Here is a 55,438-nt window from a genome sequence, read left to right as displayed (position 1 = left end):
GCTACCCGTTCGGCTGCTGTCGCTGAACATGAACCGCACCCCCGACCTCGACGGGGACCGATTCATCGTCACCGACTTCGAAGGGCTCGACTCCGCGACCGTGGACTACAGCGCCACGGACAACTACGGCGACGGCGAACTGCTCAGCCGCCTACGCCTCGGACCCCGAGAGATGAATATCAAGGGCGTGGCGTGGTCGCCACGAAACGAGGATCACGGCATCTGGCGAGTCCGGCAGAAGCTGTCAGCCGTCTTCGCATCGTTGGTCAGAAAACCGGCATGGGTCTACATCGACACTCACGCGCCAGGCGTACCGGTTCAGCTCCAGGTGCGCGTCGGCGGTGAGCTCCACCTGCCCACGCCCAAAGCTCACAACGTCCAAGAGTTCGAGTTCCCCATCCGCGCAGCCGATCCGCGTAAGTACGGCCAGCTCGAGCGGAACCAAACCATCGGCGGAACCGCGACGGTCACGAACTTCGGCGATTACCCCACCTACGTCAAAGCTGTTCTCCAGCAGACCGCCAATCTCCCGTTCCTCACGAACAACAGCGACGGCGGCAAGCGCATGCTCTACTCCTTCCATGGCGTCCCGGCTGGTGCTTACTTCGACTTCGCGAAGAAGGAGACAGGCGACTCCACCGGCCCGAGGGAATTGGGCAAGCGATCACATCAATGGTGGGAGCTGTTGCCTGGTCCGAACAACATCACCACCCAAGGCATCTGGCGACTCACCTGGCGGGACGCCTACGCATGACCAGTCCCCACTTCGAGATTCAGTCGTGCGACCGCTTTGGCGGCAACGTCTACTCCCACCCACAAGCCAAGGGCATGGACCCGGCCAGTGACGTGCTCAGTGCCCCTGGCAGCTTTCGGTTCTCCGTGCCGGTCAGCGACCCCCAGGCAAGGCGGCTCCGCCCCGGCGCACGTGAGGTGCTGGTGTGGATGGGCGAGAAAACGGTTTGGGAAGGCCGAGTGGTCTTCCGTCGCCTCTCGGATGACCTGACACGCTACGAGATCGACTGCGAAGGCCTCCTCAGCTACTTCGAACATCGCGTCTTCGGTAAGGCTGGCCGGACGAACCTTCTGGTGAACGGCAGCTTTGACACCGGCAATCTGCAAGGGTGGCAGGCCGAGGGCGTGACGGCGAATGTCGTTACCGAGTGGGGCGCCAAGCCTGGGCAGAAGTACCAGGCCAACCTCTGGCAAGCCGTCCCCGGAGTGGACACCTTCCTCCGCCAGACAATCACGGTCAGTGGTGGGCACCTTCTCACTCTCTCCGCGTGGTTCCACCTTCGTGGAGACGCCGAATGGGCTGGGCCTGCCCTTGATGGGCGCGGTCTATACGTTGAGCGGCGCACCCCTGACGGCAGCACTGTGGAAGACAGTCAGTATTTCGCCATCACCGACGAGACCCGCCGCGGTGTGTTCGAGCGAGCCACGCTGACGATCGACACACCACCAGGGCGCAACTCGATCCTTGACGTTCGCCTGTATGCCCCGGCCTTCGTAAATCCGAACCCCACTCCCCCGCGACCTCCGGGCGGGATCATCTGGGATCAGGTGTCAGTGACCGCCATGGAGTCGTCCTCGTGGTCGCATGCCGACATGGCCACGATCATCAACGGCATCGTGGCCCATGCCCAAGACCCCGCCTACGGCAAGTCCAACCTCAACATCACCCCCAACGCCGCACCAACAGGCGTCTACCTCGACCGTGCGTATCAGCACGCGGAGCACGACGAGATTCTCGATGCCCTGACGGAGTTCCCGGACGCCGGCCTCTGCGACATTCAGGTCCGCAGCACGAACCATGGCGCAAGTCGCTTCCTCGACATCCACTACCCCAAGCGCGGCGTCGACCGCACGGCCACCTACACCTTCGAACTCGACGCTGAAGGCGGCATTAGAAAGCTGGTCAGCCTTGAAGAAGACGGCACCAAGATCAAGAACGCCATCATCATGCAGGGCGAAGGCTCCGGACCCGAGCGCGACGAAGCCAGCGCTGTCGACACATCGAAGACTGACGGAATCGTTTACGAAGCAGTCGAGCAGTCAGACGTAGGCGCCAATCACGACCTGCTCCCCAGCCTCGCAGCAGAAGCCGTAGCGCGAAACCTCAAGGCTCCGCTCGTGCCCCAGGTTGCTCTTGATCTCAGCTGGGCCGGCAAGCTCAACGTAGGCGATTGGGTGTCGGTATACCTGGACATCAACGGCATCAACGACGACGCGGGTTCTGATTCCTCCAACATCTACGTGAAGTGCCGCATCGTGGAGCTGGCCTATGACGTCGAGAACGACCTACTTCTCGTGACCTTCAACGACTCATGACCGACCGCCACCACCTTCCACGCGACCTCAGCCGACGCCTTACCCGCATCGAGAAAAAGGTCGACGGCAGGGATAGATCCGGCGTGGTGTCGGGTATCCAGATCCTCCCCAACGGCATGCCGTACTTCCCTCGAGGCTTCGAACTCGGCGGCGGCGGCATGGTCCGCGTCATGGAGCCACCGAACGTGCCGGGGCCATCGGGCCTGGAACTGTCGTGGGGCTCCAACTTCGACACGATCTATCTCGATGCCAGTTGGCAATCGCCATCGGGCTACGGCTCCGATCAAATCGGCTCGATCATCGTCGAATGGGTAAAGGTCGGCGAGGCCACCCCCTCGCAGACAACAGTCGATCGTGTGCTCGATCAGGTCCGAGTCCAACCGCTGGAGCCCAACACCACCTATCGCGTCTCGGTTTTCGCGCAAACAACGAACGGCCGCACGTCCTTGCCTGCGACGGGCACGATCATGACCGGCGCAGACACGACGGCACCAGGGCCAGTGACCTTCCCCGCCAACGCAGTCAGCTCGGCGGTGCAGGCGCTGACCATCAAGTGGAACGCCAACCCCGAACGGGACGTGATCAACGGCGCTGGCCAGTACCGAGTCCGCGTCTCTACCAACTCGAACCTCTCCAGCCCCGTCCAAGACGTCAAGGTCGGGGCGCCGCATGGCTACATTGGGGGCCTGGCCGCAGGCGTGGATTACCACGTCGGCGTCTCAGCCATCGACTCTTCCGGTAACGAGGGCATCATCGGCCGGCCCAGTGGTGGACCGTGGCGAACAGGTCAGCTCGTGGACGCCGACATCGCCCTGGCCCTCGGCGGCGGGAACATCGTCAAGGACTCCGGCTTTGAGTCGGGCGTGCTCGGAGACATCTGGCCCACATCAATGGGCGTCATCGCTCCCACGGGCGGGCGGGGGCTATTCGGCCAGAAAGCCCTCTGGTTCAGCGGAACAGGTGACGCGGCTGCGATCCAGGATCTCGTACTGACACCTGGGAAATGGACGCTTAGCACTTGGGCGAAGGCGTCCGGTGTAGCTCGTCCCGCAGGTTCCAATGCGGCAGGCGTAGTCATCTCCACCACCACGGTGAGCGGGACTGTCGTTCATGGTGAAGCATTTGTCTTCGGCCGCGGCACCTTCGATTGGCAACGTGGATCCATAACAGTCACAGTCACTGGCGGCAACGCCGTCGTCCGCCTACGGCTGTCCAGAGGACACTTTGGAATCGCCACAGGCAACGCCTGGTTCGATGACGTACAAGCCGAGGCCGGGTCCCTTACTGCCTACGCACCCCGCGCTGACGAGCTCCTGCCGGGATCGGTCACATCCACGACGATCGCAGACGACGCGATCACCACTCCGAAGCTCGCGGCGCTGAGCATCACGGCAGGCAAGATCGCGGCCAACGCCATCGGAACAGATCAGCTAGCCGCTCGGTCAATCACCTCAGGCAAGATCGCTACCGACACCATCACGGCCAACGAGCTGGCCGCTAACTCCGTCACCGCAACGCAGCTGGCAGCAAGCTCGGTCACGGCCAACGCCATTGCCGCGAACTCGATCACCACGACCAAGTTGGCAGCCAACACCATCACTGCCGACAAGCTGGCCGTGAACATGGCCCTTACGGTCGGCAAGGTCATCCAGTCAGCGAACTACGTTGCCGGCGCTACGGGTTGGCGCATTGGCGGCGACGGGAACGCCGAATTCTCCAACATCATCATCCGAGGATCTACCTGGGCGGGCGGCTCCATCAACATCGCCAACCGCCTTGTGGCGTCAGCAGGAGACCCCAGCGTCCACCTTTCGGCCAACGTCGAAATGGGCGGCGGCTACTCGGGGACGCTCTACTCGGGGGATCTCAACTGGGGCTTCCAGGTTGGCAACAACAACGTGGGCGGGTACTGGTCACACGTTCGCGCGCACCTGACCGGCGGCAACTACGTCGGCTTCTACGACACGAACCGCAACCAACCCTGCTTCTATCTCGACGCCAAACTCGATGCAATTCACGCGGGTCCGTACGGGGCACTCATTGCCGAGAAGAGGAACCAGTCTGGAGGCTTCGACCAGGTTGGGCTCATCATCCGCAACGGTGGTGTGCTCCCCAACTCTGACGGCTCCCAGGCCGGTCTCTCCTTCCAGGTCGGCGAGTTCGGTGTGGCCACCACTCTGAAAGTTGTAGGTCCGGCTGGCGATGCGGTCGAGGTCCGCAATGCGAACGACACCGCGTTCTCGCCTATCAAAGCAAGTGCCTTCCTCGTGAACTCAGCCCTGTCCTCCAAGAAGGACGTGCGCGATCTCGACGACTCCGCTCTCCAAAGCGTGTTGAGGCTGAACGCGGTGCGCTTCAAGCGACCCCCATCGTCAGTCTGCTCGTGGTGTGAAGACACCGGAAAAGTCACGATCGAAGAGACGAAATCGGCGGCACGCAAGAATGCGCCCGAACACGCGATCGGCGACGACTGCCCTGTCTGCAAGGGCAAGTCAGGCGGTCCACGCCGCACGAGGGCCGCGAGAGAATATCAAGATTCTGATTTCATTGGACTAATAGCTGGGGAAGCTGCAAGCGAAGTTCCCGAAGTGGCCTCATGGAGAGAGACAGATAAGGGAATCGAAGCAGACGCTATCGATTACTCCGCCGTTGTGGCTCTCCTGGTCAAAGCAACCCAGATAGTCGAATCGCGAGTGACCGCACTGGAGAAAAAGAAGGCCAAATGACAACCCAGAGCGAGAACCCCACTCCTGAGGAAGCACCGGCCATCACCCCTCCGGTGAACTACGGTCGCCGCCTCGCACGCCTGGAGGCGCTGTACTCCCAAGCCATGGTCGACATCGTGGCCAAGGACGCTTACCTCGAGGACTGCCGCGAGCACATCGCAACTCTTGAAGCCCAGGTGGCTGAGGTCAAGGGCAACTCCAATGGCTGACCCACTACACGGCGTAGTCCTCTCTGTGGCTCGCCGGGTGCGGTGGGTCCAAGCGATGATGTCCCTCGATCCTCGGCGCCGGGGCAGAGTGCCCTGGATCGAGGCGGGCCAACGGAGCCTAGAAAGGCAATGGGACTTCTGGAACGACCGACAACGTTGGAACGCGGCTCTCAAAAAGGCGAACGGTGATGTCGAGAAGGCCAAGAAGATCGCACCCTTCGCGCCTCTTGCCGCATGGCCAGGGACAAGCAACCACGGCAAAGTCATTAACGGCGTTCTCCAACCCTCCCGAGCGGTTGACCTCGGGTGCGATTGGCGAGACAACGCTCTACGGGCCGAATACTTCGCAAAGGCAGGACTACACACACCCGTCAAAGGTGAACCTTGGCACGCGGAAGAAAAGCCCGGAGCAGGGCAGGTGCCCTCAATGCCAAAAGACAAGATCCAAGAAGTGAAAGAGGCAGCAGAGATGTCCGGAAACCCCATGGTCGCACTCGTTGCCACGCCCACCGGCGAAGGCTATTTCATGCTCTTGCGTGACGGTGCTGTTCTCACTTTTGGAGACGCGCAGTTCTACGGCTCGGCAGGTGGCGAAGCGATTGAGAACGCACCATTCACGGACATGGCAGTTCACCCATCAGGTGAAGGGTATTGGCTTGTCGGTACCGATGGTGGGGTGTTCTCCTTCGGCGCAGTGACCTTCTTCGGTTCGATTGTCGACCTGAAACTCGCCGCCCCTATTCGTTCGATCACTTCGACGGCAACAGGCCTCGGTTATTGGCTTGGGGCTGAGGACGGCGGAGTGTTCGCATTTGGCGATGCTCAGTTCTATGGCGCCGGTGTGGAGCACACGAAGTAGTTATGCGTGTGCTGATCGTCGAAGATGCAAAAGAAGTGGCGCAACTTATCGCGCTCATTATCGCTCCTCACGTCGCCCAGGTGACGTTGCGTGTGGAGCGCTTTGACGACCTCGTTAACGAAACCGACTGGAACAACATCGACGTGATCATCTGCGACCGCCGACTAAGCCGCACCGTAGATGGGTGCGACATCTTGGCCCAAGTAGAGCAGGACCATCCAGAGGTGGGTCGCATTTTGCTCACTGCCGATACGACGGCTCCTTTTGATGAATGCCACGCCGACAAAGTGCTCTCTAAGCCAATCTCAGTGGACAGACTGACAGACGCAATAGCGCAGGTGTCCGGTGCCAGAAAGTAATCCTGAATTGATCGAGGTACGCATATCGAACCTTGAGCAAACCTTCGCCAGCAAAATCACGATGTTGGAGCAGAAGGTAGATAGTGCCACCAAAGCCACTGAACAGGGCTTCGAGTATCTAGGCAAACTTTTGGATCAGCGTTTCGCGCAGGCGGATCAAAAGGCGGAACACACATCCCGCGAAACTCGGCAATCAATCGAGTTCCTAACCGAGCAACTCAAGGCCACGATGCTGGATCAGTCCGCGACAGCCACAAAGGTCTCGTTTATCGAAACTGACGTAACTCGCCACGCCGCCAGCATCAAGTACATCCAAGAGGAGCTAGAGCACAAGGCACTGGCTAAAGATGTGGCCGACTTGGAAAAGGACGTCGATAAGCGGGCAGCGGCGAAGGAGCTTGAAGAACTCCGCGAGAACATTCAGTGGCACTACCGAGCTTTCGCAGGTGCTCTCATTGCCTCCATCGTCGGCGGCGCCATTGCCATCAGTCAGTTCGTCAACTAAGGAGATATGCCCATGCTCAAGTCAATAGCCCCATACCGGAAGGCCATCGTGGCGGCTGTAGTCGCCGGCCTCACCGCCCTCTATGCAGCCCTGCAGGATGACATGGTGACGGCAGCCGAGTGGACCTTCGTAGCCATTGCAACCCTCGGTGGCGGCGGTACTACCTACGTTGTCCCCAACACCCCAGCACCGTCCACAGCAAGGCATATCGACGACCTCTAGGCCCTGTAGTCCTGCCCTTCCGTAGTACCTGCCCTGGCGTCTCCCGCCAGGGCATTTGCTGTTCTGGGACCCTCTGGGACTCTCTGGGACCGACCGTGCCCACAGCGCCCCACAGCAGCATGCCGCAGGCATGCTGCGTCTAGTGCCTTCCTCTATCTCCCTTCCCTCATTAGTCGCTAGTGGAAGCGCTGACCTGCACTCTCCAGCAGGCTGAGATCCACGGAACTAGCATCACGGGATCTTCAGGGAAGGAGGGCCACGATGTTCACAACTCACAAAGTTTCATCCTCTGGCTCTCATGCTTTTGCGGAGTACCTGAAGGAACAGGAAGACCTCACTGCGGCTTACTACGGCGGGGAAGAGAACGCCCGCGGGATCCTCTTTGAGCGCATTCAGGGCACCGGAGCCGAGCATCTAGGTATCACAGAAGGCGTCACCCGGCAGCAGTGGCACGACCTCGCAAACGGCCGTTGGGACGGTAAGCAGCTCTGTCAGATGTCCTATCAGCCCGACTGGGAGACTGACGAGAACGGGAAGATCCTCAAGGACGCCAAGGGCAACAAGATCGCCAAGCGGGACGAGAACGGCAAGCAGATCAATCACGCCCACCGCTGGGGATTCATCGACGGCACCTTCTCAGCGCCGAAGTCCGTCATGGAATACGCGATAGCCACCACCCCTGATGCACGCGCCCAGATCATCGCTGAATGGGACGCTGCGTGCGCTGAGGGAATCAAGGCAATCGAGGAACGCGCTTATCTCGTACGTCGCACCATCAAGGGCGAGTACAACGAGAAGACGAAGCAGCAGGGTTCCAAAACCGAACGTGTGCGCGGGGCGAAGATCATCGTCATGCCCGCCACCCAGCTCGCGGCTCGCCACACCATTTCGACTTTGGAACGAGGGGCAGCCCCCGATCCCCACCTACACACTCACCACGCTATCTCCACAATGGCGTTCCTCCCTGACGACACTCACCCTGATGGAATGCGCCCGCTCACCATCGACGAAGCAAGTCTGAAGCGTTTTGCAGAGGAAGCCGATGCCGTAGTCATGGGCGACTTTGCTCGCCGCCTGGAAAGCATGGGCATCCCGATCAACTATGACTCCTTCGAGGAATCTCGACGAGGCAAAGTCTCTTGGCGGATTGCTGGAATCGACAAAGCAGCAGAGCGTTTCCACAGCTCCAACACCGCGCGCCGCGACCAGCTCGTCAAGGAGTTCGAAGCCGACTACAAGCGGCCTCCGACTCGAGCGGAACTCGACAATCTTCTGCGCGTTAGCCGCGTCAAGAAGTCAAAGAGTAAATCGGACGTAGAGGCCGACAAGCGTGGTGCTTGGGACCGCTGGAAGGCCGACCTTCGGGCGCATGGCTTCAAGGTAGAACCGCGCTGGCCTGGTAAACCCATCGAGCGAGCCAGTGAGCTAGAGCGCAAGAAGGTCCTGCACGAACGCCTCTTCGACCTGAAGCCAGTGCATGGCCCGAGCTCGGAGTTTGATTTCACCACGTCGGGCCTAAAGGGCCTGTGCCGTGACAACTCGGTGTTTACCGAAGACCAAATCATGGCCTCGATTCAACGCTGCGCCGTGGGTCTCGGCTTTACCCAGGACGAACTCAAGAGCATCGAGAAGGAAGTACGGCAGGAGATCGTTATGGTCCGCGATGCAAGCGATGTGCGGTTCCGGTACTTCACAACCAACGCCCAAGTGACCAAGGAACGTCGGCTCCTGCGGGCTATGGAATCCAAGGCCCGCCAGAGCGTTCCCGCTCCCAATTCAGCCATCCTTAACCGCATCTTCGATAGCCAGCAATTCAGCCTCGACCCCCAACAGAGGGAGGCTGTAAACGCTGCGTCTAAGTCGGCGTGGACCCACATCAGCGGCTACGCCGGTTCAGGCAAGACCGCGGCGCTCAAGACCCTGCGCGAAAGCCTTGAAGCGGGGAACCTCATCGACAACACCATCGTTGTTTCCACCGCTGCAGCTACCGCACAACGCAGTGGGGAGAAGGTAGGAGCAAGCGTTTTTGGGTCGGTGGAATCCATTGAGCGCCAGGTGAAGCAGGACAAGCTCGCCTTCACGGATCGAACTCTCGTCATCATCGACGAAGCCGCCATGATGGACACCGATCACCTCGACCGCCTCATGGTGGCTGCTAAGGGCAAGGGGCGCTTTGTCCTCGTTGGCGACGACAAGCAGCTAACCCCCATCGGCCCCGCCGGCTGGTACGAGCACAGCGTCAAGAGCTACGGCCAGACAGAGCTTCGTAAGGTGCGCCGTCAGCGTGATCCCGAAGATGTTCATACCTACAACCTCCTGCGCGTTGGGCACATCAATGAAGCTCGTGAGGCCGTTCAGCGCCTACATGACAAGGGCCGCGTTCACGTCACCGACGACGCCGGAGAACGTCAGCTCAAGGTGTTCGAGGACTACTGCCAGTTCCGTGACACCAAGATCAACCCAGAGACCGGCAAGCCCCTCACCGCCGATGACATCCGCATCATCGTGGAGACCTCCAACACCGACGTAGACACCTTCAACCGCATGGTGCAGTACGACCGCAAGCAACGTGGTGAGATCAGCCCTCACGGCGTCACGGTCAATGACGAGGAATCCGGCCGTAGCTGGAACCTTCACAAGAACGACTCGATCATGTTCCTTCGCTCCTATGCCCCGAGCGTGAAGGGCCAAGCCCCGGTCCGTAACGGCACGACAGGGCACATCCTCGACATCAACCATGAGCAAGGATTCAGCTACGTGAAGCTCGAGGACAAGCGCATCATCCGTGTACCCCTCCGTGAGCACGAGAAGAACCAGCCCTTTGGCCCGAGCTACGCGCAGTCCGCCCATAAGATTCAGGGCGCCGAATGCGAGGTCACTCAGATCCTTCCCGGCACAGACCACACCGCTACGGCGAACAGCTCCTACAGCCAGAACACTCGTGCCAAGGCTGAGAGCCACATCTACCTCGACCATGAGACCCACGGCGACAACCCCTACGAGACGGTGGCCGAATCCTGGGCACAACGGGTAGACAAGCGCATGTCCCTCACCTGGCTACGTCACGAATCCAAGGGCACCCCGGTCGAGCCTTCTGCCAAGGAACGCGAGCAGGCCGCAGAGCGCCAGAAGATCGCCCAAGACCGCAACAGGGAACTGCGAGAGCAACGCAACGAGAGCGTGCGTCACCGCGCAATGGAACAAGCACAAGACTTCTCCGAAGCAGATCTCGGTTCGCGCACAACCCTGCGCGAACGTCTACGCCTCGCCAAGTCCAAGGCCCCCGAGCCGTCCAGGTCCGTCCAGGTCCGTCCAGATACGTCCACAGAACAAGAGCAGCAACCCCTCATCCGCACAGGAGGGTCGCTGCGTGAACGACTCATTCAGCCCGATAGCCCGGAGCCGGACGTCAAGGAAACTCCGATCCTGCGCGAGAGGGGCCGTGGCCTTGAGCGTGACAACGACCAATCGATATAGGAAGGACCAAGGCGATGAACTCGCACCGCCAGGCCGTCTGGGAGCTTTACCAAGCCCGTAGCTCCGGCGACCCTGAGCACCTCGAAATGGCCGAAGGCCAAGTCGACCGAATCATCGAAGCGGGCCAGGCCCGGCAACTGTTCTCCATCGGATGCAACGCCGAGCAGTCCGATACCAAAGATCCTGTTTGGAACGACATTTATCAAGACCTCGACCGGGCAGCCCGCGTGGAAGGTATGCGCGAGCGACCTGCTGAAGAGCTGCACGACACCATCACCGACGCCAACGAGCGACTTCGTAGAGGCGGCGACCAGGCAGAGTTCAACGACGCGATCCAAGAGCGCAACGCGGCGGTCCTGGTCATGCGCGAACGTGCCGACGCCGACCGGGAGCAGTTCCTCAAGCCCCGGACGCGCGAGTACGGCGGGCTCGGGCTGTAGCCATGTTGCATCATCCGCTCGAGGAACCACAGCAACCCTTCACCGCGGACGACTTCGACGCCTGCCTAGAACGCGCTGACCGCTTCGCACATCTGCAGCGCAATGCGCGCCTCGATCTCGCCCGCACCCTCAGCCCCGACGAGCTGCGCCAGGAGATCCGCACAGCAGGCGAGATGATGCACGCCCGGATCGACGCCGGCCACTACCTGGAAGCCAAGGAGCGGCGCAACGCAGCCATTCAGGCGCTCTCCGAGTGGGAACTGCCGGTGAGAAGCAGAGAACGAGACGGAGGCATGGAGCTATGAGCAGCGAGCAGGAGCCGACCACCGAGGGCCATTACCTTCACCAGCGTCACGTCTCCCCCGGAGGCTTCGAGCTGGAAGGCGGCTCTTTCAGCAAGTACGGCACTGCCGACGATGCGCTAAAGGAACGAGCCAGGCGGTTTCGGGACAACAAGACGGAGTTCACTCGCGACGGCAACGTGCTCTCCTTCGTTGACCACGACGGCTCAGCGGTAACTTTGACCTACGGGGATTCGGACACGGAAGTGGAGCAATATCTCAGGCCCAGAGAGCGCGAGCAGGACAACGGTCTTGACCTCTAAGAATTGCCCAACAAAACAAAAGTTGGGCGGTAGCGGAATCCCCTGGTCTTACCGTCAGGGGATTCTTGCTGTCTGCATGAAGTTGCAACGCTGTAATTACATTTCTGGCTAAATGTCTGACGGTGAGCGTATTATGCGTCTCATGGAACAGGAATATGAGGCACCGCTAGACCAGACGTGGGACGTTCCTGGTCAAGATCCCGGCAATACCATCTGGATTGCGTGGAACCCTGCTCTCGGCGGTTACTACGTGCGCGTCGTGCCACCCGAAGGTGATGCGTACGACATCTTCGCCAAGTACGCCAATGACGAGGACATTCCGGAGTGGGAGCGTCCTTATGCAAAAGACGAGCCATTCACGGATGTGCCCACTCTGATACTTCGTACCCTCTCGACTATCGACTGGGACGAAGTGAGCCCTCAGCTTGTCCGTGAGCTGGAAGCAGCACCTCGCCTTGCATGGACTTCCGCCAAGCACTCGGATCGTCGCGCCGCTCAGGTTGCCGCGTACCTCGGCAGGGTGGCGTAAAGGCTAGGCTGCCCGGCCATGGAACTCACATTTGAAGACATCCTCAAAGAGCGTCACCCAGGCGTCCAAGATCTCTACCGCTTTTTCGCTTGGGACCACCTGCCCGAGCACTTGCAAAAGACGAGTCAAGTAATGCAAGCCGCCGCTGCGGACATGATCCATGACCTGCCGGACGGTCCCGAACTCACAGCAGGACTGCGCAAGCTCCTTGAGGCCAAGGACTGCTTCGTGCGCGCGGCTCTTCCAAAGGGCTAGCTAAAGCACATCTCCTCATTAGTCACTGCCGGAAGCTCTCCCATCTCTTCTTGGTCACGCTAAAAGCGTGCCGCTGACTACAGCGGTTACTGACTAGAGGAGATGGGCAACGTGGGTAAGCACGTAGCACCGAAGAAGTCCAAGCACCCGATCCTGAAGTTCGCCGCTGGAGCGGTCCTGGCCTCCATGAAGCCGCCCAAGCCCAGCAAGGCGGAGATCAGGCGCGAGAGGAGCCAGCAGAAGAACCAGCCCCCGCCGAGGTCGGGAAACAGCTTCGGCGGCAAGTACGAGCGGTGGCGCAACGAGATCAGCCCCAGGCCCGAGCCGGAACCGGGCGTCCCGCTCTACGTCCACGTTGCCCGTCATCCCAACCCGCTCGGCGTCCTGCACTATCTCAAGTGCGGCTACCCGCACTCCCAGCCCATCGGCATCGACCGCTGGGACCAGATGATCTATAGCAAGCCCGAGACCACCGTCGTGGGCATCGGTCCTGCTCGTGCGCTCGGCGGCAAGTCCGCATCCCTTTCAATGCCTGCCCTCTTTGAGCACAACGGCCCTGCGGTGGTGGTGTCGGAGCGCAGCGATGCGTTCATAGCCTCGGCAGCTATTCGGTCCATGTTCGGAGAGGTCTGCGTGCTCGACGTGGACGACCTCGACATGTTCCCCGGCGCTGAGGAGATCAGGTGGTCGTTGCTCGTCATGGCCCACATCCTGGACTTCTCCCTCATCACCTGTCGCGCCTTCGTCAAGACCTCGCTCACGGTGGCGTCTAACGAGTCTCACGCGCAGGAGATGGCGCACTTCTCCGGCCTGGCTGGGTCGATGCTTGCAGTGTTCTGCTACTGGGCGAACCTCAACGGCAAGTCATTCCGCGAGGTTCACCGCATCGTCACCATCGGCACGACAGCAGAGTTCAACCGTGTGCTCGCTGACTTGAAGAAGTTGGATGACAAGCGAGCCTTCGAGCTGCTGTTCGGCATCCTCGATCAGCCTGGTGATCGAGAGCTCGGTTCGATCAAGACCACACTGACCAACGCTCTCGGTGCCTACCAGACCGAGGCGGCGCGCAAGTCCTCTGACTCTCCCAATCTCGACGTGTTCGACTTCGTGTGGGCTGACCCGAAGAAGCCAAACCCCTGGCTCTGGCACACCACCCCCGAGCACGCTGGATTCGGAGAGGGCAAGACGCTCTACATCATCACTGGTGGCAACCCCGATGCAGCGACGATCACCGTGGCGATCATCAGCCAGATCATCAAGGCGCGTCACCAGCTCTACCGGGAGGACGAGAAGGCCGGCAACCCCAACGCCCATTCCGATGTGCTGTTTGTACTCGACGAGATGGCGAACACTCCTCTGCCGGATCTGCCCCGACTCCTGGCAATGCCGGGGCGGGGCTGCTTGTTCAACGGCCAGTTGCAGGACTTCGCGCAGCTTAAGAAATGGGGGGATGCGGGAGAGACGATGCTGACGCAGATGCAGCAGCTCATCTTGTTCCGTGGCGTGACGAGCGAGAAGTTGCAGTTCCTGGAAACCCTGTCTCCGACCGATCCGCTCGAGCGCATCACCTCACACAACCCCGGCCAGGGCACCATGCTCACGGCCAACGCATCACCCGAGCGCCTGCCTGGTCTGCCCGTTCACCGCCTCTACAGCGGCATCAACGACGACCCCACGGTGGTGACGTACTTCGGGCCTGACGGGGCTACGCCGGACTGGATTCACATCCGCCCGTACTACTCCGATCCCGTTCTCCTCTTCGCCCAGGTCGCCAGCATCGGGCAGATGGCGGCGCTGCTGGACCAAGACGACTCGCGGCGCATCCTTCCCCTGCCGAACCTCGACCACGATGGCACCGGGCGCGCGCTGCTCAAGGCAGGCGGGCCGGATCTGCTCAAGAGGTGGCGCGCTGCTGTTCAGGCGTGGCCCCCTGCCAACCCCTATGAGGCAGACGAGGCCGAGGCCATCGTTGCTCAGCCCTACGAGGACACCACCAACCCGTACGACGTTGCTGCACCGGAAGCGGAGTGAACAGCCATGAGTTTCTACCAGCCCATCAACGTCCCTCCGCAGAGCGCGCCTGGCACCATCGTCCTCCACGGCAACGGGCACTACCGCGGGGAACGTCTTGCCTCCGTGCCTCACCGCATCCTCGCCCTGGCCGTGGACCTGCTTCTCGTCTACATCGTGTGGAAGGTCTTTGACCTCATCATCCCGGAGTCCTGGCGCACCCTCGATGAGATTGCTGACTTCCTCGGGTTCTGTGTGGCTCTGGGGGTCGCTTTGGCGAACTTCGTGTGGCTGCAGTCCAAGACCGGTCAGAGCGTCGGCAAGATGCTGTTCGGCATGGTTGTGGTGCACCCCTTCGTTGATCCCCGCGACCTGGAGCGCACCTTCTACGCCTACCCGTCCATGTGGTTGATGGCAGGTCGCACGATGATCCACTACGCGGCTGACCTGTTCTTCCTTGTCGGACTGCTATTCATGGCAAAAAGCCAGCGTAGAGAATCGATCGCGGACTGGTGCTGCAATACCATTGTTTTACGGCCAGTCAACTTGGAGGCCGTCACAATCCAGCGGGGCGTCACTGGCGCTCGGGACAGGTAGGTCGAGATGACCGAGCGAGAAGCCCCCTTCGTCGGAAAGTTCGCGGCCTACGACCCAGTGGAACCGCTGTGGCCCTACGGCGCAGTTGCCTACATGTTCCCAGTGCCTGCCGAGAGAGTTTCAGACGGCAAGCCAGCGATCGGTGTTCGCAAGGTCCAGGTTATTGGTGTCCACCCGATGCCGGATGGATGGCGCATAACAGCGGGTACCGGCGACCTCGACGACGAAGTTCTCGACGTGGACGAAGATGGCGAGTCTGCCGAGTGCATTCCGTGGAACGACGACCTGGAAGCCACCTACGGTCCCAAGCCGCCGCCGGCAGTGGTACCGGTGAAGCGCAAGGGCTTCTTCGCGGAAATGTGGGCTTTGGCTACGCAGACACCACCACCGCCCGAACCTCCGAAGCCACCACCGGCACCAGCTAAGGAATCGGGCGTAGACGTTTTCAACCGTGTTATGGCTGAGAGACCGACGCGAGAGCAGGAAGAAGCCGAGGAACGGGCGCGAGAAGAGGAACAAGCCAAGCGTGATGCCGAGATATGGGGCGAGGTAGATCGTAAGGCCGAGGAGGCAGAGGCAGCAAAGTCAGGGACTGGCCATAAGTTCGCGAAAGGAGAACGCAATCTCCGCGTTATGAGAGCCATAGCGTCGGGTACTAAGTTGCCTCCTCTCGAAAAGTCCGCCCCGAAGAAGGACGAGCAGAAGGATGAGGGGACTGAGGACAATGGCTGACGACCCCAACACCAAAAAGCGCAAGCCCTTTGTTCCTCCCCCGCCTGGTCATGACGTAGTGATGACGAAAGAAGATGTTGCCAAGCTGCTCGACATCACAGTCCAGCAGGTCTACGAGCACAACAAGAACAACAAACTGATCGTTCACAAGATCGGCAGAGAGTGTCGTTACCTCTATAGCGAGGTCATGACGGCCTTTATGAATAGCGATACCCGTATCAAGGATGACGACTCACTGCATAAGAAGTACACGATTGAGGATCTGCCAAAGTGCTGGCCCCCGCCCGAGCGATATGAAGACGGCAAGCCCAAGCAGGGGAAACCACGCAAGAAGAAGCCCGAGGAAGAACCCGAGAAAGAATCCGAGGACGAGGGCGTCTAGTCAGAAAGCACAGGAGGGGCCGGTGCGACCGGCCCCTCCTGTTGTGTCCAGGGAAGGACAGAACCGTGAGTGTAACGCGCAGGGCGAATGGTCGTTGGCGCGCACAGGTCGAAACCCCAGCTGGTCAACGCAGTCGCATCTTCGACCGAAAACGAGATGCAGAGCAGTGGGAGTCAGAGCAGAAGGCAGCAGTCCGACGCGGTGATTTCGTGGACCCCGTACATGGCCGAGTGACCTTCGCGGAGTTCTACGCCGAGTGGAGCAAGCGCCAGATATGGGAGACAGGCACCGAGAGGGCCATGAGCCTTGCTGTGCGCTCTGTGCCTTTCGCAGACGCTCAGATAGCTAAGATCCGCCGCAGCCACGTCGAGCTGTGGGTCAAGCAGATGAGCGAGACCCTGGCTCCTGGCACGATCAACACGAGGTTCAACAACATCGGGACCGTGTTCCGTGGAGCTGTCCGGGATCAGATCATCGGCAGGAACCCCGCAGAAGGCGTCAAGCTGCCACGACAGCGCCGGAGGGACTCCACGCTCGTACTCCCCACCCCTGAGCAGATCAGGGCTGTTCTAGAGGCATCTAGCGATGAGTTCAAGGTCTTTGTGTCCCTCTGTGCCTTTGCCGGCCTTCGTCTCGGTGAGGCTGCAGCGGTCCAGGTGCGCGACATTGACCTCGAGGCCAAGCGCTTACACGTTGCCCGGCAAGTGCAACGAACCAACGGCTGTGGCGTCGAAATTCGGGCGCCGAAGTACGGCAGTGAGCGCACGGTGTACCTGGCGGACGGCCTGGTGACGACCCTGACCGAGCACATCCAAGATCTAAGGACCGTAGATCCTGGATCACCTGGCTGGTTGTTCTACGGACAGGGCGATGACCCGCCGCACCAGAACTCCGTCGGGTATCTCTGGCGAAGTGCAACGAAGCGGGCCGACGTCACAGGGATCAGGCTTCACGACGCGCGACACTTCTTTGCCTCAGGACTCATAGAGGCTGGAGCCGACGTGGTAACCGTGGCGCGTGCTCTCGGCCACGCCAACCCGACTACAACCCTGCGGGTCTACGCGAAGCTTTGGCCAAGTGCCGAGGACAAGACTCGTCAGGCAGCGCAAGGGCTCATGGAGCAGGTGAACGGTCCGTCACACTAAACCGTGCAGGAAACGTGCACGGTTCTCCGCATCAAGCCTCAAACCGCTGTAAACACTGGCTTTTTTGGCCTTGAACTTGAACTCTCAAACGTTGAAGCGGAACTCCACCACGTCGCCGTCGCGCATGACGTAGTCCTTGCCCTCGATCCGGACCTTGCCGGCGGCCTTGGCGTCGGCCATGGAGCCGGCGGCGTCGAGGTCCTCGAAGGAGACGATCTCGGCCTTGATGAAGCCGCGCTCGAAGTCGGTGTGGATGACGCCGGCGGCCTGCGGGGCGGTGGCGCCCACGGGGATGGTCCAGGCGCGCGACTCCTTGGGCCCGGCGGTGAGGTAGGTCTGCAGGCCGAGGGTGTGGAAGCCCGTGCGGGCGAGCTTGTCGAGACCGGCCTCGTCCTGCCCGGACATCTCCAGCATCTCCTTCGCCTCCTCCTCGTCGAGCTCCACGAGCTCGGACTCGAGCTTCGCGTCGAGGAACACGGCGTCGGCGGGCGCCACGAGCTCGCGCAGCTCCCGCTGCTTCGCCTCGTCGCCGAGCACGCCGTCGTCGGCGTTGAAGACGTAGATGAACGGCTTGGCGGTGAGCAGGCTGAGGTCGCGCAGCTGGTCGACCTCGAGCTTCTCCTTCTCAGCCGCCCCGAAGATGGTGTCCCCGCGCTCGAGAATGGTCTGCGCCTGCTGCATGGCGGCGAGCTTGGCGGGGTCGGCCTTCTTGATCTTGACCTGCTTCTCGAGGCGCGGGATCGCGTTCTCGAGGGTCTGCAGGTCGGCGAGGATCAGCTCGGTGTTGATGGTCTCCATGTCGGAGGCCGGGTTGATCTCGCCATCGACGTGGATGACGTCCGGGTCGTCGAACGCGCGGACCACCTGGGCGATCGCGTGGGCCTCGCGGATGTTGGCGAGGAACTGGTTGCCCAGGCCCTCCCCCTCGGACGCGCCCTTGACGATGCCGGCGATGTCCACGAAGGACACGGTCGCGGGCAGGATCCGGTCCGAGCCGTGGATCTCCGCGAGCCGGTCCAGCCGGGGGTCCGGCAGGTTGACCACGCCGATGTTCGGCTCGATGGTCGCGAACGGGTAGTTCGCCGCCAGGACGGTGTTGCGGGTCAGCGCGTTGAACAGGGTGGACTTGCCGACGTTGGGCAGTCCGACGATTCCGATAGTAAGAGCCACGGGAGACCATCCTACCGGCCGGGCGGACCGGCACGCCTCCCGCCGGCTCCGGGACCCGTGACCGATGTCATGGACGTGTCGTGACATCCGGTGCTTCCGGCACGGCTCGGAGTGGAGCAGAGTCGGGGCATGAGAACCGCTCCGTCCACCAGCACCGCACCGCAGACGAGCCCCGGCGGCACCTCGGCCGGCTCTCCGGCCGTCGACGTCACCGGCGTCCGGAAGGGCTTCGGACGCGGCGAGCAACGCGTCCGGGCCGTCGACGGCGTGAGCCTGCGCGTCGAGCGCGGCGAGGTGGTCGCGCTGCTCGGGCCCAACGGCGCGGGGAAGACCACCCTCCTCGACATGGTGCTGGGCTTCACCGACCCCGACGACGGCACCGTGCGCACCCTGGGCGCCGCACCGCGCGAGAGCGTGCGGGCCGGGCGGATCGGCGCGGTCCTGCAGACCGGGGGGCTGCTCGACGACCTGTCCGTGCGGGAGACGGTCGCGATGGTCGCGACGCTGCACCGCAACCCGCTCCCCGTGAACGAGGCCCTGAGGCGGGCGGGGGCCGCCGGGTTCGCGCGGCGGAAGGTCTCCAAGTGCTCGGGCGGGGAGCGGCAGCGGCTGCGCTTTGCGCTGGCCCTGCTGCCCGAGCCGGACCTGCTGGTCCTGGACGAGCCGACCGCGGGGATGGACGTCAGCGCCCGGCGGGAGTTCTGGGCCGCGATGCACGCCGAAGCGGAGCGGGGCCGGACGGTCGTGTTCGCGACCCACTACCTCGACGAGGCCGAGGAGTTCGCCGCGCGCACCGTGGTGCTCAAGGCAGGGCGCGTGGTCGCGGACGCCGCCACCGCCGAGGTCCAGGCCCTGGCCGGCCACCGGGTGGTCAGCTTCCGCTGGGACGGGCCCGAGCCCGTCGTCGTCCCGGGGGCCACTCCGCTGGAGCCCGTCGGCGGGCGCCGGCGGCTCACGGGCCCCGACACCGACGGCATCGCCCGGCACCTGCTCACGGCCACGGGCGCGAGCGAGCTCGAGATCACCCACGCCGGGCTCGAGGAGGCCTTCCTGGGCCTCACCGCCGACTGACCAGGCCCCCGAGACCCGTTCCCACCCCTGGAGGATCCGCACCATGAGCATCGCCTACGCCGCCCACGACCTGCGCCGCAACGTGCGCATGGTCGAGAACACGTTCTTCATCGTGGTTCTGCCCGCCGTGCTGTACGTGATGTTCACGGCGCTGGGGGACTTCTCCGACCTGCCGGTGGGCCACGGCAACGCCGGCGGGTACAACATGATCTCCATGGCCGTCTACGGGGCGGTCACCGCGACCACCTCGATCGCCGGCTCCGCCGCCGTGGAGCAGGCCCGCGGCTGGGGCCGGCAGATCGGGCTCACCCCGGCGCCGCGCCACGGGTACGTGCTGGCCAAGGTGGCCGTGGCCCTGGCCATGGCCGTCCTGCCCGTGCTCGTGGTCTACGCCGTGGGCGCCCTGACGGGCGCCGAGCTGGGCGGCTGGCGCTGGCCGGCCACCGCCGCGATCGTGGTGGCCGGCTCCTCGGTGTTCGCCCTCTACGGCCTGGCGGCCGGGCTGCTGTTCCGCTCCGAGTCCGCGGTGGGGGCGGCCTCCGGGATGCTCGTGGTGCTCAGCTTCTTCGGCAACCTCTTCGTCCCGCTCAGCGGTGTGATGCTCGACATCGCGCGGTTCACGCCGCTCTACGGCCTGGCCGGGCTGGCCCGGTACCCGCTCGTCGAGGGCGACGTCGTGTCGACCAGCGGACCGCCCGTGGAGTCCGACCCCCTCTGGGCGCTGCTGCTCAACACCGGGGTCTGGACGGTGGTCCTCGCGGCCGTGGTGCTGCTGGCCGTGCGCCGGACCACGGCTCGGCGATGACGCCCCGGCGAGCCCCGGCCGGGAGGGTACCGGCCGAGGACCCCTCGTGGTGGTTCGCCGCGATCTGGCTGGTCTTCCTCGTGCTGCCGGTGGGCGCGCTCGTGGACTCCGCCGCCGGGCCGCCGCAGCGGACCCTGGCCGGTGTGGCCCTGCTCGCCTTCGCCGTGGTCTACGCCCTGGCCTTCCGCAACCCCCGCCTGCTCCCCCTGCGCGCAGAGCCGGCCAACACCCTGGGCTGGTTCTGCCTGCTCACCGTGCTCATCCTGCTCACGGTGCCGGCCCTCGGGGTGTGGGCGTTCGCGATGACCCAGTACCTCTCCGCCCTCTGCGCGTTCCGACTTCCTCTGCGCCAGGCGCTCACCGCCCTGGTGGTGCTCCTGGCGGCCGTGCTCGGCCTGGTCCTGGTCGGGCTCCTCCCGCCCGGCAGCGAGTGGGTGCTGGTCATGTACGGCACGTCCACCGTGATCATCGGCGGCATGCGTCTGCTCGTGCACCGCGACGAGCAACACCTGGCGCTGACCTCGGAGCTGGCCCTCGTCCGCGAGCGGGAGGAGGTGGCGCGGGACGTCCACGACATCCTGGGACACTCCCTGACGGTCATCGCGCTCAAGACGGAGCTCGCGCAGCGGCTGCTCGACCGGGAGCCGGAGCGGGCCCGTGCCGAGCTCGACGACGTGCTGCGGCTGTCCCGCGAGTCGTTGGCCGGGGTGCGCTCCACGGTGGGCCGGCTGCGCACCCCGGACTTCGCCGAGCAGGTCGAAGCCGCGTGCACGGCCCTGGCCGCCGCCGGGATCGAGGCCGACGTGGACGGCCGTCCCGAGAGCGTGACCGGCTCCCGCCGCGGGGTGCTCGCCTGGGCGCTGCGCGAGGCGGTGACCAACGTGGTCCGGCACAGCGGCGCCACGCGCTGCACGGTGCGGTGGACGCCCTCGGGGCTGACCGTGGCGGATGACGGCGACGGCGTCCTCGCCCCGGAGGGCAACGGCCTGCGCGGTCTGCGGGAGCGGGTGGACCGGGCCGGCGGCACGGTGACCGTGCGCGGCGGAGACCGGGACGAGGGCACCGTGCTGGAGGTGCGGTTCCCGTGAGCGCGCCCATCCGGCTGCTGCTGGCCGACGACCAGCACCTCGTGCGCGGGGCCCTCGCCGCGCTGCTGGAGCTCGAGGACGACCTCGAGGTGGTCGCTCAGGTCGCCGCCGGGGACGAGGTCCTGGCCGCCGTGCGGCAGCACCGGCCCGACGTGGCCCTGCTGGACATCGAGATGCCCGGCGTGGACGGCATCGAGGCCGCGCGCCTGGTCGTGGCCGAGGACCTGGGCTGCCGCTGCCTCATCGTCACGACCTTCGGGCGCCCGGGCTACCTGCGGCGCGCGATGGAGGCCGGCGCGAGCGGGTTCGTGGTCAAGGACACCCCGGCGGCCCAGCTGGCGGAAGCCGTCCGCCGCGTGCACGCCGGGCTGCGTGCCGTGGACCCCGCCCTCGCGGAGGAGAGCCTCGTCAGCGGGGCCAGTCCCCTGAGCACCCGGGAGCGGGAGGTGCTGCGGGCCGCCGCGGACGGTGCCAGCGTCGAGCACGTCTCGGCGCTGCTCCGGCTGTCCCCGGGCACCGTGCGCAACCACCTCTCGAGCGCCATCGGCAAGACTCACACGAGCAACCGTTCGGAGGCGTGCCGGGTGGCGCGGGAGAACGGGTGGCTGTGAGCTCCGCTGCCGTGCGGTGTCCGGTCGGCGTGCCACACTGCTGGGCATGACCACCACCCTCGTCGTCGTCCTCGTCCTGCTCGCCCTGCTCGTGGGCGCCCTCCTGGGCGCCTTCGTCGCACGGGCCCGTTCCGCCCGGGACGCGCGGGCGGCCGAGGAGGAGCGGGCCGGGCTGCAGGCCGAGCTCGCCGCCGTCCAGGACCGGCTCGTGGACCTGGCCTCCGAGCGGGCGGCGGCCGTGGAGGCGCGCGCCCAGTTGGAGGACCGGCTGCGGGACGCCGACGCCCGCTCCGTGCAGGACAACAACGTCCTGCGGGCCCTGGCGCCGGTGGCCCACCAGCTCCGCTCGGTCGAGGAGCACGTGACGGCGCTCGAGCGGGACCGGGCCGAGCAGTACGGGGGCATCACCCAGGCCCTTGCCCACACCCGCGAGGTGGGCGACCACCTGCGCACCGCGACCACGTCCCTGTCCTCCGCCCTGCGCTCGGGCTCCGCACGCGGCACGTGGGGCGAGGTGCAGCTGCGCCGGGTGGTCGAGGCCGCGGGGATGACCGCGCACGTCGACTTCCGGGAGCAGGTCGCCTCCAACGGCACCACAGCGGACGGCGAGCGCAGCGCGATCCGCCCCGACATGGTCGTGCACCTCCCGGGGGGCCGCGACATCGTCCTGGACGCCAAGGCGCCCATGACCGCCTACCTGCGCGCCCAGGACGCCGAGGACGACGCCGGGCGCCGGGCGCAGCTGGCCGGTCACGCGAAGGCCGTGCGCGGGCACGTGGACGCGCTGGCCTCGAAGAAGTACTGGGAGGCGCGGGACGCCTCCCCCGAGCTGGTGCTGTGCTTCCTGCCCGCCGAGTCGGCGCTGTCCGCGGCCCTGGACGCGGACCCGACCCTGCTGGACCACGCCGCGAGCCGCAACGTGGCGCTCGTGTCGCCGGTCTCGCTGCTGGCCTCGCTCAAGGCCGTCGCCTTCACGTGGCGGCAGAACGGGCTCACAGAGAACGCCAAGGAGCTCTTCGACCTCTCCCGCCAGCTCTACGAGCGGCTGGGCACGGTCGGCAAGCACCTCGACGACATGGGACGGTCGCTGCAGAAGTCGGTCGAGACCTACAACCGGCTGACGGGGTCCGTGGAGACCCGGGTGTTCCCCACGGCCCGGCGGATCAACGACCTCGACCCCACGCTCGCGGAGGACGAACGGCTCACCACCCGTCCGCTCGTGGTGGCGCCGCGCCCGCTCACGGCTCCGGAGTTCACCGCGGCGGCACAGCCGCCGGAGGTGGTGGAGCGCCCGGGCGGCACCGGTTCGGAGGGCGGAGTGCCGGATCAGCTCGACGAGCGCGCGGCGGGCTGAGCGAGGGGGACCGCCCCCGGCTCCGCGGGCGGGCCGGGCCCGGCTCCGCGGGCGGGCCGGGCCCGGCTCCGCGGGCGGGGCGGGCCCGGCGGCTCAGCGGGCGGGCCGGGCCCCCCGGCCACCGAGCCGGTGGGAGGTGTCCCCGGCCGCGGTGAGCCGGGCGCGCAGCTCCTTGGGCAGGGAGAACAGGACGTCCTCCTCGGCGGTGACGATCTCCTCGACCTCGCCGTAGCCGTAGTCCGCGAGCAGGCGCAGCACGTCCTTCACGAGGACCTCCGGCACGGAGGCCCCGGACGTGACGCCCACGGTGGCGACGCCCTCGAACCAGGACTCGTCCACCTGGTTGGCGAAGTCCACGCGCTCGGCGCGGCGAGCGCCGTACTCGAGGGCGACCTCCTTGAGCCGCACGGAGTTCGAGGAGTTCGCCGAGCCCACGACGATCACGAGGTCCGCGTCCGGGGCGATCTTCTTGATCGCGGTCTGCCGGTTGGAGGTCGCGTAGCAGATGTCGTCGCTGGGCGGGTCCTGCAGGGAGGGGAAGCGCTCGCGCAGCTTCTGCACGGTCTCCAGGGTCTCGTCCACGCTGAGAGTGGTCTGGGACAGCCACACGACCTTGTCGGGGTCGCGGACCACGACCTGGTCGACCTCGTCGGGGCTGTTCACCACCTGGATGTGCTCGGGGGCCTCGCCGGCGGTGCCCTCGACCTCCTCGTGGCCGTCGTGGCCGATCAGCAGGATGTCGTAGTCGCTCTTCGCGAAGCGCACGGCCTCGCGGTGCACCTTGGTCACCAGCGGGCACGTGGCGTCGATGGTGTGCAGGTCCCGGGACTTCGCGGACTCCACCACGGCCGGGGAGACGCCGTGGGCGGAGAAGATCAGCAGGGACCCCTCCGGGACCTCGTCGGTCTCCTCGACGAACACGGCGCCCTGCTCCTCGAGGGTGCTCACCACGAACTTGTTGTGCACGATCTCCTTGCGCACGTACACCGGGGCGCCGTAGTGCTCGAGCGCCTTCTCCACGGCGATGACCGCGCGGTCCACGCCGGCGCAGTAGCCGCGGGGGGACGCGAGCAGGACCTTCTTCGGTCCGGCCACGGGAGCGGCGGCGGCCACGTCCTCGGGGGTGCGCCGGGAACGGGGGACGGTGGGCATGGAGAGCGCAACGGTGGTCGGCATGGCCTCCATGCTACGCGGTGGGGCGGGGCCGGCGCCGTGATCCGCCCGACACCAGGATGGCCCCGACGAGGCCCACGACTCCCGTGATCCCGGCCGCCCAGGCGGCCGTGACCATCTGCTCGCCGAGGGAGCCGGTGAGCAGCACGACGACCCGGTCGGCGGCGAGCCGGACCACCGGGTCGCCGCCGAGCATGCCGGAGGCCCGCTGCACGCCCTGCTCCACGAGCAGCCACACGACGCCCAGTCCGGCCAGCGTCCCCAGCCCCAGCACGGCGAGCACGGCGAAGCGGTGCCGGGTCACGAGCAGCGCGAGCACCGCGAGCACCGCGGCGGTCCAGGTGAGGGGGACGGCCAGGTCGGTGAGCCGGGTCCCCGCCTCGATCAGTCGCCCGGTGTTCGACCCCGGGACGGTGATCCGGCTCTCCCGCTCCGTCAGGCCGACGTCCACGCCCACGGCCCGCTGCACGGCCGCGTCGACCTCCCGGAGGACCGGGTCGATCTCCAGCACGAGGTGCTTCGGCGGCTCCTCCACCGCGCCGTCCACGGGGACGTTGGCCTCGTGGGTGCGGGTGAGCGCCTCCGTCCACGCGCGCTGGTAGGCGGGGTCGGAGGTGAGGTCCGCGGCGACGTCGGCGGCCCGGCGGACGGCGTCCTCGAGCATCCGGTCGAGGAACCCGACGCCGGTGGCCCGCTCCCCCACGATCCGGTCGGCCAGCTGCCCCACGGCGGTGCGGGCCAGCTCCTCCTGGAAGGGCCGGTCGTCGGCGAGGGTGCCGACCACCTGGGTGAAGCCGTCGCGGGAGACCAGGGTGTCCTGGGCCCAGTGCAGAGGTACGAGCAGCGCCACGAGGGACGCGGCGGCGAGGCCGAGGACGGTGCCGAGGCCGGTGCGCAGGACGGTCGTGGCGCGTCGTCGGGAGCGGTGTCCGGAGGCGGGGGGTGCTGAGGAGCTCACGGAACCACTGTACGCACGGGACGGAGCGTGCACGGCTGTCCCCGTCGGGTGGTAAGCATGAGGCATGACGTATCTGGAGCCGCAGCAGGACGCGCCGGCGGGCGGCGAGCGGGAGCTGCCGTCGCGGGCGGACCGGACCACCCCGGAGAACCCGTGGCCGCTGCGGATGCTCTCCGAGAACCTGCACGCCTACATCGCCCGCTGCGCGCCCACGTGGGTCGAGGGGCAGATCATCGAGCTCAACCGGCGCGCCCGTGTCACCTACGTGACCCTCCGGGACGTCGACGCCGAGATCTCGGTGCCGGTGACCCTCTTCGCCAACGAGACCGCCCACCTGGACCGCCCCCTGGAGAAGGGGATGCGGGTGGTCGCCCAGCTCAAGCCGGACTTCTGGGCCAAGACCGGCCGCCTGTCCATGCTGGGTCGCGGCATCCGGCCGGTGGGACTGGGGGACCTGCTGGAGCGGCTCGAGCGGTTGCGGCGGACGCTCGCCGAGGAGGGGCTCTTCGACGCCGGCCGGAAGAAGCCGCTGCCGCTGCTGCCCCGCCGGGTCGGCCTCGTCACGGGGCGCAACTCCGACGCCGAGAAGGACGTCATCCGCAACGCGTCCCTGCGCTGGCCGGCCGTGGACTTCGAGGTGCGGGAGGTCGCGGTGCAGGGCTCCGGCGCGGTGCGCGCCGTCATCCAGGCGCTGCGCGAGCTCGACGGCCTGCCCGAGGTGGACGTCATCGTGATCGCCCGCGGCGGCGGCTCGTTCGAGGACCTCCTGGCCTTCAGCGACGAGTCCCTCATCCGCGCCGTGGCGGCCGCCCGGACCCCGGTGGTCAGCGCCATCGGGCACGAGAACGACCAGCCGCTGCTCGACTGGGTGGCCGACCTGCGGGCCTCGACCCCCACGGACGCCGGCAAGCGGATCGTCCCCGACGTCGTCGAGGAGCGCGCCGGGGTGGCCCGGGCGCGCGCCGGCCTGGACCGCGCCGTCCGGGGCTTCCTGGACCGGGAGACCGCCGGTCTTGCCGCCGTGCGCTCCCGGCCCGCCCTGGCCCAGCCGGAGGACATGATGCTGCTCCGGGAGGAGGACGTGGACCGGTGGCGCACCCGGGCGCTGTCCGCCGTGGACTCCCGCACGCTGCGGGAGCTCGACGCCGTGCGCTCCCTGCGCGCCCGCGTGCGGGCGCTGTCCCCCCAGCAGACCCTGCAGCGCGGCTACTCCGTGGTCCTGGACGCCTCCGGCGCCGTGGTCACCGACGCCTCCGCCGTGCGCGCCGGGGACCTGCTGGGGGTGCGCCTGGCCGTGGGCGAGCTCGGCGTGCGCACCGAGACGGTCTCCGCCCGGCGCCCCGGCGAGCGCCCCGGCTCCCCCTGACCCTCCGCGGCACCGACGTCCCGACCGTCCCCCACCCTTCCGAACGAGAGGCGCCACCCATGGCGAGCACCGACCACCCCGCAGCACCCGACCTGTCCGACATCGCCGGCCTGGGCTACGAGCAGGCCCGCGAGGAGCTCGTCCAGGTCGTCTCCCGGCTCGAGGCCGGGGGCACGTCCCTCGAGGAGTCCCTCGCGCTCTGGGAGCGCGGCGAGGCCCTGGCCACCCGGTGCGAGCAGTGGCTCGACGGCGCCCGCGAGCGGCTCGACGCGGCCCGCACCCGGCGCGCGGACGCCGGCGGCGACAGCGACGACGAGGGTGCCGGGCGCGGCTGAGCCCTCCCGGTGCCGCGGGGTCAGAGCTCGGCGAGGCGCCGGCGCGCGTCCTCGACGTCGTAGCCGGGGTCCGGCCAGTCGAGCCGCAGGCCTGTGAGCGCGGAGATCAGCAGGTCCTGGACCACGGCCCGGGCGTACCACTTCCGGTCGGTGGGCACCACGTACCAGGGCGCGTGGTCGGCGTCGGTCGCGTCGATGGCCCGCTCGTAGGCGGCCATGTAGGTGTCCCACCGGCTGCGCGCGTCGAGGTCCGAGGGGTCGAACTTCCACTGCTTCGTCCGGTCGCCCATGCGGGCGAGCAGGTTCTGGCGCTGCTCGTCCAGGCCCAGGTGCAGGAACACCTTGACGACGACCACCCCGTCGTCGGCGAGCTCCTGCTCGAAGTGCCGGATCTCGGTGTAGCGCCGCTCGAGCTGCCGGTCGTCGAGCACGTCGTGCACCACGGGCACGAGCACGTCCTCGTAGTGGGACCGGTCGAACGCGCCGATCACCCCGGGGCGGGGCAGCTGGCGCCGCACCCGCTGGAGGAAGTGCTGGGCGGCCTCCTCCTCGGTGGGCCGGCCGAAGCCGTGGGTGTGCACGCCGTGCGGGCTGAGCCCGCCCAGGACGTGCTGGATGACGCCGCCCTTGCCGGAGGTGTCCATGCCCTGCAGCACGAGCAGCACCCGGTGCCGGGCGCCCACCGTGGCGTTGGCGTAGATCTGGCGCTGCAGCTCGGACAGCTCGGCGTCCCGGGAGACGCGCAGCGCGGTGCCGAGCTTCTTGTTCCCCGTGAACCCCGGGGTGGAGCCGGTGTCCACGGCGTCCAGGGACAGCCCCGGCCGGGCGCGCAGCAGGGGCCGCACGTCCTGCTCGAACCCGGTGCCGGGGCTCTGGTCGGCTGCGCTCATGCGGGACCTCCTGGGGGTGCGGGGCGGGCCGCGGTGCACGGCCCGCCGGTCACTGGCGGTAGTTGCCGAGGAACTCCTCGATCCGGTCCAGGGCCGTGGCGAGCATCTCCACGGAGGGCAGGGTCACGAGCCGGAAGTGGTCGGGCTCCGGCCAGTTGAACGCCCGGCCGTGGCTGACGAGGATCTTCTGCTCCTTGAGCAGGTCGAGGGCGAACTTCTCGTCGTCGACGATGTTGAACTTCTCCACGTCGAGCTTGGGGAACAGGTACAGGGCGCCGTCGGCCTGCCGGCAGGACACCCCGTCGATCTCGTTGAGCCGCCGGTGGGCGAGGTCGCGCTGGGCCTTGAGCCGCCCGCCCGGGAGGATGAGGTCGTTGATCGACTGGTAGCCGCCGAGTGCGGTCTGGATCGCGTGCTGGGCCGGCACGTTGGCGCACATCCGCATGTTGGCGAGCAGCTTGATGCCCTCGATGAAGCTCTCGGCCTTCCAGTTGGGCCCGGTGATCGCGAGCCACCCGGCGCGGTACCCGGCCACCCGGTAGGCCTTGGACAGCCCGGAGAAGGTGAGGCACAGCACGTCCTCGCCGGTGAGGGTCGCGGCGTTGATCATCTCGGCGTCGTCGTAGGTGATCTTCTCGTAGATCTCGTCCGAGAACAGGATCAGCTCGTGCTCCGCGGCGAGGTCCACGATGGACTGCAGCACCTCGCGGGAGTACACCGCGCCGGTCGGGTTGTTCGGGTTGATGATCACGATGCCCTTGGTGCTGGGGGTGATCTTCGCCGCGAGGTCCTCGAGGTCCGGGTTCCAGTCGTTGTCCTCGTCGCACCGGTAGTGCACGGGGGTGCCGCCGGACAGGGCCACGGAGGCGGTCCACAGCGGGTAGTCGGGGGACGGGATGAGGATCTCGTCGCCGGGGTTGCACAGCGCCTGCAGCGTCATGGTGATGAGCTCGGAGACGCCGTTGCCCAGGTACACGTCGTCGGTGTCGAGGTTCATGATCCCGCGCGTCTGGTAGTACTGCACCACGGCGGTGCGCGCGGAGTAGATGCCGCGGGAGTCCGAGTAGCCCTGCGCGTGGGGCAGGTTCTTGATCATGTCCACGAGGATCGCGTCGGGTGCCTCGAAGCCGAACGGCGCGGGGTTGCCGATGTTGAGCTTGAGGATCCGGTGGCCCTCCGCCTCCATGTGCTCCGCCTGCTCCAGCACGGGGCCGCGGATGTCGTAGAGGACGTTCTTGAGCTTGTCGGACTGCTTCACCACTGACATGCGGTACACCTTACCCCCGGGCCGTACGCCGTCCGGGGCACCGATCGGCGCCCCGCTCAGGTGTCGTCGCCGCCCTCGAGCCAGTACCGCGCGGCCTCCTCGGGCGTGTACGGGTCGCGGGCGGAGGTCATCCGGGTCATCAGCACCAGGTCGTCGGTGCCGATCTGCGCGGAGACCGCGTCGACGACGTCCACGGCCGCGTCCGGCAGGTCCTCGGCGGCCACGGGGACCACCCGCTGCGGGACGAAGTTGTTGAGGGGGTCGGCCAGGACCACGAGGGCGTTGTCCTCGATCGCGGGCGAGGCCGTGAACAGGGCCGCGGCCTGCACCCGGTCCTCGAGCAGCGCGTCCACGAGATCGTCCTGGTCGCCGAACGGCACGAACCTGCCGGGCTCGCACTCGTAGGCGTCCTCCAGTCCCTCCGGGCCGTAGGAGCGGCCCGTGAAGTCGAGGTCGGTGCCCAGGGCCAGCTCGTCGCACACCGGGCCCAGGTCCTCCAGGTCGGTGAGTCCGTGCTCGACGGCCGTCGGACGGGTCACGACGACCGCCACCGTGTTCTCCGCCGCCGCCGGCTCGAGGGTCTGCAGCTCCTCCGGCAGCACGTCCTGCACCCCGGCCAGCACGTCGTCGTCGTCCGCGCGCTCCTCCCCCAGCCCGAGCAGCTCGGAGAGGTCCTCGGCGAGCCCGCCGTCCTCGGCGTCCGGGGACGGCGCGGGGGTGGCCGTCGCGCCGTCCGTGGGCGCCGTGGCGGCCGGTCCCACGGGGGCCCGGCCGCGCAGGTGCAGATAGAGGTTGCCGGAGTAGTCCGCCGCGACCTCCACGTCCCCCCGCTCGAGGGCCCCGAGATAGTCGGCGCGGTCGGTCCCGGCGTCGACCACGCTCGCGTCGAAGCCGGCCTCCCGGAGCCGCCCGGCGTAGACGTGGGCGAGCACGGCCGTCTGCCCGGTGGGCCCCGCGGCGATCCGGACCCGTTCCGCGGCGGGGGACGTCGCGGTGGCCGGGGGCGGCTCCGGGGCCTCGCCGCCGCACCCGGTGAGCGCGGCGAGGGCGAGCAGGCCTGCGGTGGTGCGACGGCGGCTCACCGGCCCTCCCCCGTCCCCGCGGGGCCCGCGGCGACGAGCCCGGCCAGTTCGAGGCCCACGGGCACGAGGCCGACGAGGGGCAGCTGCGGCAGGACCGCCAAAGGGAACCAGCGGGCCTCGTCGGAGGACCCGTCCAGCTCCGACGTGAGCGTCCCGCCGGTGATGTGGGCGCGGTAGATCACGCGCAGGGCGTGGAAGGGCCGGTCGCGGCCGTCCAGCCGCTCGTCGGCGCCCATGTGCCGGCTGTGCACGCCGAGCAGCTCGTCGAGCTCCACAGTGAAACCGGTCTCCTCGTGGACCTCCCGGAGCGCGGTCTGCGCGGGCTGCTCCCCGATCTCCATGCCGCCGCCGGGCAGGCTCCACGCCCCGCGCAGCCTGGGGTGGCGGGGGTTCCAGTGGCTGAGCAGCACCGCCCCGTCCTGGACGATCACGGCGTAGGCACCCACCCGGGTGTCCATGGGGAAACTCATGCCTCCCATTCTAGGAACGCCCGGGGCGGGGCGCCGACAGCGCGCGGCCGGCGGCCGGGTGGATCAGCACCCCGTGGGACGGCCACGGCGCCGCACGGGGCGTCCGCCGCGCCGCCACGACCGGCGCCGGGGCCAACGGTTCGGCCTCCGAGCCGCTCCGGGCGGCACGGGGATAATGGGCGCGTGAGCATCGTCGACAACGCCGTCTACCGGGGCGGGCAGCGCATCGCGTCCCCCGCCACGCTCGAGGAGACCTACCGGCTGCTTGCCCGGCTGCGGGCCGAGGACCCCCGCTGCGCCGACGCCGGGGATCACTGCGTCCTCGTCTGGATCGGCCTGTACCGCCCCTCCGAGGACGAGCTCGACTCCCTGGCCGAGCAGTTCGGCCTGCACGAGCTCGCCGTGGAGGACATCCTGCAGGCCGAGCAGCGGCCCAAGCTGGACCGCTACGGGACCACCCTGTTCACGGTGCTGCGCCCCGCCGTCTACCAGGACGCCACGGAGACGGTCGACTTCGGGGAGATCCACATCGTCACGGGACCCGGCTTCGTGATCACCGTCCGGCAGTCCGAGCACGGGCGGGTCGGGCGGGTCCGGTCCCGGGTGGAGGCGCAGCCGGCACTGCTGGGGACCGGCGCGGAAGGGGTGCTCTACGCGGTGCTCGACCAGACCGTGGACGACTACTACCCCGTGGTCGAGGGGCTCGAGAACGACATCGACGAGATCTCGGACGCCCTGTTCTCCGGGTCCGGGGACGGCGTCGTCTCGCGGCGCATCTACCAGCTCACCCGGGAGGTCAGCGCGTTCCACCGGGTGGTCGCCCCGCTGGAGATGGAGCTGCGGCAGTTCCTCGAGGAGCTCGCCGAGGCCGGCGCGGCCCAGGAGCTGCAGCACAGCCTGCGCGACGTCCTGGACCACCTGATCTTCGTGAACAACAAGGTCGAGGCCTTCCAGTCGTCCCTCACCAACGCCCTCATGCTGGACGCCACCCAGCTCGCCGCGCGGCAGAACGAGGCCGCGATCGAGCAGAACGATCAGATGAAGCGGATCTCGTCCTGGGCGGCGATCCTGTTCGCGCCCTCGATCATCGGCTCCGTGTACGGGATGAACTTCCGGTTCATGCCGGAGCTGTCGTGGGTGTGGGGCTATCCCATGGCGCTGGGGCTCATGCTCCTGACGGGCGTGGCGCTCTACGTCGTGTTCCGGCTCAAACGGTGGCTGTGACCGCCGCGGTCACAGCTGCCCGCGCTCGCGGCGGGCGGCGTCGGACAGGCCCCGGCGGTCGCGCAGCACCCGCTTGAGCACCCACCACGCGAGGAGGGCGGCCACGGTGACGACCACGATCCGGGAGAAGATCCCGGCGTACTGCTCGGCGACGTGCCAGTTCTCGCCGAGGTAGTACCCGGCGAGCACGAAGAGGGTGTTCCAGAGGAGGGAACCCGCCGCGGTGAGCAGCACGAACGCGCCGAAGGACATCCGCTCGATGCCGGCGGGGACCGAGATCAGCGACCGGAAGACGGGGATCATGCGCCCGAAGAAGACCGCGGCCTTCCCGTGCCGCTCGAACCACGCCTCGGTGCGGTCGAGGTCGTGCAGGTCGACGAGCGGCATCCGGTCCACGATCGCCCGCAGCCGGCGGCGGCCGAGCGCGGCGCCGATCCAGTAGAGGGCCACGGCGCCGACCACCGAGCCCAGGGTCGTCCAGAAGACCGCCCCGCCCAGCGAGAAGCTGCCCTGGCTCGCGGTGAACCCTGCCAGCGGGAGGATCACCTCGGACGGCAGCGGCGGGAAGAGGTTCTCGAGCGCGACGAGCAGACCCGCGCCCGGAGCGCCGATGGCCTCCATGACGTCGACGGCCCAGCCGGCGATCCCGCCCAGCGTCTCGGCGCCGGAGTCCTGGGCGGCGAGGACGGCCGCGCCCGGGGCGGCGGTCAGGTCGGGGGCGGCGGTCAGGACGGGGCTGGGTGCAGTCATGGTTCCTCGGTGGTGGGCGGGGGCGGCGGCCCGGCGGGTGCGACCACCATTGTGCCCGACGCACCTCCGGAGCGGCTGGACGGCCGCCGGGCGGCGGACGTCGTTCGCTACGCTTCCCCCATGCACCTCCCCGTCCCCCTCCCCCTGTCCTCCCCCGTGCCGGCCCTGGACCCGGTGTGGGAGTTCTGGCTCGACAAGCCGCTGCGGATCCTGCTGGTGCTGCTGGGCGCCTCGATCCTGTCTGCCGTGGTGCGGCTGCTGATCCGCCGGGTCACCGGGGGGATCGCGAAGGGCACCCGGTCGCGGATCGTGCGCCGGATGGAGCGGGGCAGGCCGCGCTGGGTCGAGGACGCGGGCCTGGCCGGCGCACGGCAGTCCCAGCGCGCCCACACCATCGGGTCGGTGCTCTCGTCCGTGGCGACGGTGCTGATCTGGGCCGTCGCCCTGGTGATGATCATCTCGGAGCTCGACTACGACATCGGTCCCGTCCTGGCGTCCGCGGGCATCGCCGGCGTGGCCCTGAGCTTCGGGGCGCAGTCCCTCGTGAAGGACTACCTGTCCGGGATCTTCATGGTCGCGGAGGACCAGCTCGGCATCGGGGACGTCGTCGACCTCGGCGAGGCGAGCGGGACCGTGGAGTCCGTGGGGCTGCGCGTGACCCAGGTCCGGGACGTCAACGGCACCCTGTGGCACGTGCGCAACGGGGAGATCCTGCGCGTGGGCAACCAGTCCCAGGGCTGGGCCCGCTGCGTGCTGGACCTGCCGGTGCCCTACGACACGAACATCGAGCTGGTGACGGAGCTGATCCTGCACGAGGCGGCTCTGCTGCGGGACGACCCGAAGGTCGGCGAGTACATCACCGAGGACCCGGAGGTGTGGGGCGTCGAGGCCGTCACCGGAGAGTCCGTCACCGTGCGCGTGGCCGTGCGCACCGTGCCCCTCAAGCAGTGGGACGTGGCCCGGGCGCTGCGGCTGCGGCTCAAGAAGATGCTCGACCGCGAGGGCCTGCACGTGCCCCTGCTGAACCAGACCGTGGTCCGGCAGGCCGACGCCGGTCCCGCAGCCCCCGGTCCGCCCGAGACGGGGCAGGTCCGGGCCGTCCGGCGCGATGTGCCAGGATCGGACGCATGAGCATCGTCAAGATCAACGCCATCACCGTCCCTGCCGACTCCGGCGACGAGCTGGGCCGGCGCTTCGCCGCCCATAGCGCCTCCATGGCCGGGGTCGCGGGCTTCGAGGGCTTCGAGCTGCTGCAGCCCGCGGACGGGCGCACGCAGTGGCTCGTGCTCACCCGGTGGGCCGACGAGGAGTCCTACGACGCCTGGCGGGCCTCGCAGGACTTCGCCCGGTCCCACGGCGGTGGGGCCGCCGCCGGGGAGGGCGAGCGCCCGCGCCCCGTGGGCACCGCCTCGGAGCTGTGGTCCTACACGGTGGCCGTCGAGCAGCAGCGGACCGCCGAGCAGCAGTAGTTCGCCGGCGCCCTCAGCGGCGGCCGCGGCCGCCGGACCGGCGGCCGCCCTTGGGCCCTCCGCGGCCGCCCCGCGCCGCGCCACGGGGGGCGCCCGCCCGCCGTGCTCCCTGCGGGGACTGCCCCCCACGGCGCGACGACGGCGCCCGCACCGGTTTCGCCCCGGACGCCGGTCGCTCCTCCGCGGCAGGGGACGCCGGTGCGGCCCCACCGCGGGAGCTGTTGAGCCCCCGCCCGCGGACGACACCCACGAAGTCCTGCACGAGCTCCTCCTGCTCCTCGGGCAGGTCCTGCGGCCACACCAGCGCCACGGGGACCGTGGCGGCATCGGGCACCACCCGGTGGACGAGGTCCTTGCGGTGGTGCAGGCGCGCGAGCGACATGGGCACGACCACCAGTCCCAGACCCGCGGCGACGAGCTCGACGGCGTCCTGGGCGTGGCGCATCGGGGGCAGCGGGGCGTCCGCGGCGACGGCCTCCGGGGAGCGCAGCCGGTGCCGCTCGGGCAGGGTCTCGGGGTCCTGCAGCAGCACCTCGTCCACGAGCTCCGCGACCGGCACCTCGTCGAGCAGGGTCAGCTCGTGGTCCCGGGGCAGCACCACGACCTGCTGCTCCGCGTAGAGCTCCACCGCCCGGTATCTCTCGCGCAGCGTGGCGAGGTCGTCGACCCCGGGGCGCGGGTGGGCGGGCAGCCGCACGAAGCACGCGTGGGCGCGCCCCTCCCCCAGCTCCTCCTGCCACGCGTCCGTCTCGAGCGGGCGCTCGGCGAGGACGCGGCCCGGGTTGCGGTCCCGCCACCGGAAGAACCACTTGCCGGGCATGACGCCCGGGACGAAGGCGACCGCCAGGTCTGCCGTCCCGTCGGCCTCGTCGGCTGCGGGGTCCTGGGGTCCGGGCGTGTCGTCCATGGCGGCCGATTCTACCCACTGCCGGCCCCGCTCCCCGACCACCGGAAGGAGCCGCCCCGGACGCGCCGGGGGCCCGAGATGCGAAACCCGCGCCGGGTGTATAGGATGGAACGGTTGCTCCGGGGCTATAGCTCAGTTGGTAGAGCGTTTCGTTCGCAATGAAAAGGTCAGGGGTTCGATTCCCCTTAGCTCCACCGGAGAGGAAGGCCCCCACTCGGCACGATGCCGAGTGGGGGCCTTTCTTATGGGCAGGTGGTGCGGACAGCCCGTCGATCCGCCCGGACGTCCTTGTCCTCCGGCGCCCCCGCACCCCCGTGCGCCCGGCGCGGAGGCGTTCGAGGTGCTGCGCCCGCTAGTTCTCGTAGAACACGTGCTCGAAGTTCCACCCGTTGCCGACCTTGCGCCCCCGGCCTCTGTTGGCCCAGCGCGGCGTGCCGTTGTGGCGCCCCTCGTGGCGGTACCACAGCAGGTCCCCGTCGGCCTCGATCCCGGAGATGACACCGTCGGCGTCGGGAGCGGCCGCAGCCCTCGTCGGCAAGGCTCCGACCGCGACGACGGAGGCCACCGCGGTGCCGGCCGTCAACAGACCGCGGCGGGACACCACGAAGGAGCTCCCGTACGAGGTCGACCTGTCCGGGTGGTTGAGCTCGGTCATCACGCACTCCTCAGGTGCTGGAAGCTTTCCCGGCGGCCGTCCTCTCGGGCCGATCGGGCAGTCGAGTCCGGGCCGGGAAACGAACAGCAGCACGGAACGGGCCCTCGACTGCGACCGTCGTCGTCACGTGTCCGTTGCCCGGGCATGCCGACTCCGTCGGAACCGAGCTGGTCCGCCGCCGCACCCGCAGCGGATGGGCCTGGACTCCTCCGCGGGTGGCGGCGGGCCCCGCCGGAGCCCCCTCCGGACACGTCCGCGCGGTGCCCCCCGGAGCACCGCTCAGGCGAGGTCCTCGCGCAGCTGGGACAGGAGCACTTCGACCACGTCCGCCCCGCCGTCGGTCCCGGCGCGCAGCCGGACGACCTCGGCGCCGTGCAGCGCCCCCACGGCGTAGCGGTCCTCGCCCGAGCGCCCGAGGGCGGCAGCGGTGCCCGCGAGCCACCGCTCCACCACCGCGGCGTCCATGACCCGGCCCAGCTCGTCCTGGTAGTCCTCCGCGTCCCGGGCCGCGCGCCGCAGCCGCTTGCCCGGCCGGAGCCCGGTCCGGCCCAGGACGGCGTCGACGTAGCGCACGCGCTTGACGGCCTTGCGGACGTCGTGCAGGTGCTCCAGCCGATGCTCCGCGCCGGTTCCGCCGGCCTGCTCCGTCCCGGGGCCGCGCTCGGCCACGCGCACCACCTTCCGCAGGGCCCGGTCCACCAGTGCGTCGGAGACCTCGCGCCCCGAGAGCCGGGCGCACTCCTCGGTCAGGGGCGGAGCGGCCGCGAAGCCCTGGACGTCCGCCAGGAGCCGCAGGTGCTCCTGCCCCGTGACGTGCCGGCGCACCCTCGTGGCCGCCGTCCGCGCCTGCTCCTCCGCCCGTTGCCGCAGGCTCTCCGCCGCGGCCGGCCCCACCCGGCCGTCGAGGGCCTCGACACGACCGGTCAGCAGCTCCGCGGTGACCTCCGCGTCCCGCGCCGCGGACAGCGTCCGGGCGAGCTCGCGCAACCTGGCGTCCAGCTCCTCCGCCGCGTCGCCGTCGAAGAACGGCCTGGCCGCCCTGAGCACGCTGCGCAGGGAGCGGGACGTCACGCGCATCTGGTGCACCGCGTCCGGCACGTCGAGACGGACCTCGAAGTCCCAGAGCACCAGCTGCTCCGCGAGCTCCCCCAGCACCGCGCGCAGCATGTCCGGCCCGGCCACCTTGCCCGCCTTCGCCCCCTTCTTGTCCTTCTTGTCCTTCTTGCCCTTCTTCTGCCCGCTCTCGTCCTGCTGCTGTTTGTCGTCCTCCTGCTTCCGGCCGGGCTCCGCCGGGGCGTCGTCGTCCTCCTCGCCGAGCGCACGGGCGATCTTCGCCCGGGAGGTCGACGGCTTCCCGCCGGCCGCGAAGACCACGGCCTCGACCGCGGCGAAGATCTGCTCCTGGCGCTCCGCCGGCGCCGTGCCGTCGAGGAGCTCGACCTCCCACTCCGACCAGGACCGCGCCGTCCCGGTGCGCTCGTCGACGGCCTCGACGACGTCCACGGCGAGCTCGGCGACGTCCATGCCCGTGCTGTCGCTGATCAGGTGCACCTTCCGGACGGTGCGGAGGGTCGCGACCGGGCGCAGCTCCTGCCCCCCGGTCAGCCCGGCGAGGAGGTTCCGCACGGACGCGGGCATCCGGTCGGGCGTGCGCAGCAGCGGCACCTGCAGCTCGTGGCGTCCGTCCGGGCCGTGGAACTTCACGTGCCACCCGTCGTCGGCCCCGCCCCGGCGCCGGCGCAGTGCGACGAGCCGCCGGCCCAGGGCCATGTCCGGGGTGTCGTGGTAGACGGCCTCCATGCGGTGCTCCACGGGCTCGGCCGAGACGGTGCACCCCTCCAGCGCGCTCCAGTCCACTCGGGCCTCGGCGCCCTCCGGGAACTCGTACTTGCGCTCGACCTCGCGGTGGGCGACGGCGGTCATGGGTGTCCTCCTGGTCGGGGCCACCGGCCGCCGGAACCGGCGGCCGGCCGTTGCGGTGATGATACCGGGACGGCGCTCGGCCCCCTGGAACGCGAACCGCCGCACGCCCCGGAGGGGGTGTGCGGCGGATCGTGCGGCCCGGTCGACCGGGCCGGGCGGAGCGTGCGCTCAGGCGCGGCGGCGCTTGAGGACGTCGTCGAGGTCGAGGGCGGCGCGGCCCTGCTCCTCGCCCGTGCGCACGGCGTCCTTGAGACTCGCGGAGCGGGCGGCGGGCTGCTCCGGCACCGGCAGCGGCTCCGGTTCCGGGCGCTGGACCACGGGCGCCTCGGCGTACGTCGGCCGCGGCACGGGCACCGGCTCCCAGGTGCGGGCCGGGGAGGCGGGGGCGGACTCTCGGGCCACGCGGAGCGCCTCGGCCCGCAGCTCCTCGACCGTGAAGGTCGCCGGGGCGGGCATCCGAGGCTGCTCCTCGGGGGCGGGCAGGTCGAGGTCCTCGGCGGCCTGGCGCGACTGCTCGCGGACCTCCACCGCCACGGCGTGCTCGTTGTCGAACAGGGCGACGTCCTCCCGGGGCGCGTGCGGCTCCGCCTCCGGCGTCCGGACCGCCGGGCGCGACGCGCGACGGGCGGCCCGCTCCTGGACGGCCAGATAGCGCAGGGCCAGGACGGAGCCGGTGCCGAGGAGCAGCAGGAACACGGGCCACGGCCAGCTCACCGCGGCGGAGAACGGGGCGACGACGGCGGTGACGAGTGCGGCCAGGAGGGCGGCGCACCCGGCGAGGAGGATCCCGGCGCGGTCCCGCCTGATGCGCAGGGGCTCTCTGCCGGAGCGTCCGGGGTCGCCGTCGGCGGGCCGGGGGACGGTGTCGGTGGTCGCCATGATGTTCCTTCGTCGGCGGGACGCGGATGAGGACTGCTCGATCGGGGCGGTGGGGCGGTCGGGGGCGGGACCGGTGCCGGCGAGCTCGACCTGCGCCTCGACGGGGGCCTCCCGGCGGCGCTGCAGCCGTGGCACGACCCAGACCAGCGACAGCGCGCACACCACGACCAGCACGGCCGAGCTGCTCACCCAGATCATGGTCGCGGTCCTGCCTTCGTGGTCGCTGGATCGAGCGGACAGAAGCCGCCGGCGCGCTGCGCCGGCGTGTCCGGGGCCCGGGCTCGGGCCGTGAGGGACAGCCTACTACCGCGGGGGCGCGCCTGTGGGTATCCCTGTGGACACGCCCGGTCCGGTCACTGCCACACGGCGGAGCTGTCCGATCCCGTGAACCGGCGGACGAGCCCCTCGGGCGCCTCGGGCGCGGTGAGCGCGAAGCTGCGGTGGTCCGTCCAGCGCCCGTCGATGTGCAGGAAGTTCTTGCGCAGCCCTTCGTCCCGGAATCCGAGCTTCTCCACCACCCGCAGGGACTTGGAGTTCTCCGGCCGGATGTTGATCTCCATCCGGTGCAGCCCGAGGCCCTGGAAGCAGTAGTCGGTGGCCATGGCCACCGCCATGGGGGCCACGCCGCGCCCCGCCTGGTCCCGATCCACCCAGTAGCCCAGGGTCGCGGACAGGAACGACCCCCACGAGATCCCGGAGACGGTCAGCTGACCGACGAGACCGAACCGCTCCGTCCCCGGGACCCGCTCCGTGATCACGAAGGGCAGGGCTGTGCCCTGCCGGGCCTGCTGGTCGAGGGTGCGCACGAACTGCCCGAACGTGGGCGGCGCCCCGCCGGCTGCTGGGTTCGTGGCCTCCCAGGGGTCGAGCCAGTCCCGGTTGCGGGCGCGCACGACGTCCCACTCCCGGCGATCCCCCCGGGCCAGCGGGCGCAGCCGGAGGTCTCCCCAGGAGACGGTGACGGGCCACCGGAACGGTCCGGCCACAGGAGCGCGGCCTCTCAGCCGACCGGCAGGGTCCGGGTGTACTCCCTGAGCCACTCGCACAGCTCGGGCCCGAGATCCTCGCGCTCCGAGGCCAGGATGATGTTGGCCTTGAGGTAGCTGAGCTTGTCACCGGTGTCGTAGCGACGGCCCTTGAACACCACGCCGTAGACCCCGCCGCCCTCGCCCTCGCGCTGGGCGAGGGTCTGCAGCGCGTCGGTGAGCTGGATCTCGTTCCCGCGCCCCGGCGCAGTGTTCTCGAGCACCTCGAAGACCTCCGGCGGCAGCACGTAGCGGCCGATGATCGCCAGGTTGGAGGGCGCCTCCTCCGGCGACGGCTTCTCGACGAGCCCGTTGATCCGCACGTACTCCTCGCCCGCCACGGCGGTGACGTCGGCGCAGCCGTAGGCGCTGATCTGCTCCTGCGGGACCTCCATGAGCGCCACGACGGCGCCGCCGGTGCGCTCCTGCACCGCGATCATCTCGGTGAGCAGGTCGTCGCGGGCGTCGATCAGGTCGTCGCCCAGCAGCACCGCGAAGGGCTCGTCACCGATGTGGATCTTGGCGCGCAGCACCGCGTGGCCCAGGCCCTTGGGGTCCGCCTGGCGCAGGTAGTGGATCTCGCCGAGCTCGGAGGCGTGCTCGACCTCCCGGAGCAGCTCGAACTTGCCGGACTCCTCGAGCTGGTGCTCCAGGGCCGGCACGCGGTCGAAGTGGTCCTCCAGGGCCCGCTTCGAGCGCCCGGTGATCATCAGCACGTCCTGGAGGCCGGCGTCGACCGCCTCCTGGACCACGTACTGGATGGCCGGGCGGTCCACGACCGGCAGCATCTCCTTGGGCATGGCCTTCGTCGCGGGCAGGAACCGGGTGCCGAGCCCGGCGGCGGGGATGACGGCCTTCCGGACCGTCCGGGGGTTGCTGTTTCCACTCATGGGCTCAGGCTAACGGATCGGGGGCGCGGGCCAGCGGATTCCCGGCCGGGCACGGTTGCTCGCCGCGGCAGTACGCGGCTAGCCTCGCACCACCGGCCCGGGAGGGCCGGCGCGTCCGGGGCGCCTCCCCCGCACCCGATCGCCGGACAGGAACGGACACGACGATGACCGACCCCCGTGGCCCCGCCGAGGCGAAGGCCCGGTTGCGCCGGGAGCTGATGGCGGCCCGTGCGCGGCGCTCCCGGGCCGCCCGGGAGCACGCCGCCGTCGCGTTCGACCGGCACCTCGCGGAGCTGCTGGCCGACCGCCCGCACCTCGACGTCGCCGCGTACCTCCCGCTGGCCACGGAACCACCCCTCGAGCCCGCCCTCGTCACCGCCCATCACCGCGGCCACCGGATCTGGGTGCCCGTGTGCGAGCCCGGGCGCCGGCTCTCGTGGGCGCGGTGGACGCCGGGCACCGCCGTGCGGACCGGCGGCGCCGGCGGACTGCGCGAGCCCGTCGGCGCCCGGCACGGCCCCGAGGTGATGCATGCGGTGGGTCTGCTGCTGGTGCCCGCGCTCGCCGTGGCGCCCGACGGCGCGCGGCTGGGCTTCGGCGGCGGCTACTACGACCGCTTCCTCGCCGCGCTGCCGCGCACGGCGCACCCGGAGCTGCGCACCGCGGTGTGCGTCTTCGCCGACGAGGTCCTCCCGGCCGGGACCGTGCCGGTCGAGGAGCTCGACGCACCCGTGCCGCTGGCCCTCACGGAGAACGGGACCGTGCGCCTGGACGGGCCCGCCGGCCCGGCGCCGGGAACGCGGTAGAATCGGCAGTCGACCCCTTCGAGTGCCAGCGAGCGCACTCGTCGACCCTTCCCAGGAGGATCCATGCCCGTCTACGCCTACGCCTGCAAGGACTGCGGCCACGCGTTCGACATCCGCCAGTCGTTCAGCGAGGACGCCCTGACCGTCTGCCCGGAGTGCGACGGGGGCCTGCGCAAGAAGTTCAACACGGTGGGCGTGGTGTTCAAGGGCTCCGGCTTCTACCGCAACGACTCGCGCTCCGGCGGCGCGGACTCGGGCGTCTCCACGTCCGACGCCGCCGGGACCGCGCCGGCGACCACCGCCACGAAGACCGCGGCCCCGGCCACCGCGGGCGCAGGCGCCTCCTCGTCGCCGTCCGCCTCCACGACCGCGGGCGGGTCCTCCGACTGAGCCGGTCCCGGACGTCGTCCCGGCGTCCGGACTGCACAGGAGAATCGTCCCGGGCACCGGCTCCCGGCCCTCCCCAGGCACCCCGGGCGCACCCCGGTCCGGGACGCCCGGCCCGTAGCGTGCGGCGCATGAGCCGACGCCCCCGGACCGTCCGACGCCGCTACCCGCTGTCCCTGCACCTGCGCTCGGTGCTGTCCCGGCGCCGCCGGCTGGCGGCCGCCCTGCTCCTCGGCGTCGCCGTGGGCCTGGTGGTCCTGCGGCTCGAACCGCCCCAGGCCAGGACGGTGCCGGTGGTGACCGCCGCCGACGCGCTGCCCGCGGGCACCGTGGTCTCCCCGGAGCAGCTCGCGGTGGCGGCCTATCCGCACCGGCTGGCGCCGGAGGGCGCCGTCGCCGATCCCGCGGAGCTGGCCGGGCGCGTCCTCGCGGGCGCCGCGGGCCCCGGGCAGCCGCTGACGGAGACCGCCCTCGTGGGACCGGGCCTGCTGACGGGTCAGGCCGAGGGCGTCACGGCGGTGACGCTGCGCATCGACGATCCCGGCGTGCTGCGGCACGTGCGCGCGGGCGACCACGTGGACGTCGTCCACCTGCCCGACGGCGCGGCACCGGGCGACCGCCACGTCCTGGGCCGGGGCCTGCCCGTGCTGTGGGTCTCCTCCGGCGGGCCCGGCGGGGACGGCGGCCTCCTCGCGGGGCCCGCGGCGTCCGAGGAGGAGGGACTGATGGTGGTGGGGGCCCCGCACGAGGGCGCCGCGCAGCTCGCGGGCACCGGCGGCACCGGGCGCACCACCGTGGTCCTCGTCCCGGCGCCCGTCAGTCCCAGTGCGGAGGCCGCTGCGCCCTGAGCCACTCCTCGTGCGCCCGTTCCCCGGCCCCGTCCACTGCGTCCTCGTCCGTCCCGGGCGCCCGTGCGTCCAGGCCAGCCAGGCGCGGCTCCGCCCCGGTGAACGTGCCCCCGGTGGCCCGCCGCGGCCCCCGCCCGCGGGGGCGCGGGGCCGCGGGCACGTCCGGCCCGGGTGTGCGATCGTGCTCAGCGTGCACGGGTGCCCCGGCGGGCGTGCGGCCCGGCTCGGCCGGCACGGGTGCCCCGGCGGGCGGCCGGCCCGGCTCAGCCGCCACCGGTGCCGCCCTGGGCGCCGCCGCCGGGCAGTCCGAGATAGCGCCGGATCAGCTCGGCGACGGTGTCCGGGTCGGTGAAGACCTCGATGGTCCACAGCGTGAGGTAGTTCCAGCCGGTGCGCTCGAGCTGCTGGGGCCGCAGCCGCGAGCGCTCCCGCACGGACAGGGCGGCGTTCTCCGCCGACCCGTCGGACTGCCCGGCCACGGGGATCCGCAGCGGCCGGTCCTCGTCGCGGGCGCGGCCCGGCACCACGGCCCCCGCGGACAGCGACTCCGTACCGGCCCACGCGACCAGGTCGAGGACGCCCGCGTAGTCCAGCCGCACCGAGGCCCCGCGCTCCGCGAGCCTGCGGGCGAGGTCGACCACCAGGGCGTCGTCGTGGGTGTCCCGGGCGCCCTCCTCCTCCTCCGGGGGCGGGCCGCCGAGGTGCGCGGCGAGCACGCGGGCGAAGTCCCGGGCCCCGTGCTGGAGGCCCTTGCCCTCCATCTCCCCCGGGTGCAGGGAGGTCACGATGCGGGTGGTGTGGCGGGCCCGGGTCATGCCGAGCACGAAGTGCTGGCGGCCGTGCCGCTCGGACAGCGCGCCGAGGTACGGCACGGTCCGCCCGTTGGCCGTCTTGCCGAAGCCCAGCGAGAAGATGACGGTGTCCCGCACGATGCCCGCCGCCCGGTGCAAATCGACGACCCGGAAGGACTCCGGTCCCGGGGCGAAGAAGGCCGCGGCGGCGGGCTCCTCGCGCATCCGCTGCCGGACGGCCTGCGCGATCCGGGCGGCGTGCACGGCGCTGGCCGTGACCACGGCCAGGGACCGGCGCGGGTGGCGGGCCGCGTGCTCGAAGACGAGCTCCACGACGCGCCGCACCTCGGCGGCGGGCGCCTGGATGCCCTCGATCCCGGCGGTCAGGGCGCCCACGCCGTCCGGGACGTACTCGACGTCGAGGACGGGGGTCGCCCCGGCGACGGACTCGCCGTGCGGGAGCCTGCTCAGGCGTCCGCCGTAGAACTGCTCGTTGAGGTGGCGGAAGACCTGCTCGTCCATGGACCGGTACACGGTCCGCAGCGTCCGTTCCGGCACCACGCGGGAGAGGGCGTCGAAGGCGCTGTCCACCTCGACCACCGGCTGGGCGCCCGGGGCGGGGACCGCGGTGGGCGCCACCGTGAACGGCTGCGGCCGGCCCAGGTGCGGGTCCCCGAACGCGATGACCTGCCGGCACCGGGTCAGCGCCGGCAGCACCGCCGCGAGCGGGGAGCTCTCGGCGTCCAGCACCACCACGGCGTCGAAGTCGTGGTCCTCGGGCAGCGCCGCGGAGAGCACCAGCGGACTGGCCGTCCAGACGGGCACCAGCGAGCCGATCAGTTCGCCCGCGGAGGCGCTGACCTCCTCGAGCGGGGCGGCGTCGGCCCGGAGCATCCGGCGCAGGGCGGCCGCCGCGCGCGGGGAGCGCCGCACGGTGCGCTGCCAGCGGTCGGCGAGCTCCCACAGGAGGCGGCCGGCGCCGGAGGCCACGTGCGCGGCGTCGGCGCGGCGGAACACGGACTCCACCTTGCGCAGGGTGTGGCCCTCGGGCATCGCCAGGAAGTCGTCCCCGGTGATCATGGCCTCGAGCGTGGACTGCCACCAAGCGAGGTCGAACTCCCCGGGGACCTCCGCGCGGGGCACGGTGCGCCGGACGAGGTCGTCCACGAGCTCGCCGAGGCCCTGGCCGCGCAGCTCGTCGAGCAGGACGGTGCGCTCGGGCAGCACGGCGAGGTTCTCCTCGTCGTTGATGAGCTCGTCCAGGGTCTCGCGCAGCCGGTCGATCGGCTGTCCCAGGAGGTCGTCGCCGGTGGGCGAGCCCTCGAGGGCGATGGCCAGGCCCTCGAGGTCCTCCACGAAGCGGGCCTGCACCGCCGCGAGCTCCTCGACCCGCTCGGAGACGACCGGGTGCTTGGACGAGGTGGCCCACTCCCGCCACCGCTCCCGCTCCGACTGCACGCGCAGCAGGGCGCTGTGCAGGTCCGAGAGGTGCACCCCGTGCCGGATGTACTCCTTCGCGGCCTTGCGCAGCCGTGAGCGCTGCAGCCCGGTCATCTCGATTCCCTGCTCCCGCCGCCAGGCGGACCCGGCGGTCGCGGCGACCAGGTCCGTCACGGGCCGGTCGAAGATGTCGGGGGTGAAGCGGGTGAGGGAGTCCTGGACCTCCTGCAGCAGGCGCAGCTGCCGGCCCCACTCGGGCACGGTCGTGCCGGCGCGCAGCCCGCTGGTGGCCAGGACGTGCCGCATCCCGGTCTCGAGGGTGGTCAGCTCCAGCAGCAGGGACTGGGCGAGCCGGTGCGCCTGCCGGGCCTCGTCCTCGTTGACCAGGCGCGCCCCGGTCCAGGGCCCCGCCAGGGTGCCGGCGTCGAAGGCCCCGAGCTCGGCGGCGCGCTCGAGCCGGGCGACGACGTCGCCCCGTGCCGTGACGGCGTCGAGCACCGAGCGCGGGAAGCGCACGGCCGTGGCGGGCGCCGGCCGGCGGGAGGTCAGCTCGGCGAGCGCCTGCACGGCCCGGTACGGGGAGACGGACCACCGCGGCCGGACGGTGTGCAGGGACCGCACGTGCTCGGCGAGCTGGTCCCGGCTGGTGCGCAGCGTCTCGTGCAGCTCGGCGAGGTCGGGGCGCTCGGCGCGCTCGTTGCGGGCCACCGCCCGGACGAGCTGCTGGGCCACGTCGGCGTCGCTGAGCTGGGAGGACAGCGGCAGGACGGCGGTGCCCAGGCCCAGCCCGTCCATCCGCCGCCCGAACGCGGCGAGCGTGGTGCGCCGCTCGCCCAGGACCAGGACGGTCCGGCCGGCCGCCACGAGGGTGCCCACCGTGTTCACGGCGGTGTCCAGCTGACCGGTGCCGGGGGCCGCGGTCACCACGAAGGAGTGTCCCCGCGCGGCGAGGTCGAGGACCTCCTGCTGGGGGCCGTCGGCGTCGAGCAGCAGCAGCTCGTCGGCGGGGTCGCGCTGGTCCAGCGGGGGCGCGTCGTCCGTGATCTCCTCGACCTGGGGGATCCGGCCGACCGCGGAGTCCTTGAGCCGGGCGAGGTCCCGCACCAGCGCGGTGCGGGCCACGACCGACAGGTCGGCGGGACGGTCGTGCAGGTCCGCGAACGTGGAGACGAGCAGCTTGTGCTCGACGTGCATCCCGGGCACCGCCCCGGCGAGGGTGCGCAGCGTCTCGAGGGCGGGGGCCGGGTCGAGCCGCCGGGTGCCGTAGGCGAGCCGGGCGAGCTCGCCGGAGGTCAGGTCCACGCCGTGGTCCGCGGCCAGCCGGCGGACCATGGCGGGGTTGAGCCGGGCGGGGCCGACGAGCTGGAGCTCGAAGTCGTCGAGGTCCGGGCGCGGCTTCAGGGCGAGGGGCGCGAGCAGGACGGGGGCGATCCAGCGGCGCTGGCCGGCGCCGGTCGGGTCCGAGCCCCTGGGCCGGGCGAGCCAGGACGCGGTGCCGGCGGCGAGGTACGCGGCGTCCAGCCCGTGGTTGACCGACAGCTCGTGGGTCTTGGTGCGCAGCGACCGGGCGGCGCGGGCGGCGTGCCCGTAGGCCTCGGGGTCGTGCACGATCGTGGACAGGCGGGTGGGGCGGCCCATGAGCAGCTGCGCCTGGCCCGAGGAGTTCGCCTCGGTGAGGTCGATGCACACGTTGTCGACCTGGTTGAAGTCCAGCAGCGTGTCCGGGCCGGTGTAGGCGTCCATCTGGCGGGTCCAGGGCTGCAGCGAGACGCGCGGGGGCTGCGCCCGGGAGGTGTCCGACTCCTGGGGGGTGCGGTCGGCTCCGATCGACATGGTTCTCCTCCTGCGCCTCGGCCCGGGGGCCGGGCAGCGCTCACGCACGGGTCGAGCGGTCCGTGCGGACCGCTCGACCCCGGCTGCTCGTGTTCCGCCCGTGCGGGGCGGGCCCTGGGCCCGCCCCCGGGCCTACTCCCACTCGATGGTGCCCGGGGGCTTGGACGTGACGTCCAGGACCACCCGGTTGACCTCTTCGACCTCGTTGGTGATGCGGTTGGAGACTCGGGCCAGCAGATCGTAGGGCAGGCGGGACCAGTCCGCGGTCATCGCGTCCTCGCTCGAGACGGGCCGCAGCACGATGGGGTGCCCGTACGTGCGGCCGTCGCCCTGCACGCCCACCGAGCGCACGTCCGCCAGGAGCACGACCGGCATCTGCCAGACCTCGTCGTCGAGCCCGGCGCGGGTCAGCTCCTCGCGGGCGATGGCGTCGGCCCGGCGCAGGACCGCGAGGTTCGCCTCGGTGACCTCCCCGATGATGCGGATGCCGAGCCCGGGGCCGGGGAACGGCTGGCGGCCGACGATCTCGTGCGGCAGGCCGAGCTCGCGACCCACCGCGCGGACCTCGTCCTTGAACAGGGTGCGCAGGGGCTCGACCAGCTCGAACTGCAGGTCCTCGGGCAGCCCGCCGACGTTGTGGTGGCTCTTGATGTTGGCGGCGCCCTCCCCGCCGCCGGACTCCACGACGTCGGGGTAGAGGGTGCCCTGGACGAGGAAGCGCACGGGCTCGCCCTCCTGGGCGGCGTTCTTGGCGACCTCCTCCGCGGCGGCCTCGAAGGAGCGGATGAACTCCCGGCCGATGATCTTGCGCTTCTGCTCGGGGTCGGTGACGCCGGCGAGCGCGGTGAGGAAGCGCTCCTTCTCCTCGGCCACGTGGAGGTTGACGCCGGTCGCGGCGACGAAGTCCTGCTCGACCTGCTCGGCCTCGCCCTCGCGCAGCAGCCCGTGGTCCACGAACACGCACGTGAGCTGGTCGCCCACGGCCCGCTGGACCAGGGCCGCGGCCACGGCGGAGTCCACGCCGCCGGAGAGCCCGCAGATCACGGACGCGGAGCCGACCTGCTCGCGGATCCGCTGGACGTGCTCCTCGATGATGTTGCCGGTCGACCAGCTGGGCTCGACCTGCGCGCCGTCGAAGAGGAAGTGCTCGAGCACCTGCTGCCCGTGCACGGAGTGCTTGACCTCCGGGTGCCACTGCACGCCGTAGAGCCGGCGGGCGTCGTCGGCGAACGCGGCCACCGGGGTGGTCTCCGTGGAGGCGAGGACCTCGAAGCCGGCGGGGGCTTCGACGACGGAGTCGCCGTGGCTCATCCACACGGTCTGGGTGCCCGGGGAGCCCTCCAGGATGGAGGCCGTGGGGCCGCCGACGGCGGTGGCGGTGGTCGCCCCGTACTCGCGGGCGCCGGTGTGCGCGACGGTCCCGCCGAGGGCCTGCGCCATGGCCTGGAAGCCGTAGCAGATGCCCAGGACGGGCACCCCGGCCTCGAACAGCGCCGCGTCCTGCTGCGGCGCGTCCTCGGCGTAGACGGAGGAGGGGCCGCCCGAGAGGATGATCGCCGCCGGGTTCTTGGCGAGGATCTGCTCGGTCGACCAGGTGTGGGGGACGATCTCGGAATAGACACTGGCCTCGCGGACCCGGCGGGCGATCAGCTGCGCGTACTGCGCGCCGTAGTCGACCACCAGGACCGGGCGCTGCTCCAGATCGGTGCGGGTCTCAGCTGTTTCGGTCACGCCCTCCATCCTAGGCCAGGCGCGGGACGGGCTCAGTACCGCTTCGCGGCCTTCGGGTTGGCGCGCAGCTCGGCGGTGGTGGAGGCGTGGATCTTGCGCTCCACCACGAAGGACAGGAACGGCACCACGCCGCCCAGGGCCATGACCACGAGCTGGGGGAAGGGCCAGCGCATGAGCGTCCAGATCCGGAAGCAGGAGATGAGGTACACCACGTAGAACCAGCCGTGCACGATGAGGATCCACGTGGAGATGTTGACCCCGCCCGCGAGGTTCTCGAGCTCGAGGTCCTGCCAGCCGAGGGCCACGGTCTCCCCCGTGGCCCGGTCGGTGCCGCCCGCGATGAGGTCGTAGCCCAGGCCGTAGCGGGTGATCATCTCGGCCACGAGCAGCAGCAGGAAGGTCCCGGAGATCCAGGCGCAGACCATGTAGAAGCCCAGGGCGCCGCGGATCTGGGCCTCGGTGCCCCCGAAACGGCGGCGCGGCTGCAGGGCGGCCGCCCGGCGCGGGACGCGGCCCGGGGACGCCGCCTCCGCGGGGCGGGCCTCCGGCGGGAGGGAGACCCGCACCCCGTCGGTGCGCTCCTTCGGCGAGGGTGCCGGGGAGGGGGTGGGCTGGATGGGTTCAGTCATGGTGGGCTCCGGTCCTGTCCTGGGTCCTGTCGTGGGTGCTGGGCTCGCCCGCCCGGGCTCCGGGCTGGTCGTCGAACCAGTAGTACTCCCCCGCCTCGGGGTCGTAGTAGTAGTAGCGTCCGCCGGCCTCGTCGTAGTAGTACTCCCCCTCGAAGTAGAAGTACTCCTCGGGGTTCTGCTCGCGCTGCCACTCGTCGCGCACGAACCGCCACCAGATGTAGAGGGCGAATCCGGCGAAGACCACCCACTCGACCGCGTAGAAGAGGTTGAGCAGGTCCACGGACTCGTCCGTGGGCTGCTGGTCGATGTCGAGCCGGGACAGCCCGGGCCCCAGCAGCGCGGCGTCCGGGGCGAGGGTCCCGTCCTCGGCGAGCTGGAACGGCGCGGCGGCGGGGTTCTCGGCGAAGGCGGCCAGGTACCCGGACCACAGCGGGGCGTCCCAGAGGTTGGTGAGCTGCGCCGGGGACACCGTGCCCACCTGACCCGCGGGCAGCTCCTGGCCGGGCACCGGGCCCTCGGCGGGCAGGTACCGGCCGACGACGTCGACGGCGCCCGCCGGCTCCTCGGGCACGGACGCGGGGTCGGCGGTCCAGCCGCGGGCCACCGCGAGGGTGAGCTCGCCGCCGGCGCCCGGCCACAGCTCCTGGCTGCCCGGGACGGTGAGGGCGGTGACGGCCCACCAGCCCTCCGCCCCGTCCTGCAGCCGGCCGGGCACCAGCACGGTGGACCCGTCCCGGTAGTCGCCGGTGACGGTGACGAGCTGGTCGGCCTCCGCGGCGGTCACGGGGGCGCCGGCCTCGACGGCCTCGGTGAGCGGGACGGCCACGTCCTTCGCGGGGTCCGCGACAGTGCGGGACTGCTCGCTCGACTCCAGCTGCCACTGGCTCAGCAGCACGAAACCGACGGCCAGCCCGAGACTCACGATCAGGGCGAGGATCGAGCGGGGGCGCAGGGCGGTCGTGAGCACCCGACAAGGCTAGTGCGCCTTCCTGGGCGTTCGCCAGTTCCGTGCGGGGCCCGTGCCGCGCCGGCGCGGCGGCACGAGCCCTGCGCGGACCGGTCGCGGGTCAGCCGCGGATGACCACCTCGGCGCGCTGGAACTCCTTGAGCTCCAGGTACCCGGTGGTGGCCATCGAGCGGCGCAGCGCGCCCACGAGGTTGGACGTGCCGTCCACGTGGCGGGAGGGCCCGAAGAGGACCTCCTCCAGGGAGCCCACGGTGCCCACACGGGTGCGGAGCCCGCGCGGCAGCTGCCCGTGGTGCGCCTCCGCGCCCCAGTGCCAGCCCTGTCCGGGCGCCTCCTCCGTGCGGGCCAGCGCGGTGCCGAGCATCACGGCGTCCGCGCCCATGGCGAGCGCCTTGACGACGTCCCCGGAGACCCCCACGCCGCCGTCGGCGATGACGTGGACGTAGCGCCCGCCGGACTCGTCGAGGTAGTCCCGGCGGGCGGCCGCGACGTCGGAGATCGCCGTGGCCATGGCCGCGTGGATCCCCAGCGTGTTCTGGATCCGCATGGACGCGCCGCCGCCGAAGCCGACGAGCACGCCGGCCGCGCCCGTGCGCATGAGGTGCAGCGCGGGCGTGTAGCCCGCGGCGCCGCCCACGATGACCGGGACGTCGAGGTCGTAGATGAACTTCTTGAGGTCCAGCGGCTCCTGGTTGCGGGAGACGTGCTCCGCGGAGACCGTGGTCCCTCGGATCACGAAGACGTCCACGCCGGCGTCCAGGACGGTGCGGTAGTGCTCCACCGTGCGCTGCGGCGTCAGGGACCCCGCGACGATGACGCCCGCCTCCCGGATCTGCGCCAGCCGGGCCGTGATCAGCTCCGGCTGGACGGGCACCTCGTAGAGCTCCTGCATCCGGCGTGTGGAGGCCGGGGCGTCCTCGCCGGAGAGCGCCGCGATCTCGTCGAGCACCGGCTGGGGGTCCTCGTAGCGGGTCCACAGGCCCTCGAGGTCCAGCACGCCCAGTCCGCCGGCCCGGCCGAGGGCGATGGCCGTCTCCGGGGACGTCGCCGAGTCCATCGGGGCGCCCAGGAACGGGATGGAGAACCGGTAGGCGTCGATCTGCCAGTCCGTGGACACGTCCCGCGGATCACGCGTGCGGCGCGAGGGGACGAGGGCGATCTCGTCCAGGGAGAAGGTGCGGCGGGCGCGTTTGGAGCGGCCGATCTCGATGTCGTAGCTCATGGTGTCCTTTCCGAACGGTGCTGCGGACGGTCGCTCAGCGCTGGTAGTTGGGTGCCTCGACGGTCATCGTGATGTCGTGGGCGTGGGACTCCTTGAGCCCGGCCGACGTGATCCGCACGAACCGGCCGATCGTCTTCAGCTCCGTGACGTGGTGCGCACCCACGTAGAACATCGTCTGGCGCAGGCCGCCGTCGAGCTGGTGCACCACGGCCGAGAGCGGGCCGCGGTAGGGCACCTGGCCCTCGATGCCCTCGGGGATGAGCTTCTCGTCGCTGGCGACGTCCGCCTGGAAGTAGCGGTCCTTGGAGAAGGACGTGTTCTTGCCGCGGGACTGCATGGCCCCCAGCGAGCCCATGCCCCGGTAGGTCTTGAACTGCTTGCCGTTGACGAACACGAGCTCCCCCGGCGACTCGTCGCAGCCGGCCAGCAGGGAGCCGAGCATCACGGAGTCCGCGCCGGCCACGAGGGCCTTGCCGATCTCGCCGGAGTGCTGCAGCCCGCCGTCGGCGATGACGGGGACCCCTGCGGGGATGGCTGCCTTGGCCGCCTCGTTGACCGCGGTGATCTGCGGGACGCCCACCCCGGCGATGATGCGGGTGGTGCAGATCGAGCCGGGGCCCACGCCGACCTTCACCGCGTCCGCGCCGGCGTCGACGATCGCTTGCGCGCCCACCCGGGTGGCGGCCTGGCCCCCGATCACGTCCACGTGGGCGGCGGCCGTCTCCGCCTTCAGCCGGGCGATCATGTCCAGCACGCCCTGGGAGTGCCCGTTGGCGGTGTCGATGAACAGGGCGTCCACGCCGGCCTCGACGAGGGTCATGGCCCGCTCGAAGCCGTCGCCGAAGAATCCGACGGCGGCGCCGACGCGCAGCCGTCCCTCGTCGTCCTTGGTGGCGTGGGGGTACTGCTCGGCCTTGGTGAAGTCCTTGATCGTGATCAGGCCCGTGAGCCGGCCGTCGTCGTCGACGAGCGGCAGCTTCTCGATCTTGTTGGTCGCCAGGAGCTGGTGGGCGTCGTCCTTCGCCATCCCGACCTTGCCGGTGATCAGGGGCATGGGCGTCATGATCTCGTGCACCCGGCGCCGCGGGAACTCGCTCTCCGGCAGGTACCGGGTGTCGCGGTTGGTGATGATGCCCAGCAGCTTCTGCTCGGCGTCCACGACGGGCAGGCCGGAGACCCGGTAGTAGCCGCAGAGCCGGTCCAGCTCCTCGAGGGTCGCCTCCGGGGAGATGGTCACGGGGTCGGTGATCATCCCGGACTCGCTGCGCTTCACCCGGTCCACGTGCTCGGCCTGGTCCTGGATCGAGAGGTTGCGGTGGATCACCCCGAGGCCGCCCTGGCGGGCCATCGCGATCGCCATCGGGGACTCGGTGACGGTGTCCATGGCGGCGGACAGCAGCGGCACCTCCAGGTCGATGCGCCGGGACAGGCGGGTGCGAGTCGACGCCTCGGACGGGATGACGTCCGTGTTGCCGGGCAGCAGCAGGACGTCGTCGTAGGTCAGGCCGGTGAACCCGAAGGGGTCCTCGGACAGGGCGGTGGGGACGGCGGTATCCGACACGGTGGGGCCTTTCAGCTTCGAGGGAGTTCCGACCATTCTACGGTCCGGGCCCCGGCCGGCGGACGGCTGTGGCCGCTCTCACGACCCGACGGGCAACCCGGCCCCGTCCGCGAGCAGGGCCTCCTCGACCCGCTCCGCGAACAGGGGCGCCAGGGTCCGCACGTACTCGACGGTGAGGTGGTTGTTGTCCCAGTACGTGAACACGTTGCCGACGACCGGGGCGCAGGTGCCGTCCGGGCAGATGAGGTCCCCCATGTCGACCATCGTGACCCGCGGCAGCTCGGCCACCGGGGCCAGCGGGCTGTCCGGGCCCAGGATCACGTGGGAGGCGGTGCACTCGGCGGCGTCGGCCCCGTGGTCCGCGGCGCAGCGTGCGGGGACGAAGTCGAACCGGGCGTTGTCGCGCAGCCCGACGACCTGGATGCCGCGCGCCGCCAGCCCGCGGATGCGCTGCTCCATCCCGGGGGTGAACTGCTCCTGGTCCTCGTCCGTGCTGCGGGTGCCCTGCACCAGCACCAGGTCCGGGTGCACGGCCTCCACCACGGGGTCGGTGCCCTCGAGCCAGCGGGCGCACGCCTCGTGGTCGGCCACCTGCTCCTCCGGCAGGGCGTACAGGCAGTTGCCGCGGATGTAGGTGACCACGCGCCAGTCGTTGCGCTGGGCCAGGAGCTCGACGGCCGGGATCCACTGGTGCACGTGGCTGTTGCCGATGACCAGCATCGTGGCGGAGGGCTCGGGGTTCGGGACGGTGTCAAAGCACCACTGCTGGAAGCGCTCGTCGACCCCCGTGCCGGGCGGGCAGGGCTCGCCGAGCGACGGCTTGGCGTACGGCTCCCCGGTGATCACGGGGATGGTCTCGGCGTCCGGGTCGCCCTGGTACCGGAAGCCCGGCAGCAGGGCGGCCGCCCCGGGGTTGTTGCGGTCGGCGGAGGCGGCGATCTCGAGGGCCCGCCGCTCCTCGGCCACCCGGGCCGCGGTCACGGGGACCGCGACCGCGGCGAGGCACACGACGATCACGGCGGCCAGCCGCAGCCGGCTCCGCTCGGGCCAGGCCCAGGCCTTGAGCGGGTCCTCGACCAGCCGGGTGACCAGCACCGCGAGCACCAGGCAGACCAGGACGATGGCCACTCCGGAGCGGGGCCCGGCCATGGGCCGGTCGCGCAGCACGAGGTAGGTGATCAGCACCGGCCAGTGGAGGAGGTAGAGGGCGTAGGCGGAGTCCCCCAGCCGCACCAGGGGCGCCGAGGCGAGGATCCGGTCCAGCCCGAACCGCGAACCGGACTGCCCTGACACGATGATCGCCGCCGCCGAGAGCAGCGGCCACAGCGCGATCCACCCGGGGAACGCCCCCTGCACGTCGACGAGCACGCCCACCGAGACCATGCTCAGCAACCCGGCCCATCCGAGCAGTACGCGCAGTGCGCGTCCGGGCCGGATCCAGGGCACGGCCAGGGCCAGCAGGGACCCGAGGGCGAACTCCCACAGCCGGGTGCGGGTGTCGAAGTAGGCGAACTCCTGCTGCGCCGCCGTGCTGTGCACGGACCACGCCAGGGAGGCCGCGAAGACCAGCCCGAAGAACACCGCCAGCACCGGCACGGGGCTCCACCGGGTCCTCCGCGAGATCAGCCACGCCGCCCCGAACACCAGCGGCCACAGCAGGAACACCTGTCCCTGCACGGACAGGGACCAGAAGTGCTGGAACGGCGACGCGGTCGAGTGGTCGGCGGCGTAGTAGTCGACGGCGCTGAGCGCGAGCGCCCAGTTCTCCGCGTAGAACACCGAGGCCAGTGCCTCGGACCGCCACTGACCGGCGTCGTAGCCCGGGTAGAACAGCTCCACCAGCACGAGGGTGGCCAGGATGGTGAGCACCGCCAGGGGCAGCAGGCGCTTGAACACGTGCAGCCAGTACCGCCCGACGGCCAGGGGCCGCCCCGCCTCGAGCTTGCGCACGAAGGACAGGGTCAGGAAGAACGCCGAGATCAGCAGGAAGACGTCCACGCCGCCGGAGACCCGGCCGAGGAAGACGTGGTAGACCACCACGAGCAGCACCGCCACCGCCCGCAGCCCCTGCACCTCCGGGCGGAACCCCGAGTACCGGCCTCCCCGCCGCCGCGCCGCGTCCTCGCCGGCGGAGGTCCCGGTGGACGGTTGCGGAGCGGTGGCGTGCACGGTGGCCACGGGGCACCTCCAGGGGGAGCGTCCCCGGCGCGGCCGCGGGGCGGCGTCGGGAGGGGGAACGGGGGGAGGACGAACGGGGGGGGGGAGAACGACGGGGAACAACGAGGGGCGGGGCCGGGGGAAGGCCCGTCGTGACCTTATCGCACGACCGGCGCGGCGCAGGGCACCCGCCCACGGGGCGCCGTGCCGCGGCGCCGAGGCAGGAGGCGTCCCGGCGCGGACGGCGCCGCACGGCACGGCGAGGCAGCACGGCGAGGCAGCACGGCGAGGCAGCACGGCGAGGCAGCACGGCGAGGCAGCACGG

General features: G+C 69.8%; 53 protein-coding genes and 1 tRNA gene (1 of these 54 cut by a window edge). 33 read left to right on the top strand and 21 right to left on the bottom strand.

Annotated features, from left to right (window positions below):
- From ACFYE3_RS10035 to ACFYE3_RS09945, 19 genes are all read left to right on the top strand, one after another.
- Positions 1–754: the 3' portion of a hypothetical protein gene (locus ACFYE3_RS10035; protein WP_387608630.1), read on the top strand. 8 nt of this gene lie to the left of the window's left edge; 754 of the gene's 762 nt are visible here — the last part of the coding sequence; its start codon lies off the left edge, out of view; it ends in the stop codon at positions 752–754.
- A complete protein-coding gene (locus ACFYE3_RS10030) occupies positions 751–2,328 on the top strand; it encodes a hypothetical protein (RefSeq protein ID WP_387608628.1) in 1,578 nt (525 codons plus the stop codon). The genes ACFYE3_RS10035 and ACFYE3_RS10030 overlap by 4 nt, the downstream gene beginning before the upstream one ends.
- Positions 2,325–5,054: a fibronectin type III domain-containing protein gene (locus tag ACFYE3_RS10025; protein WP_387608625.1), complete on the top strand. Its 2,730-nt coding sequence runs from the start codon at positions 2,325–2,327 to the stop codon at positions 5,052–5,054. Before ACFYE3_RS10030 ends, ACFYE3_RS10025 begins: the two co-directional genes overlap by 4 nt.
- Complete coding sequence (locus tag ACFYE3_RS10020; RefSeq protein WP_387608624.1) at positions 5,051–5,263, top strand: hypothetical protein; 213 nt, start codon at positions 5,051–5,053, stop codon at positions 5,261–5,263. The genes ACFYE3_RS10025 and ACFYE3_RS10020 overlap by 4 nt, the downstream gene beginning before the upstream one ends.
- A gap of 427 nt (positions 5,264–5,690) precedes the next feature.
- A complete protein-coding gene (locus ACFYE3_RS10015; protein WP_387608622.1) occupies positions 5,691–6,122 on the top strand; it encodes a hypothetical protein in 432 nt (143 codons plus the stop codon).
- 8 nt (positions 6,123–6,130) lie between these two features.
- The gene (locus tag ACFYE3_RS10010; RefSeq protein WP_387608620.1) at positions 6,131–6,481 is read left to right on the top strand and encodes a response regulator; all 351 of its coding nucleotides are present in this window, start codon (positions 6,131–6,133) and stop codon (positions 6,479–6,481) included.
- Positions 6,468–6,986, top strand: a complete 519-nt coding sequence (locus ACFYE3_RS10005) for a hypothetical protein (protein ID WP_387608617.1) — start codon at positions 6,468–6,470, stop codon at positions 6,984–6,986. Before ACFYE3_RS10010 ends, ACFYE3_RS10005 begins: the two co-directional genes overlap by 14 nt.
- Before the next feature lie 12 nt (positions 6,987–6,998).
- Positions 6,999–7,208, top strand: coding sequence for a hypothetical protein (locus ACFYE3_RS10000; protein ID WP_387608614.1), 210 nt, complete (start codon positions 6,999–7,001; stop codon positions 7,206–7,208).
- A gap of 261 nt (positions 7,209–7,469) precedes the next feature.
- On the top strand, positions 7,470–10,685 hold the full coding sequence (locus tag ACFYE3_RS09995) for an AAA family ATPase (RefSeq protein WP_387608611.1): 3,216 nt from the start codon (positions 7,470–7,472) through the stop codon (positions 10,683–10,685).
- 14 nt (positions 10,686–10,699) lie between these two features.
- Complete coding sequence (locus ACFYE3_RS09990; protein WP_387608608.1) at positions 10,700–11,125, top strand: hypothetical protein; 426 nt, start codon at positions 10,700–10,702, stop codon at positions 11,123–11,125.
- 2 nt (positions 11,126–11,127) lie between these two features.
- The gene (locus ACFYE3_RS09985) at positions 11,128–11,430 is read left to right on the top strand and encodes a hypothetical protein (protein ID WP_387608605.1); all 303 of its coding nucleotides are present in this window, start codon (positions 11,128–11,130) and stop codon (positions 11,428–11,430) included.
- The gene (locus ACFYE3_RS09980; RefSeq protein ID WP_387608602.1) at positions 11,427–11,729 is read left to right on the top strand and encodes a hypothetical protein; all 303 of its coding nucleotides are present in this window, start codon (positions 11,427–11,429) and stop codon (positions 11,727–11,729) included. The genes ACFYE3_RS09985 and ACFYE3_RS09980 overlap by 4 nt, the downstream gene beginning before the upstream one ends.
- 142 nt (positions 11,730–11,871) lie before the next feature.
- Positions 11,872–12,258: a hypothetical protein gene (locus tag ACFYE3_RS09975; RefSeq protein WP_387608600.1), complete on the top strand. Its 387-nt coding sequence runs from the start codon at positions 11,872–11,874 to the stop codon at positions 12,256–12,258.
- Between the two features lie 18 nt (positions 12,259–12,276).
- Complete coding sequence (locus ACFYE3_RS09970; RefSeq protein WP_387608598.1) at positions 12,277–12,513, top strand: hypothetical protein; 237 nt, start codon at positions 12,277–12,279, stop codon at positions 12,511–12,513.
- A 111-nt stretch (positions 12,514–12,624) separates the two neighbouring features.
- Positions 12,625–14,544 carry a type IV secretory system conjugative DNA transfer family protein gene (locus tag ACFYE3_RS09965; protein WP_387608597.1) on the top strand — a complete coding sequence of 640 codons (1,920 nt, stop codon included), beginning with the start codon at positions 12,625–12,627 and terminating at the stop codon, positions 14,542–14,544.
- A gap of 6 nt (positions 14,545–14,550) precedes the next feature.
- Positions 14,551–15,120, top strand: a complete 570-nt coding sequence (locus ACFYE3_RS09960) for an RDD family protein (RefSeq protein ID WP_387608594.1) — start codon at positions 14,551–14,553, stop codon at positions 15,118–15,120.
- 6 nt (positions 15,121–15,126) lie between these two features.
- Positions 15,127–15,852 carry a hypothetical protein gene (locus ACFYE3_RS09955; protein ID WP_387608591.1) on the top strand — a complete coding sequence of 242 codons (726 nt, stop codon included), beginning with the start codon at positions 15,127–15,129 and terminating at the stop codon, positions 15,850–15,852.
- Entirely contained in the window at positions 15,845–16,234 is a 390-nt protein-coding gene (locus ACFYE3_RS09950) for a helix-turn-helix domain-containing protein (RefSeq protein ID WP_387608588.1), read from the top strand. The genes ACFYE3_RS09955 and ACFYE3_RS09950 overlap by 8 nt, the downstream gene beginning before the upstream one ends.
- 230 nt (positions 16,235–16,464) lie before the next feature.
- A complete protein-coding gene (locus ACFYE3_RS09945; protein WP_387608586.1) occupies positions 16,465–17,379 on the top strand; it encodes a tyrosine-type recombinase/integrase in 915 nt (304 codons plus the stop codon).
- Between the two features lie 84 nt (positions 17,380–17,463).
- Here the strand turns inward: ACFYE3_RS09945 and ychF are convergent, their stop codons facing one another.
- Positions 17,464–18,549 carry a redox-regulated ATPase YchF gene (ychF, locus tag ACFYE3_RS09940; RefSeq protein ID WP_387608584.1) on the bottom strand — a complete coding sequence of 362 codons (1,086 nt, stop codon included), beginning with the start codon at positions 18,547–18,549 and terminating at the stop codon, positions 17,464–17,466.
- A gap of 129 nt (positions 18,550–18,678) precedes the next feature.
- Here ychF and ACFYE3_RS09935 point away from each other — a divergent pair, with 129 nt between their 5' ends.
- From ACFYE3_RS09935 to ACFYE3_RS09915, 5 genes are read left to right on the top strand one after another with little or no spacing between them, the layout of a single operon-like run.
- On the top strand, positions 18,679–19,620 hold the full coding sequence (locus ACFYE3_RS09935) for an ABC transporter ATP-binding protein (RefSeq protein ID WP_387608582.1): 942 nt from the start codon (positions 18,679–18,681) through the stop codon (positions 19,618–19,620).
- Positions 19,621–19,663: 43 nt separating this feature from the next.
- Positions 19,664–20,425, top strand: a complete 762-nt coding sequence (locus tag ACFYE3_RS09930) for an ABC transporter permease (RefSeq protein WP_387608580.1) — start codon at positions 19,664–19,666, stop codon at positions 20,423–20,425.
- Positions 20,422–21,513 (top strand): sensor histidine kinase, encoded by a 1,092-nt coding sequence (locus tag ACFYE3_RS09925; RefSeq protein ID WP_387608578.1) that lies wholly within the window; start codon positions 20,422–20,424, stop codon positions 21,511–21,513. Before ACFYE3_RS09930 ends, ACFYE3_RS09925 begins: the two co-directional genes overlap by 4 nt.
- Positions 21,510–22,124, top strand: coding sequence for a response regulator (locus ACFYE3_RS09920; protein ID WP_387608575.1), 615 nt, complete (start codon positions 21,510–21,512; stop codon positions 22,122–22,124). The genes ACFYE3_RS09925 and ACFYE3_RS09920 overlap by 4 nt, the downstream gene beginning before the upstream one ends.
- A gap of 46 nt (positions 22,125–22,170) precedes the next feature.
- Positions 22,171–23,478, top strand: a complete 1,308-nt coding sequence (locus tag ACFYE3_RS09915) for a DNA recombination protein RmuC (protein ID WP_387608573.1) — start codon at positions 22,171–22,173, stop codon at positions 23,476–23,478.
- 93 nt (positions 23,479–23,571) lie between these two features.
- Here ACFYE3_RS09915 and ACFYE3_RS09910 read toward each other — a convergent pair whose 3' ends face one another.
- Both ACFYE3_RS09910 and ACFYE3_RS09905 read right to left on the bottom strand, forming a co-directional pair.
- On the bottom strand, positions 23,572–24,654 hold the full coding sequence (locus ACFYE3_RS09910; RefSeq protein WP_387608571.1) for a 4-hydroxy-3-methylbut-2-enyl diphosphate reductase: 1,083 nt from the start codon (positions 24,652–24,654) through the stop codon (positions 23,572–23,574).
- Between the two features lie 10 nt (positions 24,655–24,664).
- Positions 24,665–25,609, bottom strand: coding sequence for a hypothetical protein (locus ACFYE3_RS09905; protein ID WP_387608568.1), 945 nt, complete (start codon positions 25,607–25,609; stop codon positions 24,665–24,667).
- A gap of 64 nt (positions 25,610–25,673) precedes the next feature.
- Between ACFYE3_RS09905 and xseA the strand changes: the two genes are divergently transcribed.
- A complete protein-coding gene (gene xseA, locus ACFYE3_RS09900) occupies positions 25,674–26,975 on the top strand; it encodes an exodeoxyribonuclease VII large subunit (protein WP_387608567.1) in 1,302 nt (433 codons plus the stop codon).
- Between the two features lie 59 nt (positions 26,976–27,034).
- Positions 27,035–27,310 (top strand): exodeoxyribonuclease VII small subunit, encoded by a 276-nt coding sequence (locus ACFYE3_RS09895; protein ID WP_387608564.1) that lies wholly within the window; start codon positions 27,035–27,037, stop codon positions 27,308–27,310.
- Positions 27,311–27,330: 20 nt separating this feature from the next.
- Here ACFYE3_RS09895 and ACFYE3_RS09890 read toward each other — a convergent pair whose 3' ends face one another.
- From ACFYE3_RS09890 to ACFYE3_RS09875, 4 genes are read right to left on the bottom strand one after another with little or no spacing between them, the layout of a single operon-like run.
- Positions 27,331–28,200 carry a PPK2 family polyphosphate kinase gene (locus tag ACFYE3_RS09890; protein ID WP_387608562.1) on the bottom strand — a complete coding sequence of 290 codons (870 nt, stop codon included), beginning with the start codon at positions 28,198–28,200 and terminating at the stop codon, positions 27,331–27,333.
- Positions 28,201–28,249: 49 nt separating this feature from the next.
- Positions 28,250–29,467 (bottom strand): pyridoxal phosphate-dependent aminotransferase, encoded by a 1,218-nt coding sequence (locus tag ACFYE3_RS09885; RefSeq protein ID WP_387608560.1) that lies wholly within the window; start codon positions 29,465–29,467, stop codon positions 28,250–28,252.
- Positions 29,468–29,523: 56 nt separating this feature from the next.
- Positions 29,524–30,549, bottom strand: coding sequence for a glycine betaine ABC transporter substrate-binding protein (locus tag ACFYE3_RS09880; RefSeq protein ID WP_387608558.1), 1,026 nt, complete (start codon positions 30,547–30,549; stop codon positions 29,524–29,526).
- Entirely contained in the window at positions 30,546–31,019 is a 474-nt protein-coding gene (locus tag ACFYE3_RS09875) for an NUDIX hydrolase (protein WP_368820336.1), read from the bottom strand. The genes ACFYE3_RS09880 and ACFYE3_RS09875 overlap by 4 nt, the downstream gene beginning before the upstream one ends.
- A 183-nt stretch (positions 31,020–31,202) precedes the next feature.
- Here ACFYE3_RS09875 and ACFYE3_RS09870 point away from each other — a divergent pair, with 183 nt between their 5' ends.
- On the top strand, positions 31,203–32,243 hold the full coding sequence (locus ACFYE3_RS09870) for a magnesium and cobalt transport protein CorA (protein WP_387608557.1): 1,041 nt from the start codon (positions 31,203–31,205) through the stop codon (positions 32,241–32,243).
- 9 nt (positions 32,244–32,252) lie between these two features.
- Here ACFYE3_RS09870 and ACFYE3_RS09865 read toward each other — a convergent pair whose 3' ends face one another.
- Entirely contained in the window at positions 32,253–32,993 is a 741-nt protein-coding gene (locus ACFYE3_RS09865) for a DedA family protein (protein WP_387608556.1), read from the bottom strand.
- Positions 32,994–33,113: 120 nt separating this feature from the next.
- Between ACFYE3_RS09865 and ACFYE3_RS09860 the strand changes: the two genes are divergently transcribed.
- Complete coding sequence (locus tag ACFYE3_RS09860; RefSeq protein WP_387608554.1) at positions 33,114–34,124, top strand: mechanosensitive ion channel family protein; 1,011 nt, start codon at positions 33,114–33,116, stop codon at positions 34,122–34,124.
- Positions 34,121–34,462, top strand: a complete 342-nt coding sequence (locus tag ACFYE3_RS09855; RefSeq protein ID WP_387608552.1) for an antibiotic biosynthesis monooxygenase family protein — start codon at positions 34,121–34,123, stop codon at positions 34,460–34,462. Before ACFYE3_RS09860 ends, ACFYE3_RS09855 begins: the two co-directional genes overlap by 4 nt.
- Before the next feature lie 13 nt (positions 34,463–34,475).
- Here the strand turns inward: ACFYE3_RS09855 and ACFYE3_RS09850 are convergent, their stop codons facing one another.
- Positions 34,476–35,369 (bottom strand): LysR family transcriptional regulator substrate-binding protein, encoded by an 894-nt coding sequence (locus tag ACFYE3_RS09850; protein ID WP_387608550.1) that lies wholly within the window; start codon positions 35,367–35,369, stop codon positions 34,476–34,478.
- Between the two features lie 121 nt (positions 35,370–35,490).
- Here ACFYE3_RS09850 and ACFYE3_RS09845 point away from each other — a divergent pair.
- Positions 35,491–35,563, top strand: a tRNA-Ala gene (locus ACFYE3_RS09845).
- Positions 35,564–35,721: 158 nt separating this feature from the next.
- Here the strand turns inward: ACFYE3_RS09845 and ACFYE3_RS09840 are convergent.
- The 5 genes from ACFYE3_RS09840 to galU all read right to left on the bottom strand — a co-directional run bounded on the left by ACFYE3_RS09840 (position 35,722) and on the right by galU (position 40,741).
- Positions 35,722–36,024 (bottom strand): hypothetical protein, encoded by a 303-nt coding sequence (locus ACFYE3_RS09840; protein ID WP_387608549.1) that lies wholly within the window; start codon positions 36,022–36,024, stop codon positions 35,722–35,724.
- Positions 36,025–36,303: 279 nt separating this feature from the next.
- Positions 36,304–37,947, bottom strand: coding sequence for a CYTH and CHAD domain-containing protein (locus tag ACFYE3_RS09835; protein WP_387608546.1), 1,644 nt, complete (start codon positions 37,945–37,947; stop codon positions 36,304–36,306).
- A 168-nt stretch (positions 37,948–38,115) separates the two neighbouring features.
- Positions 38,116–39,024, bottom strand: coding sequence for a hypothetical protein (locus tag ACFYE3_RS09830; protein WP_387608544.1), 909 nt, complete (start codon positions 39,022–39,024; stop codon positions 38,116–38,118).
- A 155-nt stretch (positions 39,025–39,179) separates the two neighbouring features.
- Positions 39,180–39,812 (bottom strand): GNAT family N-acetyltransferase, encoded by a 633-nt coding sequence (locus ACFYE3_RS09825; protein WP_387608542.1) that lies wholly within the window; start codon positions 39,810–39,812, stop codon positions 39,180–39,182.
- A 14-nt stretch (positions 39,813–39,826) separates the two neighbouring features.
- Positions 39,827–40,741 (bottom strand): UTP--glucose-1-phosphate uridylyltransferase GalU, encoded by a 915-nt coding sequence (galU, locus tag ACFYE3_RS09820; protein WP_387608540.1) that lies wholly within the window; start codon positions 40,739–40,741, stop codon positions 39,827–39,829.
- 164 nt (positions 40,742–40,905) lie between these two features.
- On the opposite strand from galU, the gene ACFYE3_RS09815 reads away from it, so the two are divergent.
- The 3 genes from ACFYE3_RS09815 (at position 40,906) to ACFYE3_RS09805 (ending at position 42,782) form a co-directional block, all read left to right on the top strand.
- Entirely contained in the window at positions 40,906–41,547 is a 642-nt protein-coding gene (locus tag ACFYE3_RS09815; protein WP_387608538.1) for a 5-formyltetrahydrofolate cyclo-ligase, read from the top strand.
- 63 nt (positions 41,548–41,610) lie between these two features.
- A complete protein-coding gene (locus ACFYE3_RS09810; protein ID WP_387608537.1) occupies positions 41,611–41,937 on the top strand; it encodes an FmdB family zinc ribbon protein in 327 nt (108 codons plus the stop codon).
- 128 nt (positions 41,938–42,065) lie between these two features.
- On the top strand, positions 42,066–42,782 hold the full coding sequence (locus tag ACFYE3_RS09805) for an SAF domain-containing protein (protein ID WP_387608534.1): 717 nt from the start codon (positions 42,066–42,068) through the stop codon (positions 42,780–42,782).
- A 263-nt stretch (positions 42,783–43,045) separates the two neighbouring features.
- Here the strand turns inward: ACFYE3_RS09805 and ACFYE3_RS09800 are convergent, their stop codons facing one another.
- The 7 genes from ACFYE3_RS09800 to ACFYE3_RS09770 all read right to left on the bottom strand — a co-directional run bounded on the left by ACFYE3_RS09800 (position 43,046) and on the right by ACFYE3_RS09770 (position 55,134).
- Positions 43,046–46,846 (bottom strand): hypothetical protein, encoded by a 3,801-nt coding sequence (locus ACFYE3_RS09800; RefSeq protein WP_387608532.1) that lies wholly within the window; start codon positions 46,844–46,846, stop codon positions 43,046–43,048.
- Between the two features lie 132 nt (positions 46,847–46,978).
- Entirely contained in the window at positions 46,979–48,586 is a 1,608-nt protein-coding gene (gene guaA / locus ACFYE3_RS09795) for a glutamine-hydrolyzing GMP synthase (RefSeq protein WP_387608530.1), read from the bottom strand.
- Positions 48,587–48,609: 23 nt separating this feature from the next.
- Positions 48,610–49,206, bottom strand: coding sequence for a DUF3817 domain-containing protein (locus ACFYE3_RS09790; protein WP_387608528.1), 597 nt, complete (start codon positions 49,204–49,206; stop codon positions 48,610–48,612).
- Positions 49,199–50,173, bottom strand: a complete 975-nt coding sequence (locus tag ACFYE3_RS09785; protein WP_387608526.1) for an SURF1 family protein — start codon at positions 50,171–50,173, stop codon at positions 49,199–49,201. Before ACFYE3_RS09785 ends, ACFYE3_RS09790 begins: the two co-directional genes overlap by 8 nt.
- Positions 50,174–50,273: 100 nt before the next feature.
- Positions 50,274–51,395 (bottom strand): GuaB3 family IMP dehydrogenase-related protein, encoded by a 1,122-nt coding sequence (locus tag ACFYE3_RS09780; protein WP_387608524.1) that lies wholly within the window; start codon positions 51,393–51,395, stop codon positions 50,274–50,276.
- Between the two features lie 34 nt (positions 51,396–51,429).
- Positions 51,430–52,992 (bottom strand): IMP dehydrogenase, encoded by a 1,563-nt coding sequence (gene guaB, locus ACFYE3_RS09775; protein WP_387608523.1) that lies wholly within the window; start codon positions 52,990–52,992, stop codon positions 51,430–51,432.
- A 42-nt stretch (positions 52,993–53,034) separates the two neighbouring features.
- On the bottom strand, positions 53,035–55,134 hold the full coding sequence (locus ACFYE3_RS09770) for an acyltransferase family protein (RefSeq protein WP_387608521.1): 2,100 nt from the start codon (positions 55,132–55,134) through the stop codon (positions 53,035–53,037).
- Positions 55,135–55,438: the final 304 nt, after the last annotated feature.

The sequence above is a fragment of the Kocuria arenosa genome, assembly GCF_042879215.1.
Classification (GTDB): Bacteria; Actinomycetota; Actinomycetes; order Actinomycetales; family Micrococcaceae; genus Kocuria; species Kocuria arenosa.
This window is presented reverse-complemented; position numbering and strand designations above follow the sequence as displayed.

What these genes read in the sequence shown, in the direction of transcription:
- ACFYE3_RS10030 (WP_387608628.1), top strand. Translation starts at nt 751, where the DNA reads ATGACCAGTCCCCACTTCGAGATTCAGTCGTGCGACCGCTTTGGCGGC.
- ACFYE3_RS10025 (WP_387608625.1), top strand. Translation starts at nt 2,325, where the DNA reads ATGACCGACCGCCACCACCTTCCACGCGACCTCAGCCGACGCCTTACC.
- ACFYE3_RS10020 (WP_387608624.1), top strand. Translation starts at nt 5,051, where the DNA reads ATGACAACCCAGAGCGAGAACCCCACTCCTGAGGAAGCACCGGCCATC.
- ACFYE3_RS10015 (WP_387608622.1), top strand. Translation starts at nt 5,691, where the DNA reads ATGCCAAAAGACAAGATCCAAGAAGTGAAAGAGGCAGCAGAGATGTCC.
- ACFYE3_RS10000 (WP_387608614.1), top strand. Translation starts at nt 6,999, where the DNA reads ATGCTCAAGTCAATAGCCCCATACCGGAAGGCCATCGTGGCGGCTGTA.
- ACFYE3_RS09995 (WP_387608611.1), top strand. Translation starts at nt 7,470, where the DNA reads ATGTTCACAACTCACAAAGTTTCATCCTCTGGCTCTCATGCTTTTGCG.
- ACFYE3_RS09990 (WP_387608608.1), top strand. Translation starts at nt 10,700, where the DNA reads ATGAACTCGCACCGCCAGGCCGTCTGGGAGCTTTACCAAGCCCGTAGC.
- ACFYE3_RS09985 (WP_387608605.1), top strand. Translation starts at nt 11,128, where the DNA reads ATGTTGCATCATCCGCTCGAGGAACCACAGCAACCCTTCACCGCGGAC.
- ACFYE3_RS09980 (WP_387608602.1), top strand. Translation starts at nt 11,427, where the DNA reads ATGAGCAGCGAGCAGGAGCCGACCACCGAGGGCCATTACCTTCACCAG.
- ACFYE3_RS09975 (WP_387608600.1), top strand. Translation starts at nt 11,872, where the DNA reads ATGGAACAGGAATATGAGGCACCGCTAGACCAGACGTGGGACGTTCCT.
- ACFYE3_RS09970 (WP_387608598.1), top strand. Translation starts at nt 12,277, where the DNA reads ATGGAACTCACATTTGAAGACATCCTCAAAGAGCGTCACCCAGGCGTC.
- ACFYE3_RS09960 (WP_387608594.1), top strand. Translation starts at nt 14,551, where the DNA reads ATGAGTTTCTACCAGCCCATCAACGTCCCTCCGCAGAGCGCGCCTGGC.
- ACFYE3_RS09955 (WP_387608591.1), top strand. Translation starts at nt 15,127, where the DNA reads ATGACCGAGCGAGAAGCCCCCTTCGTCGGAAAGTTCGCGGCCTACGAC.
- ACFYE3_RS09950 (WP_387608588.1), top strand. Translation starts at nt 15,845, where the DNA reads ATGGCTGACGACCCCAACACCAAAAAGCGCAAGCCCTTTGTTCCTCCC.
- ACFYE3_RS09935 (WP_387608582.1), top strand. Translation starts at nt 18,679, where the DNA reads ATGAGAACCGCTCCGTCCACCAGCACCGCACCGCAGACGAGCCCCGGC.
- ACFYE3_RS09930 (WP_387608580.1), top strand. Translation starts at nt 19,664, where the DNA reads ATGAGCATCGCCTACGCCGCCCACGACCTGCGCCGCAACGTGCGCATG.
- ACFYE3_RS09925 (WP_387608578.1), top strand. Translation starts at nt 20,422, where the DNA reads ATGACGCCCCGGCGAGCCCCGGCCGGGAGGGTACCGGCCGAGGACCCC.
- ACFYE3_RS09915 (WP_387608573.1), top strand. Translation starts at nt 22,171, where the DNA reads ATGACCACCACCCTCGTCGTCGTCCTCGTCCTGCTCGCCCTGCTCGTG.
- ACFYE3_RS09910 (WP_387608571.1), bottom strand. Translation starts at nt 24,654, where the DNA reads ATGCCGACCACCGTTGCGCTCTCCATGCCCACCGTCCCCCGTTCCCGG.
- xseA (WP_387608567.1), top strand. Translation starts at nt 25,674, where the DNA reads ATGACGTATCTGGAGCCGCAGCAGGACGCGCCGGCGGGCGGCGAGCGG.
- ACFYE3_RS09895 (WP_387608564.1), top strand. Translation starts at nt 27,035, where the DNA reads ATGGCGAGCACCGACCACCCCGCAGCACCCGACCTGTCCGACATCGCC.
- ACFYE3_RS09890 (WP_387608562.1), bottom strand. Translation starts at nt 28,200, where the DNA reads ATGAGCGCAGCCGACCAGAGCCCCGGCACCGGGTTCGAGCAGGACGTG.
- ACFYE3_RS09885 (WP_387608560.1), bottom strand. Translation starts at nt 29,467, where the DNA reads ATGTCAGTGGTGAAGCAGTCCGACAAGCTCAAGAACGTCCTCTACGAC.
- ACFYE3_RS09875 (WP_368820336.1), bottom strand. Translation starts at nt 31,019, where the DNA reads ATGAGTTTCCCCATGGACACCCGGGTGGGTGCCTACGCCGTGATCGTC.
- ACFYE3_RS09865 (WP_387608556.1), bottom strand. Translation starts at nt 32,993, where the DNA reads ATGACTGCACCCAGCCCCGTCCTGACCGCCGCCCCCGACCTGACCGCC.
- ACFYE3_RS09860 (WP_387608554.1), top strand. Translation starts at nt 33,114, where the DNA reads ATGCACCTCCCCGTCCCCCTCCCCCTGTCCTCCCCCGTGCCGGCCCTG.
- ACFYE3_RS09855 (WP_387608552.1), top strand. Translation starts at nt 34,121, where the DNA reads ATGAGCATCGTCAAGATCAACGCCATCACCGTCCCTGCCGACTCCGGC.
- ACFYE3_RS09850 (WP_387608550.1), bottom strand. Translation starts at nt 35,369, where the DNA reads ATGGACGACACGCCCGGACCCCAGGACCCCGCAGCCGACGAGGCCGAC.
- ACFYE3_RS09840 (WP_387608549.1), bottom strand. Translation starts at nt 36,024, where the DNA reads ATGACCGAGCTCAACCACCCGGACAGGTCGACCTCGTACGGGAGCTCC.
- ACFYE3_RS09835 (WP_387608546.1), bottom strand. Translation starts at nt 37,947, where the DNA reads ATGACCGCCGTCGCCCACCGCGAGGTCGAGCGCAAGTACGAGTTCCCG.
- ACFYE3_RS09830 (WP_387608544.1), bottom strand. Translation starts at nt 39,024, where the DNA reads ATGATCTGGGTGAGCAGCTCGGCCGTGCTGGTCGTGGTGTGCGCGCTG.
- galU (WP_387608540.1), bottom strand. Translation starts at nt 40,741, where the DNA reads ATGAGTGGAAACAGCAACCCCCGGACGGTCCGGAAGGCCGTCATCCCC.
- ACFYE3_RS09815 (WP_387608538.1), top strand. Translation starts at nt 40,906, where the DNA reads ATGACCGACCCCCGTGGCCCCGCCGAGGCGAAGGCCCGGTTGCGCCGG.
- ACFYE3_RS09810 (WP_387608537.1), top strand. Translation starts at nt 41,611, where the DNA reads ATGCCCGTCTACGCCTACGCCTGCAAGGACTGCGGCCACGCGTTCGAC.
- ACFYE3_RS09805 (WP_387608534.1), top strand. Translation starts at nt 42,066, where the DNA reads ATGAGCCGACGCCCCCGGACCGTCCGACGCCGCTACCCGCTGTCCCTG.
- ACFYE3_RS09800 (WP_387608532.1), bottom strand. Translation starts at nt 46,846, where the DNA reads ATGTCGATCGGAGCCGACCGCACCCCCCAGGAGTCGGACACCTCCCGG.
- guaA (WP_387608530.1), bottom strand. Translation starts at nt 48,586, where the DNA reads ATGGAGGGCGTGACCGAAACAGCTGAGACCCGCACCGATCTGGAGCAG.
- ACFYE3_RS09790 (WP_387608528.1), bottom strand. Translation starts at nt 49,206, where the DNA reads ATGACTGAACCCATCCAGCCCACCCCCTCCCCGGCACCCTCGCCGAAG.
- ACFYE3_RS09780 (WP_387608524.1), bottom strand. Translation starts at nt 51,395, where the DNA reads ATGAGCTACGACATCGAGATCGGCCGCTCCAAACGCGCCCGCCGCACC.
- guaB (WP_387608523.1), bottom strand. Translation starts at nt 52,992, where the DNA reads ATGGTCGGAACTCCCTCGAAGCTGAAAGGCCCCACCGTGTCGGATACC.